Raw genomic sequence first — 57,671 nt, 5'->3', positions numbered from 1 at the left:
GGAACTTACCTGCTCTCGCGTGCTCCCGGTGAACTCGGGACGCACATCGCGCTCACCACGGCGCGACTGAGCGCCGGCGATGCCATCGCAGCAGGTTTCGCTGACCACTTCATCCCGTCGGAGAACATCGAGACGTTCATCGTCGCACTCGCGTCGTCTTCGGTTGCCGACGCCGTGGCGCAGTACGCGGAGCCGGCTCCGGTGTCGGAACTGTTGGCCCAGCAGAGCTGGATCGACGCCGCGTACTCGGCCGACGACGTATCCACGATCGTCGAGCGTCTTCGCGCAAGTGGAATCCCCGAAGCGGAGAAGGCAGCGGAGCAGATTCTCGGCAAGTCCCCGATTGCACTGTCGGTGACCCTGCGATCCCTGCGACATGCCAAGGAAGCAGCAAGCTTGGAAGAAGTCCTCAACGAGGAGTTCCGGGTCTCGACCGCTGCGCTCGCCTCACACGATCTGGTCGAGGGCATTCGCGCCCAGGTCGTGGAGAAGGACCGAAACCCGAAGTGGTTGCCGGCAACTCTCGACGACGTCACGGCAGAATCCGTCGACGCCTACTTCGCCCCGTTGGGCGACAACGAGCTCGGACTCGCCCCTCAACCGCAAGGCAACTGATCACCGCCGAAGGAGCATCACTAATGAGCACCATTGGATTTATCGGACTCGGTCACATGGGTGGCCCGATGGCGGCCAATCTCGTCAAGGCCGGACACAAGGTCGTCGGTTTCGACCTGGCACCTGCGGCGCTGGAGCAGGCAGTCAAAGACGGTGCATCGGTAGCGGATTCGGCGGTCGACGCCGTTCGCGGTGCCGACGTCGTGATCACGATGCTGCCGAGCGGTAAGCACGTTCTGGGTCTGTACGAAGAGCTGCTGCCGGTGGCAACACCGGGCACCCTGTTCATCGACTGTTCCACCATCGACGTCGCCGACGCCCGCGAGGCACACGACAAGGCCGAAGCGGCCGGTCACCGCAGCGTCGACGCTCCGGTCTCCGGTGGAGTCGTCGGGGCTACCGCAGGCACGCTGGCATTCATGGTCGGCGGTTCCGAGGCTGACTTCCAAGCCGCGTCACCGTTGCTGGACGTGATGGGCCGCAAGGTCGTTCACTGCGGCGACGCCGGTGTCGGCCAGGCAGCCAAGATCTGCAACAACATGATCCTCGGCATTTCGATGATCGCGATCAGCGAGGCGTTCGTGTTGGGCGAAAAGCTCGGCCTGAGCAACCAAGCGCTCTTCGACGTGGCGTCCAACGCCTCGGGACAGTGCTGGGCACTGACCACCAACTGCCCGGTTCCGGGACCTGTGCCCACCAGCCCGGCCAACAACGACTACCAGCCTGGCTTTGCTGTTGCACTGATGGACAAGGACCTGGGTCTGGCAGCAAATGCGCTGCGCAACAACGGCGTCGATGCAGAGATCGGACTCAAGGCAGCCGAACTCTACAGTCGCTTCCATGCCGCGGGCGGTGGCGGTCAGGACTTCTCTGCCATCATCAACGACATCCGTGACCGTTCGACCGAAGGACAGTAGTGACCGACTTCAACACCATCATCCTCGAGCGTAAGGGTCGCGTCGGCGTCATCACGCTCAACCGCCCGAAGGCTCTCAACGCGCTGAACTCCGAGCTGATGAACGAGGTCGTCGCCGCGGTTGCCGACCTCGAAGCGGACAACGGCATCGGAGCCATCGTGATCACCGGTTCCGAGCGCGCCTTCGCCGCCGGTGCCGACATCAAGGAAATGCAGTCCAAGACGTACATGGACGCATACGTCGAGGATTTCTTCACCCCGTGGGATCGCGTCGCAGCAGCTCGTAAGCCGCTGATCGCCGCCGTCTCCGGATACGCGCTCGGTGGTGGCTGCGAGCTTGCGATGCTCTGCGATTTCATCATCGCTTCGGATACCGCGAAGTTCGGCCAGCCCGAGATCAAGCTCGGTGTCATTCCGGGTATCGGTGGCTCGCAGCGCCTTACGCGCGCCGTGGGCAAGGCCAAGGCCATGGAGCTGTGCCTCACCGGCCGCAACATGGACGCAGAAGAAGCCGAACGTGCAGGCCTGGTTGCCCGGATCGTTCCGGCCGCCGATCTGCTCGACGATGCCCTGAAGACCGCAACCACCATCGCCGAGATGTCGCTGCCGATTGCGATGATGGCCAAGGAAGCAGTCAACCGCTCCTTCGAGACCACCCTCGCCGAGGGCGTCCGCTTCGAGCGTCGGGTGTTCCACTCGACCTTCGCGACGGAGGATCAGAAGGAAGGCATGACCGCGTTCGTGGAGAAGCGGTCGGCAGAATTCAAGCATCGCTGAATTTCAACAGCGCTGAAACTGCCCTCACACTCGTCGAGAGTGTGAGGGCAGTTTCTTTGTGTGTACGGGTGGTCGGTTCACCACTTGGTCGGTGCGCCGCCGGTGTCGAAGTCACCCGCAGTCTTGCGAAGTTCAGTGAGGATCGTCACCAATTGCTCGAGCTTGTCCTGCTGGAGTCCGGGGTGAGCGAACACCTTGCTGTTGAGCATTTCGGTGGCTTCGAGGGCCAGCGCGCGACCCGCGTCGGAGATCTCGATGAGCGTCGCACGGCGATCGCTGGGATGCGGGACCCGCCTGACCAACTCCGCTTTCTCCAAACGGTCGACGGCATTGGTGACGCTGGTGGGGTGAACCTGGAGTCGGGCGCTCGCCTTGGCCATCGGGAGTGCGCCCGACCTGGTGAAGGTGAGAAGCGTCAGCAGTTCGTAGCGAGCGAAGGTCAACCCGAGCGGCTTGAGTACCTCTTCGACCCGCGCCATCATGATCTGCTGCGCACGCATCACCGACGTGACCGCAGCCATACCGTCGGCGACGTCGCTCCACCCGTGCTCCGTCCACTGACGATGCGCCTCTTCGATGGGGTCGAGGGGGAGCGGCGCGGGGGGAGACATAGGTTCGATCATCCCATGCTGCGAAGCGGTCGGGTGCCTTGTCTGATTGTGTGTCGCAGCCGCTTACGTCTGTAGAGTCCCACGGGTGATTTCAATCCTCGTAGCGGGTGGCGTCTCGTTGTTCGTCGCGCTCTTCCTGACTCCGTTTCTCATTCGTGTGCTTTCGCGGCAGGGGCTCGGGCACGAGATTCGGATCGAGGGTCCGCAGAGTCATCAGGGCAAGCGCGGCACCCCGTCGATGGGCGGCATCGCGATCATCGCCGGTATGTGGGCGGGCTACCTGGCGGCACACATCATCGGATTCGGCTCGCGGCTACCGCGGCTGTCTGCATCCGGTTGGCTGGTTCTCGCGCTCGCCACGTCACTGGGAATCGTCGGCTTTCTCGACGACTTCATCAAGATCCGTAAGAAGCGCAATCTCGGGCTCAACAAGACAGCGAAGACCGTCGGTCAGCTGGCGAGTGCCATCATCTTCGGCATTTTGTTCCTGCAGTTCTCCAACAACAACGGAGTCACTCCCGGAAGCCAGTACCTGTCCCATGTTCGTGACATCTCGGTGTTCTCCATGGGTGCCATCGGCTTTGTGGTCTTCTTCTGCATTCTGGTGTTCGCCTGGTCCAACGCCGTCAATTTCACCGACGGCCTCGACGGTCTCGCGGCCGGTTCGATGGGCATGATCCTGGGGACCTACGTCGTCATCGCCGGTTGGCAGTACCGGAACTCGTGTGTCCTCGAGCCTGCCGCCGGTTGCTACGACGTTCGTGACCCTCTCGATCTAGCGATCGTCGCTGCCGCCGCAGGCGGGGCGTGCCTCGGCTTCCTCTGGTGGAATGCCGCCCCGGCTCAGATCTTCATGGGCGACACCGGCTCCTTGGCACTCGGCGGCCTGGTTGTCGGCCTGTCCGTCACGACGCACACCGAGCTGCTGATGGTCATCATCGGCGCCCTGTTCGTCGCTGAGATCCTGTCGGTGATCATCCAGGTTCTGGTCTTCCGATCGTCCGGTCGACGCGTATTCAAGATGGCCCCGATCCATCATCACTTCGAGTTACTCGGTTGGCCGGAAACCGTCGTGATCGCAAGATTCTGGATCTTCGTCGCGATCTCGTGCGTCCTGGGACTTGCCACCTTCTACAGCGAGTGGTTCTCCGCTGCCGGTTAGACCGATTCACTCTTTCGGGTCGTAGCCAGAAGAGCGATCAGACCGAGCGACACACACGCCGTCATCGTGACGGCCAGGGCTGTGCTCGTGTTTCCCAGTAGACCGACTGCCGGCGCGATGGCCGCACCGACGCCGAACTGGAATGCACCGAGCATTGCCGCGGCAGTACCGGCCGCTTCGCCGTGACGAGCGAGGGCCAGTGCCGGGGCGTTGGGCAGAACGAACCCGATGGCGCCGGCCATGACCCACAGTGCGATCACGAATCCGGCGAGTCCGCCGAGTTCCAGGACCGCGACAGCAATGACGACGGCCCCGGAGACAACCGCAGCCGCGAGGGCCCACTTGGTGATCTGCTGAGGAGTCCACCGGTCGAGCAGTCGGACGTTTACCTGCGAAGCGCCGATCAACGCAATCGCGCCCGCACTGAAGAGCAGTGCGAACTCCTGCTGGTTGAGGCCGTACTGATCCTGATAGACGAACGACGCGCCCGAGACATACGCGAACAACGACGCCATGCCGACGCTGGAGACGAGCGTCAGGACCATGAACGTGCGGTCGCCGAGCAGCGAACCGTAGGTGCGGAGAACCGACGTCAATCCGCTCGGGCGACGCTTTTCCTTCGGCAATGTTTCGGACAGTCCGAACGCACCGATCATCGCCGTGCCGACGCCGATCAGTGCCAGGACGACGAAGATCCCGCGCCAGTCGAGGGCGACGAGGAGGGCGCCACCGATGCTGGGCGCCAGGATCGGCGCAACGCCGAGCACGAGCATCAGCCGGCTCATCACAACGGCAACGGTGTTACCGCTGTAGAGGTCGCGGACGATCGCCATGGTGACCACTGCCGCGGCCGCCGCGCCCATGCCCTGGAAAACCCGCAGGATGCCGAGGACAGCGATGCTCGGTGCGAAGACCGCCAGCAGCGAAGCCAGGATATGGACGCCGATTCCGGCAAGCAGCGGCTTTTTGCGGCCGAGAGTGTCCGAGAGCGGCCCGACCAACAGCTGGCCGAGTGCGAGGCCGATGAGAGTTCCGGTGATGGTCAGCTGAACCGTTGACGACGAGACCCCGAGATCGGCACCGATATCCGGCAGCGCGGGCAGGTACATGTCGATGGTGAAGGGCCCGAGTGCAGTCATGGAACCGAGGGCAAGAATCTTCCCGACGCTCGGCTTACGGTCGATACTGCTCGTTTCCAGCGGGGCTGCCTTCACGGGCGGGGCTGCCTTCACAAGCGGGGCGATGGCGGTGTTCTCGGCACTCATGAAACCTTCTGGGTTGTCTGGGTCTGGCGAACTGCTCGGTCGTTCGGTCGAATTTCGGGCCGCAATCGAATGACCTGCGCCCACCGAGGGAGTCAGCATCGAGACTGACCGATTTGTTCCCGAAAGGCCCGCACTTTTCCCAGAGACTGGAACGCTTGGCGAGAATGCACTCGAATCATGCTGAGCGGAACTGTGGTTCGAGATCGTCACTCAGGGCAGAGTTACTCACTGACGCGGGTGTGGCTGAGTGGCTAGGCACCGGCCTGCAAAGCCGTTCACACGGGTTCGAGTCCCGTCATCCGCTCGTGTCGGAGACCGGCAGGCATATCGCCTGCCGGTCTCTCTTGTGTGGTCCCGGTTCGCGGGGTCGGCTGCGATAGTCTGGGCTGCCGGAGCGAGCGGACCACATGAGTGAGGCACTGAATTGATTTCGGGACAGGACCTGCGATCGCGGCGCTTGCACGTGGGGATCAGTCAGTTCCAGTTCGCCCGCCAGGCGGGAGTCTCGTCAGCAGTCGTCTCCGCGTGGGAACTCGACAAGGCATATCCGAAGCCACCGGTTGAGCGAGCAGTCCTCACGGCCCTCTCCGCGTTGGAAGCAGCCAAGCGTGAGGGCACGTACGCGGCCCCCCGGAAGCGATCGAGCGGTAGTACCCGTGCGCGTCGAGCGACACCGGTCAACGACCCCGCCTCGGTGGCCAGGCGTGCGGTCGCGGGGGCAGGAAACGGTGGCCCCACCGTATTGACGGCGTTCTCCGGTTGTGGCGGTATGGCCGAAGGCTTTCGGATGGCGGGGTTTTCGGTGGAGGGATACATCGAAGTCGTGCCGGAGGCGCGCGCGACCTTCGATCGGAACTTCCCCGGCGCGCGGTGCCTCGGTGAGGACATCCGGGCCATCGACGAAGCCCGGGTGAAAGATCTTCTGGCACAGGTGGACATCGATGTGTTGGCCGGGGGGCCGCCGTGTCAGGGTTTCAGTCTCGCCGGCCGGCGAGACCGCGACGATCCGCGTAACCATCTCTTCCGGAACCTACTCGAGCTCGCCGATCTGGTGAGGCCGAAGGTCGTGGTGATGGAAAATGTTCGGCTGCTGCTGAGCATGAAAGACCCGGACGGTGGGATGGTCGTCGACCGGATTCTCGGCGAGATGGCTGCATGCGGTTACGACGCGTCGGTCAACACGGTCAATGCGCAGGATTACGGCGTCCCGCAGTTCCGGGAACGAGTGTTCATCGTGGCGACCCGCCGCGACAGTGGTATCGGGCCGCTGCGTTTTCCGCCGAAGACTCACGGCGTGAATGGTGTTGCGCCGCTTAGGACTTTTCGCGATGCCACCGTCGACCTGGCCCCGCTGGAATCCGGGCAGGCTTGCGAGACGGACCCGCTGCACTGGGCCGTCGAGCATCCCGAGCACGTCTTGCGGTGGCTGCGTGATGTACCGGAAGGAATGTCGGCGCACGACAACGAAGATCCGGCCATGCGACCGTCGTCCGGGTACAACACGACGTACAAGCGCCTGCGGTGGGACGAGCCGGCGTCCACGGTCGGAACCACTTTCGGGATGATCTCGGCTTCACGCAACGTGCATCCGAAACACACGCGATCGTTGACCGTTCGAGAAGCTGCTCGCCTCCAGACCTTTCCCGACGACTACGTCTTCGAGGGCAAGTGGGGAGCGGTGCGCACGATGATCGGCAATGCGGTGCCGCCGCAGCTGGCGTCGGTACTGGCAGGAGAGATCAAGAAGGCACTCGGCTGAGATAGAGCACCTACGGAAAATGGGGCCGACGATGTCGGCCCCATTTCGAGTTACGCCCTGGCGGGGGTGTGGTGCAAGCGAATCAGCTGAGGTTGAGCTTGGCGATCAACGGCTGGACGACCTTGATGATGTCGATGACGGCGCTGAGGGTGTTGATGGAACCCATGTTTCGGTCCTCCGTGTCGTATGTACAGGTTTGTATGTACAAGGTTGTGTCTGCGTGGTGTTTCTGTACGACCTTGTGTCGCAGACACAAGTTAGCAAACTGGACGCTTGTTTGGGTCGAAATGACCGCTTTGCGCTGAAGTTGCTGAAAAGTTCACGGATTGTTCAGGAACGTAAACAAAAACAGGCCGGACTCCCCGAAGTCCGGCCTGTCGATGACGCTTTGCGATCAGCTGAATGCCGAAAGTGCGCTGATGAGGCCGATGCCCGCAACTGCGACCTTGAGGACACTCAAGACGTCTTCGAGCTTGACACCCTCGGGCAATACGTTTTCGACAGACTCCATGTTGGATCCTTCATGTGTTGGGGTCGTGGTCCAGTGCCACTGCAAGCAAGATACCCAATCGTGACCACCTGTGAAACCCCGGCACGAAGATCACAGTTGTGTTGCGCCGGACTCACTGGCCGTCGCGACAACGGTGGCTGCCACTATTTGCTCCACGCTGATGCCCGCTGCCGGTAGGCAGTGGTAGAAGATTCGTTCGCAGAGGTCGACCATTTCGCCTCGCTCGAGCGTCGGCTCGTCGATCCAGTTGACGACGATTTCCTCCATGAATGCCTGCCACCCGGCGATTGTCGCCTCCACGGTCGCGTTCGATTCGATGCCTAGATTCGTCAGCGCAGCGACGATCCACGTGGTGAAAGTGCGGCGCATGCCTCGGTAGATCGTGCGCATTCGAACGTCGCCACTGCCGGCCATACGCATCACGGCGAGATAAATGGTGGGGTGCTCGATAACGGCGTCGACGAATGTCTCGATACCTGAGCGCAGCTGGGACGTGATGGGTAGCTCGGGATCCGGTCGCATTCGATCTTCGAGATCGGCCGAGGCGGCCTCGAGGATGGCGTTCTGGAAACCCTTCTTGTTCTTGAAGTAGTGGAACAGCAGTGGCGGCGAGACACCGGCCTCGGCTGCGACGCGATCCATCGACAGTTGGTCGAAAGGCTCGGTCCGCAGCATCTGTACTGCCACCTCGAGGATTTGCCTCTGACGGTCTTCGGGGGAGCGGGGGACTGCAGCCATTCCGTCATCTTATGTATTGGTTCGGAAGGTTCATTGACTTTTACTCAACGCTGTCTATAACGTGAGGTAACACATACGTGAGGCGAGGAGTCCGACAGTGTCTGCTTTCGACATCGTGGTCAACGACGGGTTGTGGTTCGACGGGACGGGGGCTCCAGGTCTGCGTCGTAATCTCGGAATTCGAGACGGCGTGGTCGCGGAGGTGTCCACGACGCGCCTCGAGATCGGGCCGGACACAGAAGTGATCGACGCGGCCGGCAAATGGGTTCTCCCCGGCTTTGTCGACGTCCACACGCACTACGACGCCGAAGCCTTGGTCAGTCCAGGGCTTCCGGAATCGGTTCGCCACGGCGTCACGACGGTCGTGCTCGGCAATTGCTCGCTGTCGACGGTGTATTCGACGCCGCGCGAGATCGCGGATCTGTTCAGCCGGGTCGAAGCAGTTCCCCACGACGCGGTGCTGCGCATCCTCGAAGCGAACAAGACCTGGACCGGTCCCGCGGCGTACACCGCCGCCCTCGAAGCCCTTCCCCTCGGACCCAATGTCGCGGCCTTCATCGGTCATTCCGATATCCGCACGCACGTACTCGGACTGGGGCGCGGTACCGACAAGAAGGTCAAGCCGACTCGCTCGGAACTCGGCCGGATGGGCTCGATGCTCGAGGACGCCATCGACGCTGGGATGCTGGGCCTGTCGTCGATGACCAATGCCCTCGACAAGATCGACGGCGACGAATATCGTTCTCGCTCTTTGCCGTCGACGTATGCACGGTGGAAAGAGTTCCGATTCCTCAATCGCATCCTTCGTGATCGCGGAAAGATCTTGCAGAGCGCTCCGACCATCAACCTGCATCCGAACGTCGCGGCGTTCTTCGCCGAAAGCTCGGCGATCGGGCGCAAGAAGCCGCTCAAGACGTCGCTGCTCTCCGGTGCGGATTCGAAGGCCTACCCGGTGATCGTGTACTTCATGCTCGCTGCGGCCCCACTGCTCAATCGCTTCGCGAAGACCGATTTCAAGTGGCAGCACCTTCCGGTTCCCTTCACCGTCTACGCGGATGGAATCGACCTGGTCGTGTTCGAGGAGTTCGGTGCCGGCGCCGCCGCTTTGCACCTCAAGGACCAGGTGGAGCGCAACGAACTGCTCCAGGACGAGTCGTATCGTCGCGCATTCCGTAAGGACTACGACAACAAGTTCTCACCCCGCATCTGGCATCGCAATTTCTACGATGCGGTCATCGTGGGATGCCCGGACGAGACGTTGATCGGCAAGAACTTCGGTCAGGTCGGTGACATCCGCGGAGTGCACCCGGTGGACGCGTACCTCGACCTGGTGGTGAAGTACGGGCGAGATCTTCGCTGGCGCACCACCATTGCCAATCACCGGCCCAAGTTCGCGAAGAAACTCGCCGCGAGTTCCGGTGTGCAGATGGGCTTCGGCGATGCCGGCGCGCATCTGCGCAACATGGCGTTCTACAACTACCCGGTTCGACTCCTCAAGCGCGTCAAGGACGCTCAGAGTGACCGCAAGCCGTTCCTCACCATCGAACGCGCAATCCACCGCCTGACCGGCGAACTGGCGGACTGGTACGGCATCGACGCCGGGCATCTACGCCAGGGTGACCGCGCGGACTTCGTTGTCATCGACCCGGCCGGGCTCGACGAGTCGGTGGACGGGTTGTTCGAGGCAAAGGTTCCCGAGTACGGCGGGATCAGCCGGATGGTCAACCGCAGCGACGACGCAGCGGTCGCTACGGTGATCAACGGCCGACTCGTCTACCGCGACGGTGAATTCGCCCCCGGATTCGGAATCGAAAAGACAGGTCAGTTCCTGCGTGCCGGTGAAAAGGCTCCGGTTACCAGGGCCGCGAAGACTAGCGTGGCGCTATGATTACACCGGCGGATCGCCTCACCTCGTACTCCCGGTCCGGGCTGACCTTCGACGTACGCGACGAAGGTCCGGCAGACGGTCCGGTGGTGGTCCTCCTGCACGGTTTTCCGCAGGATTCGAGCTCGTGGGATCAGCTCGCACCGCTGCTGCACACCCGCGGCTTCCGCACGGTGGCGCCGGATCAGCGAGGGTACTCACCCGGCGCCAGGCCGAAAGCGCGCTGGGCATACCGCGGGTCCGAACTCGCCGCTGACACTGTCGCACTGATCGACGCGCTCGCGGTGGGCAAAGTGCACCTGGTCGGCCACGACTGGGGTGCCGCAGTCGCATGGCAGGTCGCTGCCGAGCGGCCCGATTTGCTCAACACCGTTACCGCGGTGTCGGTTCCGCATCCACTGGCGTTCGTCAAGGCGATGGTGACCAGCACGCAGGGACTGAAATCGTGGTACATGGGGGCGTTCCAATTGCCGTTCGTTCCCGAGAAGGTTCTGTCCTCCACCTCGGCGGGTGAGAAGTTCCTGATCTCGAGCGGGCAGACGCCGGAGAACGCACGGCGCGATCTGAATGCCATGCTGGCTCCCGGCCGCCTGCGCGGTGGTCTGAACTGGTATCGCGCGATGTGGATGACCAAGCCGAACCCCGCAACTGCCAGGGTCACCGTGCCGACCCTGCACGTCTGGAGCGATGGCGATGCTGCCATCGGGCCCAAGGGTTCTGCGCTCACCCCCGCGTTTGTCGACGGCCCGTACCGGTTCGAGGTTCTCAGCGGCGTGAGCCACTGGATTCCGGACGAAGCGCCGGTCGATTTGGACCGACTGCTGGGTGAGCATCTCAGCAGCTGACCGCGTTTTGATCACTGAAGCCCCGCCGATCGGCGGGGCTTCAGTTGTCAGCAAGGTCGTCGGCCAGCGGTGGTCAGCGAGTTCCGAATCGCTCTTCCACCTGCTCCTTCGTCAGACCGAACTCCTCGAGCGTGTACTTGTGCGAAGGTTTGCGAGCACCCGAGCGGCTTTCCTCGTGCATGGCCTCCATCGACTGCTGCGCAGTAGATGTCAACGGGATGTCGAAGTGCGTGTAGATGTTCTCGACGGTTCCCAGCGGATCGGTGACGAAGTCCTGATAGTCGACGTCGATGAACTGTGCGGGATTGTGGTGTGCGCGTGCACTGTCGAACTGCTCGAGCCCCCTGGCCCACAATTCGAGCTGACTTTCGCCGATCACCTTGTCGGTGAACGTGTTCGACCAACCCTCTGTCGCCTGGGCGGCCAGGCTGCACACCGACGGAATGATCGTCGTAGGGGAGCGGTGAGTCTGAATGACGAGAGCGTCGGGGTACGCCTCCATCAATTCGTCGAGCGCGAACAGGTGGCTCGGGTTCTTGAGGACCCACCGTCGATCCTGATCGGGCAGACCGATCAGCTGCAGGTTCTTCTTGTGTCGTGCATAGGCGTTCGACCACTCCTGGTCCTTCAGCCATGCGGAGTACGTGGGTAGATTCGCCAGGCACTCGTACGACACGGACTTGAACGTCTGACGCAAGAGTTGCCAACATTCTTCGACTTCGCTGGCCGACATGTAGTGCACGCCCATGAATTCGGGATGCTCGACGTGGTGTTGACCGAATGTCTCCTCGATCTTGGCGAAGACCGGGTTCGATTCCCACGTATCGCGAGGCGGGCGAGGCTGAGGGAACTCGGTCAGCCACATCTCGAGGCCCTGGTGAGCCGGGTCGACCGTGAGGAGGCGGTGTAAGGCAGTGGTGCCCGTCCGTGGCAATCCGGTGACGAAGATCGGCCGCTCGATCTTGACGTCGGCGTGTTCCGGATGCTCCTTCCACGCCGATTCGCTGAGCAGACGGGCCACCAGGGCGCCGCGAAGGAATACCCGAGAGATCTTGCTGCCGAAGGGCGTCAGATCCTCGTCGCGGTCGTAAGACTCGAGGAGGACCGACAGAGCTTCGGTGTAATCGTCGACGCCGAAGTCCGTCAGTCCGGTCATCCGTGTCGCCGAGGCGTGGAGATCCTCGACGGTGCCGACGTGAGTGCGTTCAGTCATGGTGCTCCTAGTGATGGAATTCGCCGCAGTTGACGTCGATGCATTGGCCGGTGATCGCGCTGGCCATCGGGGACGCCAGGAAGATCGCCGCATCGGATACTTCATCCGTCGTCGGCAGGCGCTTGAGGTCGGTGTTCGACGCAGTGTGCTCGTAGATCTGCTCGACAGTCATGCCGAACTTCTCCGCCTGGTGCGCGAAGTATCCCTTGAGGGTGTCGCCCCAGATATAGCCGGGTGCAATCGAATTGACACGAATTCCCTGCGGGCCGAGTTCGGTGGCCAGGGACTGCGACATGGCGAGCAGGGCCGACTTCGCCATCTTGTAGCTGCCGTAACGCTCTTGCGAATGCCGCAACACCATCGAATTGATATTCACCACGGAGCCGTCCGACTCGCCAAGTGCCGGCGTGAACAGCTGAGTCAGGCGCAACGCACCCAGTACGGTCAGTTCGATGCTGTCGCGGATGTGCTGGTAATCGGTGCGAGCCAACGGTTTCATCGACGGAATCGAGAATGCATTGTTGATCAGAGTGTCCACTTTGCCGTAGGCGGCAATGGACTCGGCCACCAGATTCTCGGCGGAAGCCTGGTCGGTGATGTCGGTGGCAACGGTGACGGCGCGCCCACCGGCATCGACTATTTCCTTCGCAACGTCGTCGAGTCGCGATTGCGTACGTGCTGCGAGAACAAGACTCGCGCCGGCCGACGCACATCGAAGGGCCAGAGCGCGGCCGAGTGCCGGGCCGACTCCGGAGATGACTACTACACGGTCTTCGAGCAAGGCGGTCATGATTACCCCAGCATTCGGTTGTCGATGGCGGCCTGGCGCTGGGCAATGCGTGCTGCCCAGTCCTCGGCGGTGATGGCGTTGGTGTCGAAATGCGGCAGGTGCTTCGCAATATCTGCGACGGCGACGATTTCGACGGTGGGACCGTCCTGCGGCGTCAGCTCGCGGGACACGCGCTGCCAACGGAACTGCAGAATGCCGCGCGGATGTCCGACGGTTTCGATCCAGTTGGTGACACCGGGGTTCTTCTCGCTGACCACCATTCGAACCATCCCGTCCGGATCGACCTGTGCCTGGCCGTTGTTGAGGGAGGTCTGATGATTGACGTAGTCCAGTGAGATGTACCAGAGGCTCCCCAGTTGGAAGCCGAGATACGGTGCGTCGGAGGCGGGAACGGTGATGATCATCGCCTGCTCGTCGGTGAGTTCGTAATGTCCCACCGACGAGTACTGCGTTGCCAGCCCGCCCGGTGTCAGGCGTGGTTCGGTCATGGTGTTGACCGTGAGCTTGAGGTAGAACCACTCCGGGAACTGGAGCCACGTCTTGACCCGCGTGACCAGTGCCTTCCCAGCCCGGGCGTAACGCTTCTCGGTCTCTTCGGCGGTGAGAGGTGGCGGCGCGATCCCGATCGAATCGGTGCGCTCGATGCGGATCACACCGCGCTGCTGACTCCAGTCGCTGTAGACCTCGCGAACGACCAGCTGCGAGGATCCGGGCGCCAGGGTGTAGTAGTTGGCTCGGCCGTCGGCAGGGCCGGGGCCGAACCAAGCGACGAAGTTACCGTCGTCGTCTATCTCCAGCTCGCGGTCGTCGAAGGCGATTTCGCTGCCGGGAACGTTCGAGTTGGTGTAGTTCCCACTCAACACCTGGAAGCTGAGATCGGCTGTGGTGCCGCGCTTTCCGGTGACCTTGTATTCCTTGTCGTCGTTGATACGGGCGCCGAAGTACAGAGTGTCGGGGTTGTCGAGGCCCATCTTGGTGAATGGTCCGGTGCCCTGGATGAAACTCGGATGGGTCTTTTCGCCGGCCCAGGCGGCATGCGTCGTCGCAATGATTCCGCCGGCCAGATATTGGTATCCCTCCAGTAGATCCTGTTCGGATCTGATGTGCGGCGCAGTCTCGATCAATTTCTCGGCTTCGGCGATCGCCTCGGCAAACGGGTCCGTCAGCACGCTGGCTCCTCACAGTTCCGACTATGTCGCCGGTCCAGAGCGTCGTGGTACAAATATGTACCTATTTGGTAGATGTTGGGTATTTCGACAATAGAACGCGTTCTAGGGAGTGGTCAATGGGTGGACCGGAGAAGGCGCCTGAAGCAGCACGCTCGAGGGGGAGGCAATCGCCTCCCACCGAACGGGTGGTTCAGGTGCTCGACTACCTCGTCGGCCGCCCTGATCAGCGGTTCGGGCTATCGGAACTGGCCCGCGCGCTCGAGATCAGCAAGCCCACCTGCTTGGGAATCCTCACGGCGCTGGCTGATCGTGGATACCTGACTCGGGACGAGGTGTCGAAGACCTATGGGCTCGGTCCGGCCTTGATCGCGGCCGGACGTGCAGCTCAGCGGGGATTTGCCGTCGGACCCATTGCCCGCACCCATCTGGAGAAAGTGAGCACGGAGTTCGGGACGACGTGCACGGCGTCCGGTGTGATCGGTGATCAGATCAGCGTTCTCGAAGTGACCGGACCGATCGGCGCGCGTCGCGCCGCCAAGGTCGGTCAGGTGTACCCGTTCGCTCCACCGGTCGGACTGATGTACGTCCTCTGGGGTTCGGATCACGACATGGACAGTTGGCTGAGCAAAGAGCCGAGCCTGCCGGTGCGCTTGGATCGCGAGCGTCTGTGGAACGTGGTCCGCGAGTGTCGGGCTGCGGGGTATCTGGTCGAGAGTCTGGATCCCGTCGGGCAGCGACTGCACACGCTGATGGCGGGCGTTGCGACGCACGATCTTCCGCCGGAGGTGCGTGAACTGCTCGGTGAGATGGTGTCGAGCCTGGGCGAGAGGGTGTATCTCGGGCGCGACATCAGCTCTGACGACGAGCATCCCGTCAGTCTCATCGCGGCCCCGACCTACGACGCCGAGGGGCATCAGGCCCTTGTGCTGACACTTTATGTGGGTGGGGCGATCATGGGCGCCGAGATCGAGCGCCGCGCCGCGGTGCTGGTTGCGGCGGCGGATGCGGTGACGGCGGAAGTTGGTGGCAGGAGTCCGGTTCGCGGTCTGTGACGTCTTATTGCCGGTCATTGACCTTTGGGTAGAACGAGTTCTATTCTGTGATTGCGTTCAATTTAGAACCAGTCCGGTACATAAATGTACCGATGCGGAAATGGTGTTCCGCACGGAGTACGTGATGCTCAGGAGCGAAAGACATGGCAACACTCCAGACCCCGCTCGCCTACGAGTTGTCGCATCTGCGAGCACTCGAAGCGGAGGCGGTCCATATTTTCCGCGAAGTCGCAGCGACTTTCGAAAAGCCGGTCCTCCTGTTCTCCGGAGGTAAGGATTCCGTCGTGATGCTGCACGTAGCGGCCAAGGCATTCTGGCCTGCCCCACTGCCGTTCGCTGTGATGCACGTCGACACCGGTCACAATTTCGACGAGGTGATCGAATTCCGCGACCAGACGGTCGATCGCTTCAACCTGCGTCTTGTCGTCTCCAGCGTGCAGGACGACATCGACGCCGGACGCGTCATCGAGGACACCGGAGTCGGTTCCAGTCGCAATCGCCTGCAGACGCACGCGTTGCTGCGCGGAATTCGCGACAACAAGTTCGACGCCGTATTCGGTGGTGCTCGCCGAGACGAGGAGAAGGCGCGCGCCAAAGAGAGGGTGTTCAGCTTCCGGGACGAATTCGGGCAGTGGGATCCGAAGGTGCAGCGACCTGAACTGTGGAACCTGTACAACGGCAAACACTGTAAGGGCGAACATATTCGGATCTTCCCGCTCTCCAACTGGACAGAGCTCGACATCTGGCAGTACATCGAGAGCGAGCAGATCGACCTCCCCGGCATCTACTACGCCCATCGTCGCGAGGTGGTTCCACGCGACGGAATGTTGTTGGCACGCACCCGTTTCCTCGAGCTTCGCGCCGGCGAAGAGTCCTACGAGGCGTTGGTGCGCTTCCGTACGGTCGGCGACGCAACGTGTACCGGATGTGTCGAATCGTCGGCCGAAACACCGGGCGCTGTCGTGGAAGAAGTTGCGGCGAGCCGTATCACGGAGCGTGGCGCAACCAGAGCTGATGACCGGATTTCCGAAGCTGGCATGGAAGATCGTAAGAAAGAGGGGTACTTCTGATGCCGCAACTGCTGAGAGTCGCTACAGCGGGCAGTGTCGACGACGGAAAATCGACACTCATCGGCCGGTTGCTCTACGACTCCAAGTCGATCTTCGAGGACCAACTCGAGGCCGTGGAACGGAGCAGCCGAGAACGCGGCGACGAGTACGCCAACCTCGCGCTACTGACCGACGGATTGCGCGCCGAGCGTGAACAGGGCATCACGATCGACGTGGCCCACCGGTATTTCGCGACCCCTCATCGGAAGTTCATCATCGCGGACACTCCCGGGCACGAGCAGTACACCCGCAACATGGTGACCGGCGCGTCGACGGCCGATCTTGCCCTGATCCTGGTGGATGCTCGCAAAGGGGTGCTCGAACAGACGCGGCGGCACGCCTTCTTGTCCACTCTCCTGGGGATACCCCACCTCGTGCTGTGTGTGAACAAAATGGACCTCGTGGGCTGGTCTCAGGAACGGTTCGAGGAGATCAAGGAAGAATTCCGACAGTTCGCGATCAAACTGGACGTCCACGACCTGACGTTCATTCCGGTCTCGGCGCTGTTGGGGGACAACATCGTTGCCCGGACCGAGAACATGTCCTGGTACGACGGGCCTTCTCTGCTGCACAATCTCGAGCAGGTGCACATCGCGTCGGATCGCAATTTGATCGACGCGCGTTTCCCGGTGCAGTACGTGATCCGTCCGCAGAAGCAGACCGACGCCGACCTCCACGATTTCCGTGGATACGCCGGAACGGTGGCCAGTGGCGTCTTCAAGCCCGGCGACGAAATCGTGGCTTTGCCTTCAGGATTCACCTCGACGGTGAAGGCAGTCCACGGGCCGGGCGGTGACGTGATCGACGAAGCGTTTGCGCCCTCGGCCGTATGCATCGAGCTGACCGACGATCTCGACGTCAGCCGCGGGGACCAATTGTGTCGGCTCAACAACCGGCCGCAGGTCGGGCAGGAAATCGATGCGATGGTCTGTTGGTTGACCGAACAGACAACTCTGTCGGAGAACAATCGCTACTCGTTGCTGCACACCACGCGCTCCACGAAAGCGCAGATCGTCAAGCTCGACTACCGGCTGGACGTCAATTCTCTGCACCGCGACGAGAAGGCAGAATCTTTGTCCCTCAACGAGATCGGCCGCATCTCGATCAAGACGCAGCAGCCGTTGATGTTCGATCCCTACCGCCGCAACCGCGTGACGGGCAGCTTCATTCTCGTGGACGAGACCACGGGCAATACCGTCGCCGCCGGAATGATCAACGGTCCGACACTCAAGGAATCGCGCGTCGTCTGGCACAGTTCGGAGGTTTCTCGCGAGGAACGTGCGACTGCCGGCGCCACCGTCTGGCTCACCGGTCTCTCGGCCTCGGGTAAGTCGACGATCGCGGTGGAACTCGAGCGGCGGTTGGTGGCCGCGGGTATCCCGGCGTACCGCCTCGACGGCGACAACCTCCGGCACGGATTGAACGCGGATCTGGGATTCAGTGCCGATGACCGCGCCGAGAACGTCCGCCGAGTCGGCTCGGTGGCGCAGTTGTTCGCTGATTCAGGTGCAGTGGCAGTGGCCTGCCTGATAAGCCCGTACCGCGAAGATCGTGATCGAGTGCGGGCGGCGCACGAGGCCGCCGGGCTGAAGTTCGTCGAGGTCTACGTCGACACCCCGATCGAGCAATGTGAAGCCCGAGACCCCAAGGGCATGTACGCCAAGGCCAGGGCCGGGGAAATCACGGGATTCACCGGAGTCGACGATCCCTACGAAGCTCCGACAAGTCCCGAGCTGGTGATCAGACCCGAAGACGGAACGCCTACCGAACTTGCGCTGCGAATTATGGAAGTGTTGGACCGGTGAGCGAATCCACACACAGCAGAATCGCCGACGAGGCACTCGCGGCGGAATTGGCGCAGGCCGCCGGTGCGATCCTCCTGGGGATCCGAGCCGAGGGTCTGGGTGTCGACGACGGTCGGGAACTGGGTCGCCGGGGCGACAAGGCCGCCGATTCCTACATCCTCGACCGGTTGGCTGCCGAGCGGCCGGGCGATGCCGTGCTCTCTGAGGAATCTGCCGACGATCGCAGTCGTCTGGATGCAGCTCGGGTCTGGATCATCGATCCGCTGGACGGCTCCAAGGAATACGGCTTGCCGAATCATGCGGATTGGGCAGTGCACGTGGCGCTTTGGGAGCGCGGTAGCGGAATTACCGCAGCCGCGGTTGCTCAGCCGGCGCTCGGAGCGGTGTACTCCAGTGGCGACGAGGCAGCTTCGGTTGTCGCCAACTCGCCGCTCCGCGTAGTAGTCAGCGGATCGCGACCACCCGCATTCACCGAAGCGGTGGCAGCCGAACTCGGCGCCGACGTGGTGCACATGGGATCGGCCGGCGCCAAGGCGATGGCGGTGGTGCGCGGCGAGGTCGACGCGTACCTGCACGCCGGTGGGCAGTGGGAATGGGATTCGGCTGCACCCGTCGGCGTCGCACAGGCGGCGGGACTGCATTGCAGCCGCATCGACGGTTCGCCGCTGCTCTACAACGAATCGCATCCGTACCTGCCGGATCTCGTGATCTGCCGACCGGAGTTGTCGGAGTCGATCCTGGGCGCAATTGCCAAGCACTCCACGGAGTCTGCGGTAAGCGGACGCGTCGCCATGGCGCGTGAATACGTGAACGCATTGCTCACTCATGACGCAACGAAGGTCCGCTTCGCCGCCGACGCCTGGCGGGTCGAGAACGGTCAGCGAACCGGTGACAGCGGAGCCTTCATCAGCAACGAGCTCGAACAAGGCCAGCAATATCGCGGAATCGTGGCGATACGTGAACTCGCGCTGCGTGAGTGGGGCGAGAGCGTCGTAGCCCGGTATCTGCTCGACCTCGGAACACCTGGCCAGGCACCGGCCGTCACAGTTTTCGTCACCGAGTACTTCGGGATACCGGCAGGCGAGATCGAAAGCATCCTGGCAATCATCGAACCCCACGAAGACGATTCGAAAGAGGCTGGAACACAATGACATCGGACAAACTGATCACCGATTTCTGTGCGCTGTGGGCAGACGCCGATGTTGCAAAGATCGTCGACTACTTCACCGATGACGTCGTTTATCACAACATCCCGATGGAGCCCGTGGTCGGTCGCGAGGCCGTCCGGGCGTTCATCGAGCAGTTTGTCGGTGCCTTCGGCAACATCGACTTTCAGATCAAGCGTCAGGTCGCGGACGGCAACACCGTCATGAACGAGCGCGTCGACGTTTTCACCATCAACGGCGCCGAGGTAGCGCTCCCGGTCATGGGGGTGTTCGAAGTCGAGGACGGAAAGATCAAAGCCTGGCGCGACTATTTCGACATGGCGCCGATCAATGCGGCAGCCGGCCAGGCCTGATCGGGGCGCCTACTCCGCGATGACAGCGTGCGGGTAGTCCGACGAGCGGTGCTGGAAACGTGTGATGGCGGGATTCACGATGACGCCGTCCCGGATTTCGATGGCCCGATCGACGGTCTCGTCTGCCTTCCAGGCCGTCTCTCCTGCCATCACAGTGGGCAGGTAGGGAAGAAGTGATTCGCTGATCTCCCACGACGCGGAGTTCCACAGGTACGACGGGCTGTGATCGACGCCGTAGTAAGTGATGTTGTCGCCGACGATGAAGGTCGGATCCGCGAACGAGGTGGGACGAGCCCAGCTGAACCCCATGCCTTCGTCGCACGAGACGTCGACGATGAGGCTTCCCGGTTGGAAGTCCATGAGATCTTCCTCGGTCAGGAACGTCAGTGGGGCGTCCGTGTTCTGCAGTACGCAGTTGACGACGATGTCGTGCTCGGCCAAGAAACCGGGCACCGGCACGCTGTGGTTGTCGAGCATGACGTGGCTGCCACGGACGTCACCGTTGTTGTTGTCGAACGAGACCATGCGCGCCGAGTGGATGGGGGAGCTGACCGCGGTGACTCCACGCTGGGTGAGGACGTCCACTTCGTGGATACCGTGCGCCTTGAGTGCTGTGACCGCGCCGCGTGCAGTGGCTCCGAAACCGATCACGGCAGCGGTGAGACGCCGGCCGTAGTCACCGGTGGAACCGATCAACTGCAGGGCGTGCAGTACCGAGCAATAACCGGCGAGCTCGTTGTTCTTGTGGAACACATGCAGATTGAACGATCCGTCGCTGTGCCAGAAGTTCATGGCCTCGAAGGCGATGAGAGTCAGTTTCTTGTCGATCGCGATCTGTGTCAGTTCGGTGTCCTGGACACAGTGCGGCCAGCCCCAGAGAACCTGACCTGACCGTAGTTCGGCGAGGTCACGCACCAACGGCTTCGGTAGCAGAACCACATCGGTTTCCGCCAAAATCTGCTTGCGCGTGCGGATTCCGGCAACGAGGCGCGAGAGGTAGTCGTCGGAGTAGCCGAAGGGGTGGCCGTAGCCTTCTTCGAGGTAGATCCGAGAACGTAGTTCGGCATCGATGCGATCGAAATGCGCAGGATGGATCGGCAACCGGCGTTCTGCCGGTTTGCTCGACTGTCCGATGACTCCAAGGGTGCGTGCGTTGTTCAATTGTGTATCTCTCGATAGGAGCAGGTAGAGATGTCAGGCAGGAGCCTGAGGGACTAGCAGAAGCCGCAGGAACGCTGGCAGATTGCCTCGGCCAGGACCGCGTGAAAGCGTGCTGGCTGCGCTGCTGTCGATCGCCGACGGCAACAGAAAGGCGCGTCGGTATGTGCTCAGTCTAGTCCGGAACGGCCCTCGCCCGGTGGCCGGGCGCTGTGTCGTGCTCCGCTGACGTGTGGCTACTGCTCGCGCAGGCGTGAATCCAGTACGGCCAGTTGGATTTTGCTGGCGTCCGCGTGTACCTGACGTCCTTTGTCGGTGACGTCGACGAAGACTCCGCGCCGGTCGGCCTCGCACAGTGCTCGCTGAACCAGTCCGGCCTTCTCGAGACGGGCCACGCTACGGGAGAGCGCGCTGGGACTCAGGTACATCTCCGAGGCAAGCTCCTGCATGCGTGGACGTTCGCACGTGGCGTCCATGAGTCGGTCGAGAGCCTCGAAGTCGCTCATGCTCAGCCCATGCGCCGACTGCATCTGGCGATCGAGTTCGCACGCGATGTCGTTGTAGCTGGTCGACAGCGAGCGCCAGGTGTTGCGCAATTCGGATTCCGACGTCACGACCGCATTCTAGTTGAAGACTCGATTACGTGCAATTGCATTAAATGCTTGTGCATTATGTGCATGTGCATCTATTCTCGCTGACGTGACTTGCACAGACTCGACACTCAAACCATTCGATTCGCCGGAAGCCCCGGTTTCTACGGAATCCTCGGATCCGGCCACAGGGGAGGGCTGGTCCCTCAAGCTGTGGGGCATCCTCGCGGTGCTCTGCCTCGTGTTGTTCCTCGACGGTCTCGATGTGTCGATGGTGGGCGTCGCGCTTCCGTCCATCGGCAATGAACTGGGCCTGTCCACTACTTCGCTGCAGTGGATCATCAACGGCTACGTCCTCGGATTCGGCGGCCTGTTGCTACTCGGTGGACGTACCGCCGATCTTCTCGGGCGCAGGAAGGTCTTCCTGATCGCACTGACCGTGTTCGCAATCGCCTCGCTGGTCGGTGGCCTTGTCGACAACGGAACACTGCTGATCGCATCACGATTCGTGAAGGGATTGGCCGCGGCCTTCACCGCTCCGACCGCAATGTCCATTCTCACCACGACGTTCAAGGAAGGTCCGGCCCGTAACCGTGCGCTGTCGGTGTTCTCCGTGTTCGGCGCCAGTGGTTACTCGTCCGGTCTGATCCTCGGTGGGCTGTTGACCAGTGCCGGTTGGCGATTCACGTTCCTGATGCCGGTTCCGTTTGCCGTCATCGCGCTGATCGGTGGGTACTTCCTCATTCCGCGGGACCGTCCCGCAGATACCGGGGGACACGATCTCGTCGGCGCCGTCACCCTGGTGACGGGAATGCTTCTCACGGTGTACACGATGGTTTCGGCTCCGACCCGTGGATGGGCACACCCGATGACGCTGGGTTCGTTCGCCGTCGCAGCCGTGCTTCTGGCGACGTTCTTCTTCGTGGAGAAGAAGGTGGCGCATCCGCTTGTGCGGCTTGGGCTTCTGCGCGTCGGCACTATCGTTCGTGCGAATCTGGCCATCATCGCGCTCTTCGGTTCCTACCTGAGCTTCCAGTTCATGATGACGATCTTCCTGCAGTCGGCCCTCGGCTGGTCGCCCCTGAAGATGGCGATGGCACTGCTCCCCGCGGGCATCATCGTCGCCTTCGGATCACCGTTCGTCGGACGGCTGGTCGACCTGTACGGCAGTGCCAAGCTCATCATCGCGGCACTGACGTCGCTCAGCGTCGGGTACCTCTGGTTCCTCTTCGCGGGCAGCGATTCACCGTCGTACGTCGTGGCGATTCTGCCGAGCGTCATCCTGCTCGGACTCGGATTCGCGCTGGGGTACACCTCGATCATGGCCCAGGCCACCTCGGGTGTCGACGACTCGGAGCAGGGTTTGGCGTCCGGGCTGGTGAACACCTCCGCTCAGGTCGGTGCGGCGCTCGTGCTCGCTCTCACCACTGCCCTCGTAACCGCTGGATCGCACACCGCGTCCGGCGCCGGTACCGCCGGATTCGAGCAGTTCCATCCCGGACTGATCCTGGTTACCGGAGTCGCGCTGGTGGGCTTGGCGATCACCGTCTCGCCGCTGGTACGTGGAAGGTCGCAGCGGGGAAGATCCGTGCGTGAAATGCGCGCTGAGGAAGAAAAGGAATTGGCCGAGGTCAACTGAATACTCGCTTTATCCGCGAATGCGCTCGGCCGCGTAGGGGACAATCCTGCGCGGCCGAGTTGCTGTGTCTGAACTATCGCGTGGCAGATTTCAGGGCAGCGTCTTTCAGTGCTACGTCGAAGGTCGTCGACGTAGCTTGCGAACCGAGAATCAAGGCAAGGCGCACCAACATGGCTTCGCGGTCGGACGGATCAGCCTGATCGAGTGCGTTCGACAGTGCCAACCAGACGTGCTCGCGATGGCCCTCGTCGTCGACCACCGCAGTTGTCGCCGACTGTGCCGTATCGAAGTGCGTCGGCGCAGTGCCGGCGGTGAGGTGTTTGGCCACGTCGTTCAATTGCGTGGGATCGCTGATGCGGCACAGCACCAATCCGTCGGGCCGAATCACGAAGATCTCGCCGACACGTGCGCCGAGGGCAGATGCGAGATTGCCTTCGGCATCGGGAACCGTGGAGTCGGTAGTTCCCACGGTGATCACGCGTACGGTTTCCGGTGCAAGGGCCTGAGCAAGGATTTCGGCTTGCGTGTCGAGTTCGGATACCAGCTCAGCTGACAGTCCGAAAGCCAGCAGGCCGAATCCAGTACCGCGCAGACTGTTCAAGGAGGTAGATGAACCGTCCGCCGAGACCTGGACGACTATGTCTTCCAACGGATCGCCGGGTAGTACGCCCTCGGCGCCCGCAGCTGTGGGCCACGTCAGCGGGGAGAGCCGGGCGTGCGTCGCACTCGACTGGCGCGGGTTGATGAGGTGCGCGAATTCGCTTCGCTTGGTGGCGAGTTCGAGTACGGCATCGCGGGTGGTCCGGTAGCCGTGACTTCCCGGCGACATGATGAGCGTCGACTTGCCTGCGTTGTCGACGTTCTGCTGCCACGCGCTGCGACGTTCCTTCGAATACGCGTCGAGGATGGTGAAATCGGCAGCTCCGTTGATGACGGCGGCTAGTTGCCACACCAAGGTCTCGGCGTCTTCCATGCCCGAGTTCAGGCCGCGAACACCGAAGATCGGAACGAGATGCGCGGCGTCGCCGGCAAAAAGCACACGGCCGTGAGTGAAATCTTCCAGAGCGAGTGCGTGGGCGCGGTAGAAGCCGAACCATTCCAGGGTCCAGGGGATGTCGCTCTGGAGCCATTCGAGGTGACGCGTGATGCGGTCACGGATGCGATCTTCTTGCGTCTCCGCTTCCGGATCGTCCGAGGCGTCGAGCTGGTAGTCGATTCGCCAGATGTCCCGTGGTTGGCGATGCATGATGATCGTGGACCCCGGGTTGCTGGGTGCGTCGAACCACACCAGACGCTCGGCCGGGAGTTCCGATTCCCAATGAATGTCGGCAATGACGTAGTTGCCCTCGTAGCTGTTGCCCTGCAAGCGGATTCCGCTAAGTTCGCGCATCTTGCTGCGTCCACCATCGGCGGCAACGACCCACGCCGCGCGCAGTTCGCGGGTTCCGAACGCGGTGTCGACGGTCAGAGTCACCTCGTCGTCACCGACGGAGATGCCGGCGATCGACGACGACCAGTGGAAGTTCACCAGTGGGTGAGCGAGCAGCTTGTCGGTCATGATCTGCTCGAACTCGGATTGCGAGACGTTGACCATGGGTCCACGCGCGTCGTGCTCGGCGGATGCCATGCGGAACTGCAGTACTTCCTGATCGCGGTAGTAACTCCGACCACCCACCCACGGCAGAACGATGTCTTCGAGCTCGGCACCGAAGCCGAGGCGTTCGGCAACTTCGAGGCTGTGGCGTGACACGCAGATCGCGCGACTGCCGAACGAGACCTGATCGGCCGCTTCGAGAATCGTGACGGCAATGCCGCGCTGCGCCAAGCCCATGGCTACGCCCATGCCGACGGGGCCGGCTCCGACGATCACGACGGGAAGTGCGTCGGCCGAAGGCGCCAGGGAGGCGAAGTCCTCGGGTGCGTACTTCTTCGGATGAAAGTAGGTCGACATGGTCACGAGGCTTTCTGTGCGGCAGTGTTTTTCGGGATCAATTGAGGTTCCGGGAGCAGCAGGATGGAAACCAGGCTGATCACGGCAATGATCACGAAGTAGGCGGTGATGGCGAACGAGGTGTCGAAGGCGGCGTAGAGCGCGGTGGCGATCATCGGGGCCAGACCGCCGCCGAGGATTGCGCCGATCTGGTAGCCGAGTGACGCTCCGCTGTAGCGGATGTGTGCGGGAAACAATTCGGCGAACAGTGCCGCTTGTGGGCCGGCGCAGCAGCCGAGCGTGAAGCCGAGGGCGATCATCGATACGAGCATCACCGGAACGATCGCTGTGTCGATCAGCGGAAAGAACACCGCTGCCGCCACTACCAGGGTGATCGAACTGCGGATGTAGACGGTCCGGCGTCCGAGAGTGTCCGACTTGTGAGCGCTGAAAGCCATTCCCGCCATCCAGAACGGGCAGGATGCGATGAGAAGAAAGAGCATCGTGGTCTTGCTGAAGCCGAGTTCGGTCTCGCCGTACTTGAGGACGTAAACCATGTACGCGTAGGCAATTCCGTTGGTGGCGATGAAGGTTCCACCGGCGAGGAGCACTGTCTTCCAGTGTCTGGTGAGAACCTCGAGAATCGGCATGGACTCCGCCGGTGCTTCGGACTTCGACGCGGTGAACTCGTCACTTTCCTCGAGGCCGAGTCGGATCCACATCGCAACGCCCACCAGAACTGCGCTGAGCAGGAACGGGATTCGCCATCCCCAGGAGTTGAATGCATCGTCGTCCATGAAGGCGGCGAGGGGGAGATAGACGAGATTGGCCACCAGTACGCCTGCGGGAACACCGATTTGTGGTGCGCTGCCGTACAGCCCCTTCCTGCCCTCCGGTGCGTTTTCGGTGGCGACCAGAACTGCGCCGCCCCACTCGCCGCCGACACCGAGTCCCTGAACGAATCGCAAGGTCACCAGGAGTATGGGGGCAAAGACGCCGATAGCGGCGTAGTTGGGTAGCAGCCCGATGGCAACGGTGGCGCAGCCCATCAGCATCAACGAGGTGACCAACATGGATTTGCGTCCGATGCGGTCGCCGAAGTGGCCCATCACGATTCCGCCGATGGGACGCGCGACGAATCCGACGGCGAGGGTGGCGAAGGCGGCGAGGGTGCCGGCCAGATCGGACGTGCCGGGGAAGAACTGCTTGCCGAGCACGAGTGCGGCGGCGGTGCCGTAGATGAAGAAGTCGTACCACTCGATGGCGGTGCCGACAAAGCTGCCGAGGGCGGCCTTACGCGCCTTGACCGTCGCGGCGGCGCGCGTTGCGGTCGGTGAGGCGATGGAGGTCATGAAGTGCCTTTCGAGATGAATGTGGCTTGAAGAAACAATGACGTGCGCCACAACAATTGAAAAGCGAAAGAATTGGAGGTTCTTGCACGGAAAATGCGTGGAACCAGCTCCGCTGCCTGGTAGCGGGACTATTGGGCAGGTTCTGAGGGTGAAACGAATTCTATGAAAGCGCGTGCGACGCGGCTGAGGCGAGTGTTCTGGTGCCAAGCGAGAACTACGTGCACCGACGGCACGGCGGGGGAAGCGATGGTCTTGACGACCACCTCGAGTCCCTCGTACGTGACGTCGATCTTGGGCCGCTGGAGTAGCAGCGTCCAGCCGAGGCCACGGCCGACAAATGCCCGCGCCGTCTCGAAGTTCGCAGTTCTGTAGGCAACCTTCGGGGCGAATCCGCCTGCGCGACAGACGTCGAGCGCGTGTTTGGTGCTCGGCGGCGCGTCGAGGAGAACCATCGGGTGTTCCGCGAGGTCCGGAAGATGGATCGGTCGCTCGGACCGCGCGAGTGGGTGTTCTGCACCCAGGACGATCAAGGGTTCGCGGATGGCCAACGGAACTGTGCGCAATTGTGGAGACAGGTCCAGGTCGTAAGCGATTGCGAGGTCCAACTCGCCGTTCTCGAGATGTGTCTGGAGCCGATTCTGAGTGTCCTCGCGGAACTCCACCTGCGCGTCAGGATTCTCACGGGTGAACCCGGCGATCATCGACGGCAACACCGTCGGCCCCAGAGCGGGATAACAGCCGATCGCGATGGGCCCCGACACGCTTCCGCCGGTTCCGAGCGCATCGGATTCGAGTTCCCCGGCTTGCTGAAGTAGCGCCCGGGCGCGCACCAGAACGGATTCACCGGTGCGGGTCAGTTGAATGCCGAATGAGCGACGGCGAACGCACAGTTGAACTTTGAGCGCGCGTTCGAGTTCGGTGAGCGCCGCGGACAGGGCGGAAGGAGAGAGGTGCAGGCGCTCGGCCGCGGCACTGATCGTTCCGGTCTCGGCTACCGCGACAAACGCAGCAAGCTGACGCATCGTGTACGTGGGAGCAGGATCGATGCGAGGCATGAGATCGACAGTAGTCGGGTAGATTGCCCTGAATATTTTGGTGTGGCACCGTGAAGAGGTCGACGATCAATCGCTGACCTGCGTCTTCGTGGTGCCCCCGGCAGGATTCGAACCTGCGACCTTTCGCTCCGGAGGCGAACGCTCTATCCCCTGAGCTACGGGGGCGCACCGAACTTTCGGTGTGCCGATTGGGCTGCGTTAGCGTAGCGCATCACGGGGGGACAAGACCAAACCGGCACCCGTCTCGGCATGGCGTCCTCGCGTGAGGTAGTCGAGGATGCGGCCGGGGACCATGGTCGTCGAATCATCTGTACCGACTGACTCGGATGCTTTTTACGCCTAGGCTCGGCTCTGAGCACAGGCTCGGGCGGACTGCTCGGGCACCCTCGTGAGGTACGGGAGTCGTTGATGACCGATCACCACTATTCCGAAGACCAGCTCGCGCTCGACCTGAAGTGGTGGGCAGCGGCCAACTACCTGACCGTCGCGCAGATCTATCTGAAGGACAACACGCTTCTGCGGGAACCGTTGCGTGCCGAGCACATCAAGCCCCGACTGCTCGGGCACTGGGGGACCAGCCCCGGCTTGTCGATGATCTACACGCTCCTCAATCGGCACATCGTCGCCACCGGCGCAGACTGGCTTTACGTGACCGGTCCCGGGCACGGCGGTCCGGCGCTGGTCGCGTCGACGTATCTCGAGGGAACGTACTCGGAGATCTATCCGGAAGTCTCGGACGACGCCGAGGGCATCCACCGGATGTGTCGGCGATTCTCCGCTCCCGGCGGAGTGCCCAGCCATGTGAGTGTGCAGACACCCGGAAGCATCCACGAAGGCGGCGAGCTCGGCTACGCCCTTGCCCATGCGGCCGGCGCTGCCTTCGATCATCCGAACCTCGTGGTGGCCTGTGTGATCGGCGACGGCGAAGCGGAGACCGGGCCGTTGTCCGGCTCGTGGAAGCTCCCGGCGTTCCTGAATCCACGACGCGACGGCGCGGTGCTGCCGATCCTGCACGTGAACGGTGCCAAGATCGCCGGGCCGACGGTCTACGGACGCAGCAGCGACGAAGACATCCAGGCCTATCTTGGTGGACAGGGGTGGGCGCCGATCGTCGTCTCCGGTGACGACCCCGACGCGGTGTTTCCTCAGCTGTATCAAGCGATCTCGCAGGCGCACGAGAAGATCCGCGAGATGCAGGGTGCCGCACGCCGCGGAGAGGAGTGGACGGGTTCGTGGCCGGCAATCGTGTTGCGGACGCCGAAAGGATGGACCGGTCCACACACCGTCGACGGAATCTTGGTCGAGGGCACACATCGTGCGCACCAGGTGCCGTTGTCCGGCGTGCGAAGCAACGAATCACATCTGCGGCAACTCGAAGAGTGGATGCGGTCGTACCGTCCGGACGAGTTGTTCGACGCCAACGGATCACTCGTCGCGGAACTGGCGGCGCTGTCGCCGACGGGGGACAAGCGCATGGGGAGCACTCCCTACGCGAACGGTGGACGACTTCGCGTCGATCTCCCGATGCCGCCGCTCGAAAAGTACGCGCTTCCCATCCAATCGCCGGGTTCGACCTTCCACGAGACGACGCGAGTGCTCGGCGAGCTTCTGCGCGACATCTACGCCGCCACGGAAACCGAGGACAGCGGCGGGATCTTCCGACTCTTCTGTCCGGACGAGACGTCGAGCAATCGCCTCGGCGCCGTATTCGAGACAACCGATCGCTGCTGGCAACTGCCGATCACCGACTACGACGACGGGCTGTCCGCGGACGGTCGTGTCATGGAGGTCCTCAGCGAGCACCTCTGCGAGGGATGGCTCGAGGGCTATCTGCTGTCGGGCCGACACGGGATGTTCGCGAGCTACGAAGCATTTGCGATGGTGAGCGTGTCGATGCTCATCCAGCACGCCAAGTGGCTCCAACATGCCGTCGACCTGCCGTGGCGGGCGTCGGTTGCTTCGCTCAACGTGCTGTTGACCAGTACGTGCTGGCGCAACGACCACAACGGATTCAGTCATCAGGGCCCCGGCATGATCGACGCCGTTATTCCCTTGGCACCCAGTGTGATCCGCGTGTGGCTGCCACCGGATTCCAACACCTTGCTCTCGATCTCGGACCACTGCCTGCGTAGTACCGACCACGTCAACCTGATAGTCGTGGACAAGCAACCGCACCTGCAGTACCTCACGCTCGAGCAAGCGCACGAGCACTGCGCGGCGGGCGCTTCGGTCTGGGAATGGGCCGGAACCGAGGCTCGCGGACAGGAACCGGACGTGGTCCTGGCCGCCGCGGGAGATGTGCCGACGCAGGAGATCCTGGCTGCTGCACAGTTGCTGCGCGATCACACACCCGAACTGATCACCCGCGTCGTCAACGTCGTCGATCTGATGGCCTTGCTGACGCCAACCGAGCATCCCCACGGATTCGGGGAGCGGGTCTTCCTCGATCTGTTCACCGCGCAGACCGACGTCGTGTTCGCATTCCACGGATACTCGCGTGCCGTGCACGAACTGATTCACGGGCGTCCGAGTCCCGAGCGCTTCCACGTTCGCGGATTCAGTGAACAGGGAACAACCACAACACCGTTCGACATGGTCGTCCTCAACAAGATGAGCCGCTACCACCTGGTGATCGAGGCGCTACGACGCTCCAAGCGTCGGCCGGCCGGGGCGTCCGAGTTGGCGGAGTTCTGCCGCACACAACTCGAAAAGCACTCGCGTTACATCGTCGAGCACCTCGAAGACATGCCGGAAGTAGAAAACTGGACCTGGTCCTGAAATTCAGGACCAGGCCCAGTTGGGTCTGAACATTCTCGGCTCAGTTCAGTTCTGCTCAGTTCATGGGCAGTGGCACTGCGCCGCGAGCTGCCAACATGTCGGTCATCAGCTTGGACTCGCTCTGCTGCGTGTTGACCATCGTCTGCGCCAGGCTGCGCACCGGCCCCTCGGTGGCGTCGGCTGCTGCGTACTCCATCATCGGAAGCCCACCTTCGTGGTGACGAAGCATCAGCTGCAGGAACAAAGTGTCGAGTTGCAGACCTTCCGCTGCGCGGAGAGCCGCAAGGTCCTCGGGGGACGCCATGCCGGGCATGGTGTCGACCGGCCCGGAATGACTCATGTCCATCGTGGCCGAAGTCCCGTGCGATCCATGGCCGGAGCCCGAATCCGACGACATCCACTCCATGTACGGGCCCACCTTGGACAGCGGCTGATCCCACATGGTCAGCCACGCCTGCATCTGACCGAGCTGGTTCTGCTGCGTGGTCAAGATGTCGAACGCCAGCGTGCGTACGTCGTTGTCCGTGGACTTCGTCAGGGCGATGGACGCCATGTCGACGGCCTGGCTGTGATGCACGCTCATGTCCTGCGCGAAGCCCACGTCCACCGAATCCGAAGCCGGAACGGTCAGTGACGACTTCGCATCGGGTCCGAGGAGGTTGGTCAGTGCGCCGAGCGCAAAACCGACGGCGATCGCGCCGATCAGACCGATGATCAGCAGTGCGGTGCGCTGACTCGGCTTCGAAGACTGATCGGTGTTCGTCGAACTATCCACCGGCGGGAATCTGTTCGTCGGTGGCCGGGGTAGCGCCCGTGCCGTCCATCTGGATGGCGTCGGCGCCCGGAGGTGTCGGATCGAACGGCGACGTCGACGGAGTGAACAGCGGGTTGGTGCAGCTCGCGCCGACCTCGGGGTAGACGTTCGGGTTCTGGTTCAGCGCAGTGATGAACTGATCGATGCGATCGTCGTCGGCCTTGTCGATCTCGAGGCGATGGCCCCACGACTGCAGAGAAATGGGGCTGCTCTGACCGGGGTACGGCGACATCAGCATGTAGGACTTGCCGTTCACGCGTCCGGCGAGACTGTCGATCTGGTCCTGGTCGACGAGATCGGGGTTGTACGTGATCCAGATGGCGCCGTGCTCGAGCGAGTGGACGGCGTTCTCGGTGCGAATCGGGTCGGCGTACACGGTTCCGGTGCAGTTAGCCCAGGTGGCGTCGTGCGGGCCACCGAACGGCGGGGTCTGGTCGTACGCCACGCGCTGAGTGGAATCGACGTGCTGGCCGGCCGGGTACTCGATCTTGAGGACGCCGTCGATCTTGTCGGACGGATCCTTGTTCTCGGAGCTGTACTTGTACGGCTCGAGGGCCTGCCGCTCCTCGACCTTGGGCCACAGATTGATACCGAGCACGGCGATGAGTGCGAGCACAGCCACACCGGCGCCGATCGACAGCCAGGGGATCTGGCGGGGAGCGGGGACGCCGCCCTTGCCCTTCTTGGCCGGCCGACTGTTCTTGTTGGCGGCCTTGATGGCCTTGGCTGATTTGGCCCCGGAGTTCTTGTTGGGACCGCGACTATCGGAACCGCTTGGCATCGATTGGGCTCTTTCGGTGTGTGGGCTTGAGGTGTGGCGCGCCCGCGCATGAAGGTACGCGGTGGTAGCTCGGGCATTACCACTGTACTTTCCGAGTCTGAGGGCAAACTTTGAGAGTGGCGTGCGACACGCCACAGCGGCCCCGCGCACGTTCACGGAGACCGAGGCGTGAGGCGAGTCTCCACTTCCGGTGTGCAGGCAATAGGATGAATACCTGTGACTCCAGCTGACCTTGCCGAACTGCTCCGCGGAACCGCAGCGAGCGTCCTTGCCGATCGTGGCCTCGACGTATCCGTGCTACCCGAAACCCTCACCGTCGAGCGACCACGCAACCCCGAGCACGGCGATTACGCCACCAACATTGCCATGCAGGTAGCCAAGAAGGTCGGCACGAATCCCCGCGAGCTGGCGGGCTGGATCGCCGAAGCCCTCACCGCTACCGACGGAATCGAATCCGCCGAGATCGCCGGGCCCGGCTTCCTCAACATTCGGTTGGACAAGGACGCCCAGGGCGCGATCGTCGTGTCGGTTCTCGAAGCCGGTGCGTCGTACGGCTCGGGTGACTCCCTCGCCGGCAAGAAGATCAACCTCGAATTCGTCTCCGCCAACCCCACCGGACCGATTCACCTCGGTGGAACCCGTTGGGCCGCAGTCGGAGACGCGCTCGGACGCATTCTGTCCGCGCAGGGTGGTTTGGTAACACGTGAGTACTACTTCAACGATCACGGTGCCCAGATCGACCGCTTCTCGCGTTCGCTGATCGCTGCAGCGAAGGGTGAACCTGCTCCCGAAGACGGTTACGCCGGTGCATACATAGCCGACATCGCCGCCTCGGTTCTGAAGCAGCGTCCCGACGTCATGGATCTGCCTGCCGACGAGCAGCAGGAAACCTTCCGCGCCATCGGCGTCGAATTGATGTTCACGCACATCAAGCAGACCCTGCACGACTTCGGCGTCGACTTCGACGTCTACTTCCACGAGAACTCGCTCTTCGAATCCGGTGCGGTCGAGAAGGCCGTCGAATCCCTCAAGGGTTCGGACAACCTCTTCCACGAAGACGGTGCGTGGTGGCTCAAGAGCACCGACTACGGCGACGACAAGGACCGCGTCGTCATCAAGAGCGATGGCAACGCCGCCTACATCGCCGGTGACATCGCCTACTTCCAGAACAAGCGCGCCCGTGGGTTCGACCTCTGTATCTACATGCTCGGCGCCGACCATCACGGATACATCGGCCGCCTCAAGGCTGCCGCTGCCGCCTTCGGCGACGATCCGGACACCGTCGAGGTGCTGATCGGCCAGATGGTCAACCTCGTCAAGGACGGCACTGCCGTCAAGATGAGCAAGCGCGCAGGCACCGTCATCACCCTCGACGACCTGGTCGAGGCAATCGGCGTCGACGCCTCGCGTTACGTCATGATCCGCTCGTCGGTCGACTCGAGCATCGATATCGACCTCGACCTGTGGACCAAGACCAGCAGCGAAAACCCCGTCTACTACGTCCAGTACGCGCATGCACGCCTCTCGGCGATCGCTCGCAACGCCGCAGACCTCGGTCTGTCCGCCGACGCGAGCAACCTCGCCCTGCTCACCGTCGAGCAGGAGGGTGACCTCATCCGCACGATCGGCGAGTACCCACGCGTCGTGTCGAGCGCTGCGAATCTGCGTGAGCCGCACCGTATTGCCCGCTACCTCGAAGAACTCGCGGGTGCGTACCACCGCTTCTACGGCGCGTGCCGCATCCTTCCGCAAGGCGACGAAGACGCCACCGACGTGCACCGCGCGCGTCTGGCTCTCTGCGCCGCCACCCGACAGGTCCTGGCCAACGGTCTCGAACTGCTCGGCGTCACCGCACCGGAGCAAATGTGAACGCGCACCCCGCCGGCCCCAAGCATGCCGAGCAGTTGCAGGCCCCCGGCTTGCCCGACCGTCCGACCAGCCCCGAAGCCTTCGGCGAACTCTCACCGCAGGTGTGGCCGCGCAACGCTTCTCGCGGCGACGACGGTGAAGTGACCCTCGCGGGTGTCAAGGTCGGTGAACTTGCCGAGAAGTACGGCACTCCGCTGTTCGTCATCGACGAGGACGACTTCCGCTCGCGCTGCCGTGACATGGCCCGCGCCTTCGGCCCGGATGCCAAGGTGCACTACGCATCCAAGGCATTCCTCTGTGGCGAGATCGCACGCTGGGTCGCCGACGAAGGCCTCTCGCTCGACGTCTGCTCCGGCGGCGAACTGGCGATCGCGTTGCACGCGGACTTCCCGGCCGAGCGAATTGCCATGCACGGCAACAACAAGTCAGTCGCCGAACTGGCCGCTGGTGTCGCCGCGGGCGTCGGACACGTCGTGCTCGACTCGTCGATCGAGATCGACCGACTCGATCGTGTCGCCGGTGAGGCCGGTGTCGTTCAGGACGTGTTGATCCGACTGACCGTCGGCGTCGAAGCGCATACCCACGAATTCATCTCCACCGCACACGAGGACCAGAAGTTCGGTTTCTCGCTGGCCGGGGGAGCGGCGATCGACGCAGTCCGTCGCGTCTTCGCCGCCGAAAACCTGCGACTGGTCGGCCTGCACAGCCACATCGGTTCGCAGATCTTCGACGTCGACGGTTTCGAGGTGGCAGCGCACCGCGTGATCGGTTTGCTCCGCGACGTCGTCACCGAGTTCGGAGTCGAGAAGACCAAGCAGATTTCGATCATCGACCTCGGCGGCGGCATGGGGATCTCGTACATCCCCTCCGACGACCCGCCGCCCGTCGACGAACTGGCAGCAAAGCTCGGCCACATCGTGCGCAACGAGTCAGCACTGGCCGGATTGCCGGAGCCGACGCTTGCCGTCGAACCCGGCCGCGCCATCGCCGGACCTGGCACGGTGACGCTCTACGAGGTCGGCACCATCAAGGACGTCACGGTGGGTAGCTCGCTGACACGCCGCTACATCAGCGTCGACGGCGGGATGAGCGACAACATCCGCACGTCCCTCTACGGTGCGGAGTACGAAGCCAAGTTGGTTTCGCGAACTTCCGAGGCTGATCCCGTCGTTGCACGTATCGTCGGTAAGCACTGCGAGTCCGGTGACGTGGTCATTCGGGACACCTGGATGCCCGAGGACGTCGGGCCCGGTGATTTACTAGCGGTAGCAGCGACCGGTGCATACTGCTATTCGATGTCGAGCAGGTACAACCTGCTCACCCGCCCAGCCGTGGTGGCGGTGCGTGACGGAGTCTCACGCGTGATTCTGCGGAGGGAAACAGTGGAAGATCTGCTCAGCTTGGAGGTATCGCAGTGACGAGCGAATCGGCGCATCGCGCTATCGGTGTGGCCGTTCTCGGCCTCGGCAACGTCGGGAGCGAGGTCGTCCGGATCATTCGTGAGCAGGCCGAGGAACTCGAAGCTCGCGTCGGCGCCCCGTTGGAACTGCGGGGGGTTGCCGTCCGCCGTATCGGCTCGGACCGCGGAATTCCCGAGGAACTGCAGACGACGGACGCCGAGTCCCTGGTCGGTCGTGACGACGTCGACATCGTGGTCGAGGTGATCGGTGGAATCGAGCTCCCTCGCAAGCTGATTCTCTCTTCCCTCAACTCCGGCAAGTCGGTCGTGACCGCCAACAAGGCGCTGCTCGCGGACCACACCGGTGAATTGGCGGAGGCTGCAGAGGCCAACTCTGTCGACCTGTACTTCGAGGCCGCTGTTGCCGGCGCGATCCCCGTGATCCGCCCGCTCACACAGTCGTTGGCCGGAGACCGTGTCAACAAGGTCGCCGGAATCGTGAACGGCACCACCAACTTCATCCTCTCCGCGATGGACGAGACCGGCGCCGACTACGAGGAGACCCTCGCCGAAGCCGGACGCCTCGGATACGCGGAAGCCGACCCGACCGCGGACGTCGAAGGCTACGACGCCGCAGCGAAGGCAGCGATCCTCGCGTCGATCGCATTCCACACCCGCGTCACTGCCGCGGACGTGTACCGCGAAGGAATCTCCACGATCACCTCCGCCGACTTGGCGTCGGCGAAGGCACTCGACTGCACGATCAAGTTGCTCTCGATCTGCGAGCGCATCGTCACGCCCAAGGGCAAGGAGCGGATTTCCGCTCGCGTGTACCCGGCGCTGGTTCCGCTCAGCCATCCGCTGGCCTCGGTCAACGGCGCGTTCAACGCCGTTGTCGTGGAAGCAGAGAACGCCGGCCGGCTCATGTTCTACGGCCAGGGCGCAGGCGGCGCCCCCACCGCTTCCGCGGTGATGGGTGACCTGGTGATGGCTGCGCGCAACAAGGTTCACGGCGGCCGCGGTCCCCGCGAGTCCAAGTACGCCAAGCTCAAGGTCGCCCCGATGGGCGACATCCTCACGCGCTACTACGTGAACATGGAGGTCGCGGACAAGGAAGGTGTGCTGTCCGCAGTCGCCGCCGAGTTCGCCAAGCACGGCGTGAGCATCTCCGTCGTCCGCCAGGAGGGCGCCGGCGCCGGCGCGCGTCTGGTGGTCGTCACTCATGTAGCAACCGACGCGGCTCTCTCCGAGACCGTGGCGGCCCTCAACGAACTCGAATTCGTCACCGCTGTGACCAGCGTGCTGCGACTGGAAGGCACTGAACAATGACCGGCATCGTCAACCCCGTCCACAAGGCATGGCCGGGTCTCATCGAGGCATACCGGGACCGTCTCGCGATCGGTGACAACTGGAAGACCGTCACCCTGCGCGAAGGCGGCACCCCGCTCCTGCCGGCCGGCCACCTCTCCGAGATCACCGGCTGCGACGTCTACCTCAAGGTCGAGGGCCTCAACCCCACCGGTTCCTTCAAGGACCGCGGCATGACGATGGCCGTCACCGACGCCTTGGCCCGTGGCCAGCGCGCAGTTCTGTGCGCCTCCACCGGCAACACCTCCGCCTCGGCCGCTGCGTATGCAGCCAAGGCCGGCATGACCTGCGCCGTGCTCATCCCGCAGGGCAAGATCGCCATGGGCAAGCTTGCGCAGGCAGTCATGCACGGCGCCAAGATCATTCAGGTCCAGGGCAACTTCGACGACTGCCTCGAGCTGGCACGCAAGACCACGGCCGAATTCCCCACCATCGGTCTCGTCAACTCGGTCAACCCGGTGCGGATCGAAGGCCAGAAGACCGCGGCATTCGAGATCATGGACGTCCTCGGCAAGGCTCCCGACGTGCACGCACTCCCGGTCGGAAACGCCGGTAACATCACCGCGTACTGGCGCGGATACTCCGAGTACTACGCGGACGGTCTGACCACGGTCAAGCCCCGCATGCTCGGCGTCCAGGCAGCCGGAGCGGCTCCGCTGGTCAACGGTGCACCCGTCAAGGATCCCGAAACCATCGCCACCGCAATCCGAATCGGTTCTCCCGCTTCCTGGAACGGCGCTGTCGCCGCGAAGGAAGAGTCGAACGGTGCATTCCGTGCCGCCACCGACGAGAAGATCCTCGAGGCTTACCGTCTGATCGCCGCCACCGAGGGCGTCTTCGTCGAACCGGCGTCGGCAGCCAGCGTCGCCGGCCTGCTCGCCGCACGTGCAGAGGGCTGGCTCGAGCCGGGCCTGACCGTCGTGTGCACGGTGACCGGTAACGGTCTCAAGGATCCTGACACGGCTTTGAAGGGTATGCCGAACGTCGAGCCGATCGGTGTCGATCCCGTTGCCGTCGCGGCTGCCCTCGAGCTTGCATAGTGTCCGTGGATTCATCGACCACTCCGCGGAATCCGGTGTCTGACATGACTATAACCCTGCCTATCGGCCTTTCGGTGACTGCTCGCGTCCCGGCCTCGAGTGCAAACTTGGGGCCGGGGTTCGACACCCTCGGTCTGGCGTTGGGGTTGTACGACGAAATCGTGGTCACCACAACGGATTCAGGCCTTCAGATCCGCGTCGAAGGTGAAGGCGCTGCCGACGTGCCCTGGGGTCCTTCGCATCTCGTGGTCCGCGCCATCGAGCGTGGTCTCGAGGCGGCCGGAGTGTGGGCCAGTGGCCTGGACGTGTTGTGCCGCAACGCGATTCCACATTCGCGCGGGTTGGGATCCTCGGCTTCCGCGGCTGTCGGTGGATTGGCAGCAGCCAACGGTCTGGCGCGCGCTCTCGATGCCGAGATCGGCTTGACGGAAGAGCAGTTGGTTCAACTCTCGTCCGAGTTCGAAGGTCACCCGGACAACGCGTCTGCCAGCGTTCTCGGTGGCGCAGTCGTCTCGTGGAGTTGCCCACCGGCCGTCGAAGGCGACGAGCCGATCTACTCCGCGGCGAAACTCGACGTCCATCCCGACATCCGTGCTGTGGCACTGGTTCCCGAGGAGCGGTCGTCCACCGCACACACTCGCGGGCTCCTGCCCGAATTGGTTCCGCACCAGGATGCCTCGTTCAACGCGAGCCGCAGCGCGCTCGCCGTCGTTGCGCTCACTGCTCGGCCCGATCTGTTGATGGCGGCCACCGAGGATCGCCTGCATCAGGCACAGCGCGCACCCGCGCTTCCGCTCACGACGCGATGGATCGGGATCCTGCGCGAGGCGGGTATTGCTGCGACCGTTTCGGGAGCCGGCCCCACCGTGTTGGCGCTCAGCACAGAACCTTTCCCCGTCGAACTCGCGGAAGCGGCGCGGGCAGACGGACTACGTGTGCTCGAGTTGGACATCGCCGACGGCGTCGAAGTATCCACGACGACGGTCTGATCCCTGCCTTGGTCCTGGTGATCGCCCACTACCGATCGGTAGTGAACTGACACACCCAGTCATCCAAATTCTTGCCGGACTCAGGTTTGGGCGCTATCCTGGGCTATGTCCGTACATCGTGCGCGTCAGTCGCCGGTGCATCACCAGGGGGCAAAACTCCTTCCCAATCGGGGTCCACAGTCCTTGGCATGATTCTCGCAGGCATGATCCTCACGCTTGTACCTTCTCCGAAGGTTTGAATCCTCCGCGGATCGAACACTCAGAGGTTCCATCACTCTGGGGTTCAACACACGGGGGAGTGAATCGTCGACGAAGGCGCGTTGGGCAGGTTTGCGAGCGCATGAAAAGTTTGAGGCGAGAGTTTCCGACAATCATGTGACGGCGGACAAGCCGGCAGTTCTGGACAGCAACCACGTACGGCACCACCGAGTTCGGTATTCAATCGAACTGCGGGACGAACCCTCGACTTTGCGCAGTGCGAGTGAGGGAAGGAAAGGACCTCCGTGACCGATACGGACCTCATCGCCACTTCTGCACCCGCCGGGTCGGAATCAGGCGACAATTCTCAGGCGTCATCTTCAGCATCGAACGGTGCGGTGGCGACCTCCACGAAGCGTGCCGAAACGCGCCGTGGTGCCGGACTCTCCGGCATGGTGCTCACCGAACTCCGCACTCTTGCGGGTGAACTGGGCATCAAAGGCACTTCCGGCATGCGCAAGGGTGACCTGATCGCAGCCATCAAGGAGCGCCAGGGCGGCAGCGCGAAGGCTGCACCCGCACAGAGTGAACTCACTCTCGACGACGCACCCGTTGCGCGCACTCGTGCCAAGAGCACTCGCGCCGCACGCACCGAAACCCCCGCAGCCGAAACAGCTCCGGCAGCCGAGTCGGCTCCTGCCGAGGCCGCGCCTGCGCGTACGGAATCCGCCGAGGATTCCGATCAGAGCGCACCCCGTCGCGGACGTCAGCGTCGTGGCGCCGCTCGTCGTGCAGGTTCACCCGACCAGGGCGAACTGAGCATCGAGCAGGAAGCGCCTTCGGCGAAGTCCGACGCGGACACCGCGAAGGCCGCCGATTCTTCGAAGGTCGCCGAGACCGCCAAGGCCGAGGCTCCGGCCGAGCGTCCTGCGCGCACCGAGGGCAAGTCCGACGCTGATCAGGCTCCCGCCGAGCAGGGCAACGAGCGTCCCCGCCGCGAGCGAAACCGGGACAACCAGGGCCAGCGGGACAACCAGGGCCAGCGCGAGAACCAGGGCAACCGGGGCAACCAGGATCGCCAGGACCGTCAGGATCGCGGCAATCAGAACAACGCCGGCCAGAACAACGCCGGTCCGCGTACGGACAACCGCAACAACGGACCGGACGACGACGAAGAGGGCGGACGCGGACGCCGCGGACGCCGTTTCCGCGAGCGCCGTGGCCGTGGTCGCGATCGCGGTGAGGGTGGCGCACCCAACGATTCACGCGAGACCGAGATTCGTGAGGACGACGTCCTTCAGCCGGTCGCCGGCATCCTCGACGTCCTCGACAATTACGCCTTCGTGCGTACGTCTGGGTACCTCGCCGGTCCCAACGACGTCTACGTCTCCATGAACCTGATCCGCAAGAACGGCCTTCGCCGTGGCGACGCCATCACCGGTGCCGTCCGCGTCTCGCGTGACGGTGAGCAGGGCAGCCAGCGCCAGAAGTTCAACCCGCTGGTTCGCATCGACACGGTCAACGGCGGCGACGTCGAGGCCGCGAAGAAGCGCCCCGAGTTCAACAAGCTCACGCCGCTGTACCCGAACCAGCGTCTGCGCCTCGAGACCGAGCAGCACATTCTCACGACGCGTGTCATCGACCTGGTGATGCCCATCGGTAAGGGCCAGCGTGCCCTCATCGTCAGCCCGCCCAAGGCCGGTAAGACCAGCGTGTTGCAGGCGATCGCGAATGCCGTCGCCACCAACAATCCTGAGTGCTACCTGATGGTCATCCTCGTGGACGAGCGTCCCGAGGAAGTGACCGACATGCAGCGCAGCGTGAAGGGTGAGGTCATTTCCTCCACCTTCGACCGCCCGCCGGGAGATCACACCGCAGTTGCCGAGCTGGCAATCGAGCGTGCGAAGCGCCTGGTCGAGATGGGTAAGGACGTCGTCGTACTGCTCGACTCCATCACGCGTCTGGGTCGTGCGTACAACAACTCCTCGCCGGCGTCGGGACGCATCCTCTCCGGTGGTGTCGACTCGACGGCGCTCTACCCGCCGAAGCGTTTCCTCGGTGCTGCCCGCAACATCGAGAACGGTGGATCGCTCACCATCATCGCTACCGCAATGGTCGAGACCGGATCCACCGGCGACACCGTGATCTTCGAAGAGTTCAAGGGCACCGGCAACGCCGAGCTCAAGCTCGATCGCAAGATCGCCGAACGCCGCGTGTTCCCGGCCGTGGACGTCAACCCGTCCAGCACGCGTAAGGACGAGTTGCTCCTGAGCCCGGACGAAGCTGCGGTGCTGCACAAGCTCCGCCGCGTCCTGTCCGGTCTGGACTCGCATCAGGCCATCGATCTGCTGATCGATCGACTGAAGAAGAGCAAGAACAACCTCGAGTTCCTGATGCAGGTCTCCAAGACCGCACCGGGTGCGATCGACGACTGATCGACTCGACGTCAAAGGCCCACAACCAGCTGGTTGTGGGCCTTTGACGTGGGCGGAACAAAACCGAGGGGCAGTGCGTTGACAACTTCGTACAGCCACCCCGAGGCGTGCGAGACGCGGATTATCTGGTGAGGTACCGCATCTGGCATACTGAACGGCCGAGTCCGGTTCCGGTTCACGATGTCGATTGGCGACGTCGACCCGGCGACCATTGAAAGGGACACCATGAAGGCAGGAATCCACCCAACCTACGTAGCGACCACCGTCGTCTGCGGTTGCGGTAACACGTTCGAGACCCACAGCACCAAGGAGTCCGGACGCATCAACGTCGAGGTTTGCTCGCAGTGCCACCCGTTCTACACGGGCAAGCAGAAGATTCTCGACACCGGTGGACGCGTCGCTCGCTTCGAGGCTCGCTACGGTAAGCGCGCAGACAGCAAGGTCCCGGCCACCGAGTCCTAGCTGTTCCGCCGACGCCCGATCTGCCATGCGCAGATCGGGCGTCGGCTTTTTTGTGCCTGCACTCGGTTTGCGCGTTTCCCGGGTCCCGGCGTCGAAATACCTTCAAGCGCGCACCGTAGGAATCGAAACTCAGAGCGGAGCGAACCATGGCAGGCGCAACCCAGCCCTCGGCCATCGACGACATCTTGGCGGAGCACGCCGGTCTCGAAGCACAGATGTCCGATCCGGCGCTGCACAACGACCCTGCCGCTGCCAGGCGCGTCGGTAAGAGGTTCTCCGAGCTCTCGCCGATCATGTCGACGTACAACAAGCTCACCGCTGCGCAGGACGATCTGGAAGCCGCGCGCGAACTAGCCGCCGACGATTCCAGCTTCGCCGCCGAGATCCCCGATCTCGAAGCCGAGGTCGCGCAGCTCGAGCAGACGCTTACCGATCAGTTGGCGCCGCGTGACCCGCATGACGGCGACGACATCGTCCTCGAAGTGAAGTCCGGTGAGGGCGGCGAAGAATCCGCGCTCTTCGCCTCGGACCTGGCCCGCATGTACGTCCGCTACGCGGAACGGCATGGCTGGCGCGTCGAGATTCTCGACGCGACGGTCTCCGATCTCGGCGGATACAAGGAAGCCACGCTGTCGATCAAGAGCAAGTCGGACACCCCGGACGGAGTGTGGGCGCGGCTGAAGTTCGAGGGCGGCGTTCACCGCGTCCAGCGAGTGCCCGTCACCGAATCCCAGGGACGCGTTCACACTTCGGCTGCCGGCGTTCTGGTCTACCCGGAGCCCGAAGAGGTCGAGCAGGTCCAGATCGACGAAAGTGACCTGCGTATCGACGTCTACCGTTCGTCCGGCAAGGGCGGTCAGGGCGTCAACACGACCGACTCTGCTGTCCGAATCACGCACCTTCCGACCGGCATCGTCGTCACCTGCCAGAACGAGCGTTCGCAGCTCCAGAACAAGGCGCGCGCCATGCAGGTCCTTGCAGCCCGTTTGCAGGTAGTCGCCGAGGAAGCCGCGGACGCTGAAGCGTCGGCAGGTCGCCAGAGTCAGGTTCGGACGGTGGACCGTTCGGAGCGCATCCGCACCTACAACTTCCCCGAGAACCGCATCACCGATCACCGCATCGGATTCAAGTCGCACAACCTCGACGCGGTGCTCGACGGTGAGCTCGACGCACTTCTCGATGCATTGGGCAAGGCGGACCGAGAGGCGCGTCTCGCGGCCGAGTAGATGCAGACCATGACTGACCTCCATCCCGCCGGGAACTCGGTGAACCGCGTGTCGGTCGAGCGTGGCAGGCTGTACCCGTGAGTCGACTTCCACTTCGTTTGGCGCTGATCGAAGCTGCAAAACAGCTCGACGCCGCAGGTGTGCCCAGCCCACGCACCGACGCCGAGTTGTTGGCATCCCACCTGCTCGGGGTCGAACGCACGCGTCTCGGACTGATTCCGTTGGTCGATCCCGAGGTCATCGCGGCGTTCGACGAGTTGGTTGCCCAACGGGTGAAGCGGATTCCGTTGCAGCACATCATCGGAGTCGCGTCGATGGGCAACATCGACGTCGCTGTCGGGCCGGGTGTCTTCATTCCGCGGCCGGAAACCGAACTGCTCATGGGTTGGGCACTCTCGTTCCTCGAAGGTTGCGGAAGCAAGCCGCCGGTAGTTCTGGACCTGTGTACGGGATCGGGTGTACTCGCGCTGTCCATCGCCGAGGCCCGTCCGGACGCCGTCGTTCACGCCGTGGAGAAGGAGCCCGCCGCCCTGGCGTGGGCGCGTCGTAATGCTGCCGACCGCGAGGCCGCCGGTGATACACCGATCCATCTGCATCAGGGTGATGTCACCGATCGGAACCTGTTGCCAGGGCTCGAGGGCGGCGTCGATCTGGTCGTGTCCAATCCGCCGTACATCCCCGAAGGCGCGCAATTGCAGCCTGAGGTCATGGATTACGACCCACACACCGCACTGTTCGGCGGTACCGACGGTCTGTCCGTCATCAAACCCATGATCAGCAACATCGCACGGTGGCTTCGAATCGGCGGCGCGGCAGGCATCGAGCACGACGACACCAACGGGGACGGCGTCGCTGCGCTGTTCTCGGCGCGCCGGGTATTCGGCGAGGTCGCGCAGCATCCAGATCTTGCCGGTCGTCCGCGATTCGTCGTCGCCAGACGTGTCGCCACCGACGTCGAAGCACAGCGGAATCGAACGCCCGAAGCGCAGAGTGAAAGGATGGCTGAGTGAGCACCGTGTACGACTGCAGTCAGACAGATTCCCGAACCGCAGGCTTGGCCGCCGCGAAGAACGCGCTCAAGGCCGGCCGACTCGTAGTTCTCCCTACCGACACCCTTTACGGACTCGCCGCCGACGCGTTCGACAGCGAAGCTGTCACGAGTCTTTTGCGCGCCAAGGGACGCGGGCGAGACATGCCCGTCCCGGTTCTGGTCGGATCGTGGAACACCATCGACGGGCTCGTCTACAGCGTGCGCCCGCAGGCACGGGATCTGATCCGCGCATTCTGGCCCGGCGGACTGAGCCTGGTCGTCGAGCAGGCGCCTTCACTTGCCTGGGACCTCGGTGATACCCGCGGAACCGTCATGCTCCGCATGCCCTTGCATCCGGTTGCCCTCGAACTGTTGCGCGATGTCGGACCGCTTGCCGTCTCGAGCGCCAACATTTCGGGGCGTCCGCCGGCAACTACCGTCGAGGAAGCCCGAGATCAGCTCGGCGGATCTGCCAGCGTGTATCTCGACGGGGGCAAGGCCGAACACGCCGTTGCTTCCACGATCGTCGACCTGACCGGCAATTCACCGCGTATCTTGCGAGTGGGTGCCGTCTCGGCAGAATCCATCGCCGAGGTATTGGGCACCAGTCCGGAAAGTCTCGTAGAGGGAGTTTCGTAACGATGGTCGGCGCCGGCGGCGAGCGCGCGGGGGAATCCACGTATTGGGGACCGGATTTCGGTGAGCTTGCCACGGCAGACCCCGAGATCGCGGCTGTTGCGCTGGCCGAACTCGAGCGTCAGCGCGACGGACTTCAACTCATCGCGAGCGAGAACTTCACCAGCCCTGCCGTACTGGCTGCCTTGGGTTCGACCCTGAGCAACAAGTACGCCGAGGGCTATCCGGGTCGGCGTTACTACGGCGGGTGCGAGTACGTCGACGTAGCCGAGAATCTGGCGATCGATCGGGCAAAGGCGCTGTTCGGCGCCGAGCACGTCAACGTCCAACCGCATTCGGGGGCCACTGCGAATCTCGCGGTGTACGCCGCATTCGCCAAGCCCGGCGACACCGTATTGGCGATGAGTCTGCCGCACGGTGGGCATCTGACTCACGGGTCTCGCGTCAGCTTTTCTGGGCAGTGGTTCACCACCGTTCCCTATCACGTCGATTCGGCCACCGAATTGATCGACTACGACGAGGTTCGCACCCTGGCTCTGGCGCACAAGCCGAAAATCATCGTCGCCGGCGCGACCGCGTACTCCCGCACCATCGACTTCGCAGCCTTCCGCTCGATCGCAGACGAGGTCGGTGCGATCCTGTGGGTCGACGCCGCCCACTTCATCGGACTCGTGGCAGGCCGGGCGATACCTTCGTGCGTTCCGTACGCCGACGTCGTCTCCGCGACGACGCACAAAGTCCTCAGAGGCCCGCGCGGCGGAATGATCCTGTGCCGCAGCGAGCATGCCTCGGCTGTAGATCGCGCGGTGTTCCCCTTCATTCAAGGCGGCCCGATGATGCATGCGATCGCCGGGAAAGCGGTTGCGTTCAAAGAGGCGTCGACGCCGGAATATCGTTGGTATGCACAGGAAGTGGTTGCCAACGCATCGGCGCTCGCGCTGTCGTTGGAAGCTCGCGGTCTGCGCACCGTGTCCGGTGGAACCGACACACATCTGGCGCTTCTCGACCTGCGCGCAAGCGGTGTCACCGGCGTCGACGCCGAGCGTAGGTGCGGACTGGCTTCGATCACGCTCAACAAGAACGCGATTCCGTTCGATCCGCAGTCGCCCGCCGTCACGTCCGGAATCCGCGTCGGGTCCGCGGCCGTGACGACCCAGGGTTTCAACCGCTCCGACATGAGCGTGGTGGGGGAGTTGATCGCGCGCGCAGTTGTCGCGGACCCCGCCACCACGTCAGGAGAGGCCGAGTTGGCAGCAGTTGCCGACGGCGTTCGCGAACTGGTCCGGGCAAAGCCTGCCTATGCCCGCCAGACGGGTGATCTCGAGCAGTGATCACTTCCTACGAGGCGACCACGTATCTGGCACAGGGTGGCGGGGGAGCGGGTGTTCCCATCCGTGAACTTTTGCTCGTGCTGTGTACGGCGGCGGTGGTGACCTACCTGGCGACTGGCGCAGTCCGGTTGTTGGCGCTGAGGTTCGGCGCTGTCGCGATTCCTCGTGATCGGGACGTTCACGTCGAGCCGATTCCGCGCCTCGGTGGCGTCGGAATGTATGTCGGCATGGCTGTCGGTCTGCTGTTCGCGCAGCAATTACCCGCGCTCACAAGAGGTTTCGGCTTCGGCAGTCCTGACGTACACGCTGCGCTCGTAGCTGGCGCCGTCATCGTCCTCGTGGGTGTGATCGACGACAGGTGGGGCCTCGACGCCCTCACCAAATTTGTCGGTCAGGTGACTGCTGCCGGCGTTCTCGTGGTGATGGGCGTCAGCTGGTTCATCATCTACAACCCGTTCGGCGGTGACGGTGGGTCCACCATCATCCTCGATCAGATTCAATCCGGACTGTTCACCGTTGCTGTTGCCGTCGCGACCATCAACGCCATGAATTTTGTCGACGGTCTCGACGGATTGGCCGCCGGGTTGGGGCTGATCGCGGCGCTCGCCATCCTCATCTTCTCGATCGGTCTTCTCCACGATCAGGGCGGCGACGCGAGTGTCTACCCGCCGGCGATGATCGCGGCGGCCTTGGCAGGCGCTTGTCTCGGTTTTCTTCCACACAACTTCAATCCAGCGCGCATTTTCATGGGCGATTCCGGGTCGATGTTGATCGGTCTCATGCTGGCCGCGATCTCCACCAGTGCATCCGGTCGTATTCCGCTCGCTGCTTACGGAACCCGCGACCTCGTCGGCCTCCTCGCGCCGTTGTTGCTGGTCGGGGCTGTGATGTTCATCCCGATGCTGGACATGCTCCTGGCCGTGATCCGCCGGACGAAAGCGGGCGTCAGTCCGTTCAGTCCGGACAAGATGCACCTGCATCATCGCCTCTTGCAGATCGGACACACGCACCGACGAGTTGTGCTGGTCATCTACCTGTGGGTCAGCGTCCTGGCGTTCGGTGCCGTCGGATCCTCGCTGCTCAATCGTCAGCTGGTTGTTGTACTCGTCGCGGCCGGTTTGGTTCTTGCGTTGTTCTTCACTGCGGTGCCTTCGCTGATCGATCGCAAGCAGCAGCGTCGCTAGCCAAGTTTTCCGATCCATTACCCTTGGGCATCGTGACGAACACGCCGCAGCCTGTACCTGCCTCGCAACCCATCCCTGATTCGACCGCCGCCATGAAGTCGGCCGTGAAGTGGGGTGTGATGGGGCTGATCGCGCTGGCCGTGGTCGGCGCGCTCCTGGGCGGGCTCTTCGCCGGTAAGGAAGGCGTCTACGGCGCTCTGATCGGCGCAGCCGTCGGCGGCGGGTTCATCCTGTTCACGGCGTTGGGCGTGCTGCTCACAGCGAAGCTGCCTGCGCTCACGGCCGGTGCCGTTCTGCTCGGTACCTGGCTGCTGAAGATGATTCTCGCCATGGTGGTTCTCTTTGTCCTCTCGGACATGGATTTCTACAACAAGACCGCCCTCGTCCTGGTCATCATCATGTCGCTGGTCGTGGTGCTCGGTGCGGAGACTTACGGCGTCCTGGGAACCAAAACTCCGTACGTCGATCCCACTCCCAGCAGCAACGTCGACGACGACGAGTAGTACTACAAGAGGTAACTAATCGGACTTCCAGGTACCCCATCTACACAATGTCGTAGATGACTTGATAAGGTTCGGTTCAAGCGAGAGCAATGGTGGGCCGAGTAACACTCAGCCGACGATGCCATGTGCTCGCAGGTGGTCGAAATTCTGACCACTGAGTCGACGAGAGTCGCCGACACCGACAGACGCCAGGCCCCTCTAGGGTTCTCCAGCTGCTGACGAATGCGCGAGTCGAACTTGTCGACTTGTAGATCGTCAATGTCCGATCGAACCGCAGTCAATGATGGCTGCGGACCGACTACGGGAGAGAACGCTGAGCGTCACCACCCTGGCCGCGGATGAATTCCATGCGCCGTCACTAGACGATTTTTTCCCGCCCTCCGTGTTGATCCACGCGGGCCCCTTCGAGCTCGACCGTCTGATGCTGATTCGTCTGCTGATGTCGGTGCTGGTCGCAGCGTTCTTCGTGATCGCGATGCGCAGCCCTCGATTGGTTCCCCGCGGACTTCAGAACGCCGCTGAGCTTGCGCTCGACTTCGTTCGGATCAACATCGCCGAGGAGATCCTGGGCAAGGAACAGGGCAAGCGCTTCCTGCCGGTCATCACGACGATCTTCTTCCTCGTGGTCGCCAGCAACCTGGCCAGCGTCATTCCTTTCCTGAACATCTCGCCGAACGCGCGAATCGGTATGCCGCTGGTACTCGCAGCGCTCGCCTACATCGTGTTCAACTACGTGGGAATCAAGAAGTACGGCTTCTTCAAGTACGTCAAGAGCAGCATCGTCGTTCCCGGCGTCCCGCTGCCCCTGCACTTCCTGTTGGTGCCCATCGAGTTCATCTCGACCTTCATCCTGCGTCCGTTCACGCTGATGGTTCGTCTCATGGCCAACATGTTGGCCGGCCACATCCTGCTGGTGCTGTTCTTCAGCGCGACGAACTACTTCTTCTTCGTGTCCGGCGGATTCCAGGCGATCTTCGGTGTTCCGTCGATCATTGCCGGTATCGCATTCACGTTCTTCGAGCTGCTGGTCATCTTCCTGCAGGCGTACGTGTTCGCGTTGCTGACCGCGGTGTACATCGAATTGGCGCTTCACGCCGACGAGCACTGACCTTTTACCTCATCACCAGCTACACCAAGAACTGAGCCTCTTGCCGAATCCGGCGGAGGTCAACAGAAAGGGAACGGAACACCATGAGCCTCGCATACCTGGCACAGGAAACTGCCGAGACTGTCTCTCGCTCCAAGGGCTTCGGAGCCATCGGCTACGGCCTCGCAGCGATCGGCCCCGGCATCGGCGTGGGTATCGTTGTTGGCAAGGCAATCGAAGGCATGGTCCGCCAGCCCGAGATGGCCGGACAGGTTCGCACCACGATGTTCCTCGGTATTGCATTCACCGAGGCCCTCGCGCTGATCGGCCTCGTCGCCGGCTTCATCTTCTAAGACCGACATGGCAGCCACCATCGCAATTCTCGCGGCGGAGGGGACGACTGAACACAACCCCCTCATCCCCGAGACATACGACATCGTGTGGTCCGCGGTCGCGCTCGTAGTAGTCGGTTTCGTCTTCTGGAAGCTCGTTCTTCCGAAGTTCCAGAAGGTCTTGGCCGAACGCACCGAGCAGATCGAGGGCGGTATACAAAAGGCCGAAGCAGCACAGGCAGAGGCAGCAGCAGCGCTCGAGCAGTACCGCGCGCAGCTCGCCGAAGCTCGTACCGAGGCAGCGCAGATCCGTGAGGAAGCGCGTACCCAGGGTCAGCAGATCATCGCTGACATGAAGGTTCAGGCGCAGGACGAGAGCGACCGCATCGTGGCCGCAGGCCACAGCCAGCTCGTCGCCCAGCGTCAGCAGATCGTCGCTGAGCTCCGCTCGGATCTCGGCAAGACCGCTGTAGACCTGGCCGAGAAGGTCATCGGGGAGTCCCTCGCCGACGACGTGAAGCGCGCCGGAACGGTTGATCGTTTCCTCAACGAGCTCGACACCGTCAGCGCTGATTCAGCCAGGAAGTGAGCAACATGTACGCAGCGAGCCGTGAAGCCTTGGCGCAGACTCGTTCTGCGCTGAGCAGTGCCCTGGGCGCCGTCTCTGCAGGAGCCGCAACTGCTGCTTCTGCTCAGGCTGGGTCCGAGCTCTTCTCGGTGGTCGAGGTACTCGACGGCCAGCGCGCTCTTCGCAGCGCGCTGGCTGACGCTTCGGCACCGGCCGCTGGTCGCCAGGCTTTGGCAGAGCAGTTGTTCTCCGGAAAGGTCGGCGCCGAGGCGCTCGCCACCGTGAAGGCAGCTGCAGGCCAGGACTGGTCTGCGGCCCGCGACTTGGTCAACTCGCTCGAACTGCTCGGACGCGAAGCTCTGCTCCGCGCCGCAGCCGATCAGAGCCAGTTGGACACCGTTGAGGACGAGCTCTTCCGTCTCGGTCGCATCGTGGCAGGGGATCCCAGCCTGGAGCAGACGCTCTCGGATCTGTCGGTTCCCGCAGCCCGCAAGCGTGAGTTCCTCTCCCGCTTGCTCTACGGCAAGGTCACCGCGGTCACCGAGGCACTCGCCGGACAGGCTGTCGGCCGGTTGAAGTCTGCACCCGCAGACACTTTCGATCAGCTGTCGAATCTTGCCGCAGCGCAGCGCGATACCACCGTTGCTCACGTTCGCAGCGCCTCGGCGTTGAGCTCGGAGCAGTCGGATCGCTTGGCGAGCACTCTTACCCGCACCTACGGGAAGCCGGTAGCAGTGCACGTCGAGGTCGATCCAGAACTCCTCAGCGGCTTGGTCGTCCGGGTGGGCGACGAGGTTATCGACGGCAGCGCAGCGGGTCGACTCGCAGCACTGCGGAAGAACCTCAAGTAGTCCTTCAGCCGAACACATACTCCAGATCTTTTCGAAGACCAGACACCGAGAGCAGGAAAAACATGGCGGAGCTGACGATCTCCTCCGACGAGATCCGTAGCGCGATCGACAACTACACCGCGAGCTACTCCCCGGAGGCCTCCCGTGAGGAGGTCGGCACAGTGACCGACACCAGTGACGGCATTGCGCACGTCTCTGGCCTGCCTTCGGCTATGTCCAACGAGCTGTTGGAGTTCCCCGGTGGAATCGTCGGCGTCGCGCTCAACCTGGATGCCACCGAAATCGGTGCCGTCATCCTTGGCGATTACCAGAACATTCAAGAAGGCCAGGAAGTAAAGCGCACGGGCGACGTTCTGTCGGTTCCCGTCGGCGATGCTTTCCTCGGCCGCGTCATCGACCCGCTGGGTGCGCCCATCGACGGCCTCGGCGAGATCGAGAGCACCGAGAACCGTGCACTCGAGCTCCAGGCCGCTTCGGTGCTCGAGCGCCAGCCGGTCGAAGAGCCGCTCCAGACCGGTATCAAGGCTATCGACGCCATGACCCCGATCGGCCGCGGCCAGCGCCAGCTCATCATCGGCGACCGCAAGACCGGCAAGACCGCGGTCTGCATCGACGCCATCCTGAACCAGAAGGCCAACTGGGATTCCGGCGATGTCAACAAGCAGGTGCGCTGCATCTACGTTGCCATCGGTCAGAAGGGTTCCACCATCGCGGGCGTCAAGGCTGCCCTCGAGGAGAAGGGCGCGATGGAGTACACCACCATCGTTGCTGCCCCGGCATCTGATTCCGCAGGCTTCAAGTGGCTCGCACCGTACACCGGCTCGGCCATCGGCCAGCACTGGATGTACCAGGGCAAGCACGTTCTGGTCGTGTTCGACGACCTGACCAAGCAGGCAGAGGCGTACCGCGCCATCTCGCTCCTGCTGCGTCGCCCGCCGGGACGCGAGGCTTACCCCGGCGACGTCTTCTACTTGCACTCCCGTCTGCTGGAGCGTTCGGCGAAGCTGTCCGACGCACTCGGCGGTGGCTCGCTGACGGCTCTGCCGATCATCGAGACGAAGGCGAACGACGTCTCGGCTTACATCCCGACCAACGTCATCTCCATCACCGACGGTCAGGTGTTCCTCGAGTCCGACCTGTTCAACAAGGGCGTTCGCCCCGCGATCAACGTCGGTATCTCGGTCTCCCGCGTCGGTGGCGCTGCACAGACCAAGGGCATGAAGAAGGTTTCCGGTTCGCTGCGTCTGGAACTGGCTCAGTTCCGTGAGCTCGAAGCGTTCTCCGCCTTCGCATCCGACCTCGACGCTGCCTCCAAGGCTCAGCTCGAGCGCGGTGCCCGCCTGGTCGAGCTGCTCAAGCAGGATCAGTACAGCCCGATCCCCGTCGAGGACCAGATCGTCTCGATCTACCTCGCCGGCGAAGGCATCTTCGACAGCGTTCCGATCGGCGACGTCCGTCGCTTCGAGAAGGAACTGCTCGAAGACCTCAAGCACTCGGCTGCAGGCGTCTACTCCAGCATCAACGGCGGTAAGGCACTCGATGCCGACAACGCTGCTGAGCTGATCGCTGCAACGAACAAGTTCAAGGAAGGCTTCATCGCATCCGACGGAAGCCGGGTCGTGAACGAAGCCGAGGCTGACGCTTTGGGCGCCGACGAGGTCGCGAACGAGCAGATCAACGTCAAGCGCAAGACCGTCAGCAAGTGACGTACGCGCCCATGACACTGCGAATTCCGAAGGGAGAGTGATTGATCGATGGCGAGCATTCTCGAATTGCGGTCTCGTATCAAGTCGGTCAACTCGACCAAGAAGATCACCAAGGCACAGGAACTGATCGCGACTTCGCGTATCACCAAGGCTCAGATTCGCGTCGCCGCGTCCAAGCCGTATGCCGAGGAGATCACGAAGGTACTCACCGAATTGGCGAGTGCGTCTGCTTCGCTCGATCACCCGTTGCTCAACGAGCGTCCGGAGCCCAAGCGGGCAGCGGTCCTCGTTGTCACCAGTGACCGCGGCATGTGTGGGGGCTACAACTCCAACGTCCTCAAGCAGGCAGAAGAGCTCATGGCTCTCCTCCGCAGCGAGGGCAAGGAGCCGGTCGTGTACGTGCTCGGTTCCAAGGGGCTCGGCTACTACACGTTCCGCGGCCGCGACATCGGTGCTGCGTGGACGGGCTTCTCGCAGGATCCGGGTTACTCGGATGCCGCGAAGGCCAGCCGCCACCTGGTGGAGCTGTTCATGGCTGGTTCGGGTAACCAGGTTGCCGCTCCGAACGGTGAAGGCACGATCGAGGGCGTCGACGAACTCCATATCGTCTACACCCGCTTCGTGTCGATGCTGACGCAGACTCCCGAGGTTCGCCGTATGGCTCCTCTCGAGGTCTTCGTGTCGGAAGAGCGCATCGAACTCGGTGACGACATGCTGACCAACGGCCACGACGACGACCATGACAATGGCCCCGTCGCGGACTTCAGCTTCGAGCCCGAGCCCGAGAAGCTTCTCGGCGCTCTTCTCCCGAAGTACGTCAGCACTCGTATCTTCTCGTCGCTTCTCGATGCTGCGGCATCGGAGTCGGCAGCCCGTCGTACTGCCATGAAGGCCGCGACGGACAACGCAAACGAACTGGTGAACACGTTGAGCCGTCAGGCCAACCAGGCTCGCCAGGCCCAGATCACCCAGGAAATCAGCGAGATCGTCGGCGGCGCCAACGCGCTCGCCTCGAGCGCAGGAAGTGACTAGCACATGACCGCAGCAGTAACCGAAAACAACGGGGCAGGTTCGGCTTCGGCCGTAGCCGGCCGCGTCGTGCGGGTCATCGGTCCCGTCGTGGACGTTGAATTCCCGCGTGGCGCTGTTCCTGAACTGTTCAACGCCCTGAACGCCGAGATCACGCTTCCCTCGGTCGCCAAGACGCTGACGCTCGAGGTTGCACAGCACCTCGGTGACAACCTGGTCCGCACCGTCTCCATGCAGCCCACCGACGGCCTCGTCCGCGGCACTGCAGTGACCGACTCGGGCAAGCCGATCTCGGTTCCCGTCGGTGACGTCGTCAAGGGCCACGTGTTCAACGCCCTGGGCGATTGCCTCGACACCCCCGGCCTCGGCCGCGACGGCGAGCAGTGGGGCATCCACCGCAAGCCACCAGCCTTCGATCAGCTCGAAGGTAAGACCGAGATCCTCGAGACCGGCATCAAGGTCATCGACCTTCTCACCCCGTACGTCAAGGGTGGAAAGATCGGCCTGTTCGGTGGCGCCGGCGTCGGCAAGACCGTTCTGATCCAGGAAATGATCACGCGTATCGCTCGCGAGTTCTCGGGCACCTCGGTGTTCGCAGGCGTCGGTGAGCGTACCCGTGAGGGCACCGACCTCCACCTGGAAATGGAAGAGATGGGCGTCCTCCAGGACACCGCCCTTGTCTTCGGCCAGATGGACGAGCCGCCCGGAACGCGTATGCGCGTCGCCCTGTCCGCACTGACGATGGCGGAGTACTTCCGCGACGTCCAGGGCCAGGACGTTCTGCTGTTCATCGACAACATCTTCCGCTTCACGCAGGCAGGCTCCGAGGTTTCCACCCTCCTCGGCCGTATGCCTTCGGCAGTGGGCTACCAGCCCACGCTGGCGGACGAGATGGGTGAGCTCCAGGAGCGCATCACCTCGACTCGCGGTCGCTCGATCACCTCGCTGCAGGCTATTTACGTGCCCGCCGACGACTACACCGACCCCGCGCCGGCTACGACCTTCGCGCACCTCGATGCCACCACCGAGCTTTCGCGCCCGATTTCGCAGATGGGTATCTACCCCGCTGTGGATCCGCTGAGCTCGACCTCCCGCATCCTGGAGCCCGGCATCGTCGGTGCCGAGCACTTCCGCGTCGCCAACGAGGTCAAGCGCATTCTGCAGAAGTACAAGGAACTGCAGGACATCATCGCCATCCTCGGTATGGACGAGCTTCAGGAAGAGGACAAGGTCCTCGTCGGCCGCGCCCGTCGTATCCAGAAGTTCCTCGGCCAGAACTTCATCGTTGCCGAGAAGTTCACCGGTGAGCCCGGCTCCGTCGTGCCGCTCCGCGACACGATCGAAGCCTTCGACCGCGTCTGCAAGGGCGAGTTCGATCACCTGCCCGAGCAGGCATTCAACAGCTGCGGTGGACTCGACGACGTCGAGGCTGCAGCCAAGAAGATGGCCGGGAAGTAGTCCACGATGGCTGAGATGACCGTAGAACTCGTTGCCGTCGAGCAGCGCTTGTGGTCTGGTTCGGCGACGCTGGTCAGCGCTCAGACCACCGAGGGTGAAATCGGAATCATGCCTGGGCATGAGCCGGTCCTCGGCCAGCTGATCGAGGGCGGAACCGTGTCGATCACCTCGGTCGACGGCGAGCGTATCGTTGCTGCGGTACACGGAGGATTTCTCTCCGTCACTGCGACGACGGTGACGATCCTTGCCGAGTCCGCGGACATGGCACAGGACATCGACGTCGAGGCAGCCAAGGCTGTCTTGGCCGAGAACTCGGGCGACCTCGAAGCGATTGCGGTCGCCAAGGGTCAGCTCCGGGCCGTCGAGCGCGCGTAAGTTACTCGAGTAAAGCCGCGACGGGAGCCGACGAACAGTGACATTCGGAATGACTGTGTTGATCATTCTGGTTGTGCTGCTCGCGGTTCTCGTCGCGGCTTTTCTGTATCGTCTGCTGGTTCTGCGTCGCGGCGGTACCGCTGCACTGCTTCGTGTTCTGCCATCTCCGGGGGACAGCGGGTGGCGTCACGGAATCATTCGCTACGGCGAAAGCACCTTTGTCTTTTTCAAACTGTCGAGTCTGCGGCCGGGCCCGGACTCCAGGATCGATCGTCAAGGTATCGAGGTCGAGAGCCGTCGTTCTCCCTCGGGTACCGAATTCGACATCATGAGCGACGACATCGTCGTGGTCAAGGTCAATGACGGCTCGTCGGCCTACGAAATCGCTTTGGACAGTGGAGCATTGACAGCGTTCCTGTCCTGGGTGGAATCTCGGCCGGACGGGCGCGCCCGTAGGCGACGCACCGCCTGACCGGTCCCGCTCAAGCCCCGGCGCCGGGCTTCCAGAGCACATCGCCTTCAGGATTTGCCACTCTTCCCATGATGAAGAGCAGATCCGACAATCTGTTGAGGTATTTCGCGGGGAGCACGCTCGTGTCCTCCGGGTTCGCATTGATGGCGGACCAAGCCGCACGCTCAGCACGCCGCGAGACGGTTCTTGCTACGTGAAGCAGGGCTCCCAAGGCGGTTCCGCCCGGCAGAATGAACGAATTCAACGGTGCCAGTTGCTCATTGAGTTCATCGCACCATCCTTCGAGTCGATCGATGTAGGACTGAGTCACTCGTAGCGGCGGGTACTTCGGGTTCTCGACCACGGGGGTGGACAAGTCGGCCCCTGCGTCGAAAAGGTCGTTCTGGATCTGGCGCAGCATTGCGAGGAGATTCTCCGGGGGAGTGCCGAGGGCAACGGCCACACCGATCGCTGCATTGGTCTCGTCGCAATCCGCGTAGGCGATCAGACGCGGATCGTTCTTGGACACGCGGGAAAAATCGCTGAGGCCCGTGGTCCCGTCGTCGCCGGTCCGGGTGTAGATCTTCGTCAGGTGAACAGACATAGGGCTACGGTACCGGCGCGGTGCCGACGAGGTTGTGGCTCTAGGCTGTGAACCGTGAGTGAGCACTTTCTTGTGACCGGGGGTAACCGCCTCGAAGGTGAAGTACTGGTGGGAGGGGCCAAGAACAGTGTGCTGAAGCTGATGGCCGCGGCGCTGTTGGCCGAAGGCACCACTGTCGTGACCAACTGCCCGGACATTCTCGACGTACCGCTGATGGCGGACGTTCTGCGAGGTCTGGGCTGCGAAGTCGAACTCGAAGATTCCGAAGTGCGGATCACGACGCCGGCCGAGCCGAAGTATCACGCTGACTTCGATGCGGTGAAACAGTTCCGAGCGTCAGTGTGTGTTCTCGGTCCGCTGGTCGCGCGTTGTAGACGCGCTGTTGTTGCCTTGCCTGGCGGTGACGCCATCGGTTCTCGGCCCCTCGACATGCACCAATCCGGGCTCCGCCTGTTGGGTGCGCGCAGCGAGATCGAACACGGATGTGTAGTTGCCGAGGCAGACGACCTGCATGGAGCGAACATCCGCCTGGTCTTCCCGTCTGTGGGTGCAACCGAGAACATCTTGATGGCAGCGGTCCTCGCCCGTGGTGAGACAGTGATCGACAACGCTGCACGTGAGCCCGAGATCGTGGATCTGTGCAACATGCTCAACGAGATGGGCGCCAAGGTATCTGGCGGCGGAAGTTCGACGCTCACCATTCAAGGCGTCCGCAAGTTGGAACCGACTACGCACCGTGTCATCGGCGATCGGATCGTCGCTGCAACGTGGGGTGTCGCGGCATCCATGACCAGGGGTGACGTCCGCGTTCGTGGGGTGAACCACAAGCATCTCGGACTGGTCCTCGACAAGCTTCGGACGGCCGGCGCGGAGGTGACTCCCGAGGTTGACGGTTTCCGCGTCATTCAGCGTGAACGGCCTAAAGCGGTCAATTTCGCAACATTGCCGTACCCCGGATTCCCGACCGACCTGCAGCCGATGGCAATCGGTTTGGCTGCGGTTGCCGAAGGCACGTCGATGATCACCGAGAACGTATTCGAATCGCGTTTCCGATTTGTCGAGGAAATGATCCGACTCGGCGCCGACGCTCGTACTGACGGTCACCATGCGGTGATCCGCGGAGTTCCGGTGTTGTCGAGTGCACCGGTGTGGTCTTCGGACATTCGGGCCGGCGCCGGGCTCGTGCTTGCGGGGTTGGTTGCGGACGGAACCACCGAAGTTCACGACATCTTCCACATCGACCGTGGGTACCCGCGATTCGTCGAGAATCTCCGTGGACTCGGGGGAGTGATCGAGCGGGTGGGCTCCGAATAGCTTCGGTGCTCGGCGTCACACTCGGGCCTATTCGCAGTTGGCGGAAAGGCTCAACGGTCTGACCTGGCCTTAATCGGCCAATTCGGTGTGGTGACCAGGCGATTTGTGAATTGATTGAAGGTTCGCGTAACTTATTCCAAGTCAGAGCGACACGGACACCGACTCCCACCTGCGAGGGTGAGGGACACGAGGTTGTACGAAGTGCCTGGCGAACACAATCCAGTTTTTCTTCTCGGGGTTCCGGTTTGCGCCGGTGGCCAGGTTGGGATAGGCTGGAAAAGTTGCCCCGGAGCGGCGGCCATAGGGTCGTGGTGATGGTGTGTGCGTGTTCTTTGAGAACTCAACAGTGTGTCGATGAATGTCAGTGCCAAAATTTTTTTGGTACTTC

At 62.9% G+C, this 57,671-nt stretch carries 52 protein-coding genes and 2 tRNA genes (1 of these 54 running past the window's edge); 38 read left to right on the top strand and 16 right to left on the bottom strand.

Annotated elements, in window-relative coordinates; translation table 11 throughout:
* The 3 genes in view from AC1Q61_RS27440 to AC1Q61_RS27430 are tightly spaced (at most 23 nt apart) and all read left to right on the top strand, a layout consistent with a single transcriptional unit that may run on beyond the window.
* Positions 1–615, top strand: the 3' portion of a protein-coding gene (locus AC1Q61_RS27440; protein ID WP_118604384.1) for an enoyl-CoA hydratase/isomerase family protein. 444 nt of this gene lie to the left of the window's left edge; only the last 615 of its 1,059 coding nucleotides appear in the window; its start codon lies off the left edge, out of view; its stop codon occupies positions 613–615.
* Between the two features lie 23 nt (positions 616–638).
* Entirely contained in the window at positions 639–1,532 is an 894-nt protein-coding gene (gene mmsB / locus AC1Q61_RS27435) for a 3-hydroxyisobutyrate dehydrogenase (protein WP_003941308.1), read from the top strand.
* Positions 1,532–2,308 (top strand): enoyl-CoA hydratase, encoded by a 777-nt coding sequence (locus AC1Q61_RS27430; RefSeq protein WP_118604381.1) that lies wholly within the window; start codon positions 1,532–1,534, stop codon positions 2,306–2,308. Before mmsB ends, AC1Q61_RS27430 begins: the two co-directional genes overlap by 1 nt.
* A 77-nt stretch (positions 2,309–2,385) precedes the next feature.
* On the opposite strand, the gene AC1Q61_RS27425 is transcribed toward AC1Q61_RS27430, so the two are convergent.
* The gene (locus tag AC1Q61_RS27425; RefSeq protein WP_054825961.1) at positions 2,386–2,919 is read right to left on the bottom strand and encodes a MarR family winged helix-turn-helix transcriptional regulator; all 534 of its coding nucleotides are present in this window, start codon (positions 2,917–2,919) and stop codon (positions 2,386–2,388) included.
* A gap of 85 nt (positions 2,920–3,004) precedes the next feature.
* Here AC1Q61_RS27425 and mraY point away from each other — a divergent pair, with 85 nt between their 5' ends.
* On the top strand, positions 3,005–4,081 hold the full coding sequence (gene mraY, locus AC1Q61_RS27420; RefSeq protein WP_003941316.1) for a phospho-N-acetylmuramoyl-pentapeptide-transferase: 1,077 nt from the start codon (positions 3,005–3,007) through the stop codon (positions 4,079–4,081).
* On the opposite strand, the gene AC1Q61_RS27415 is transcribed toward mraY, so the two are convergent.
* Positions 4,078–5,346 carry a multidrug effflux MFS transporter gene (locus AC1Q61_RS27415; RefSeq protein WP_065456348.1) on the bottom strand — a complete coding sequence of 423 codons (1,269 nt, stop codon included), beginning with the start codon at positions 5,344–5,346 and terminating at the stop codon, positions 4,078–4,080. The genes mraY and AC1Q61_RS27415 overlap by 4 nt on opposite strands.
* A 233-nt stretch (positions 5,347–5,579) precedes the next feature.
* Here AC1Q61_RS27415 and AC1Q61_RS27410 point away from each other — a divergent pair.
* Both AC1Q61_RS27410 and dcm read left to right on the top strand, forming a co-directional pair.
* Positions 5,580–5,650 (top strand) — tRNA-Cys (locus tag AC1Q61_RS27410).
* A 159-nt stretch (positions 5,651–5,809) separates the two neighbouring features.
* A complete protein-coding gene (gene dcm, locus AC1Q61_RS27405; protein ID WP_047270173.1) occupies positions 5,810–7,105 on the top strand; it encodes a DNA (cytosine-5-)-methyltransferase in 1,296 nt (431 codons plus the stop codon).
* Between the two features lie 82 nt (positions 7,106–7,187).
* Here the strand turns inward: dcm and AC1Q61_RS27400 are convergent, their stop codons facing one another.
* A complete protein-coding gene (locus tag AC1Q61_RS27400; RefSeq protein ID WP_255246884.1) occupies positions 7,188–7,313 on the bottom strand; it encodes a hypothetical protein in 126 nt (41 codons plus the stop codon).
* A 393-nt stretch (positions 7,314–7,706) separates the two neighbouring features.
* Positions 7,707–8,354, bottom strand: coding sequence for a TetR/AcrR family transcriptional regulator (locus tag AC1Q61_RS27395; RefSeq protein WP_003941289.1), 648 nt, complete (start codon positions 8,352–8,354; stop codon positions 7,707–7,709).
* A 97-nt stretch (positions 8,355–8,451) separates the two neighbouring features.
* Between AC1Q61_RS27395 and AC1Q61_RS27390 the strand changes: the two genes are divergently transcribed.
* Positions 8,452–10,242, top strand: coding sequence for an N-acyl-D-amino-acid deacylase family protein (locus AC1Q61_RS27390; protein ID WP_116056454.1), 1,791 nt, complete (start codon positions 8,452–8,454; stop codon positions 10,240–10,242).
* Positions 10,239–11,084 (top strand): alpha/beta fold hydrolase, encoded by an 846-nt coding sequence (locus AC1Q61_RS27385; RefSeq protein WP_003941305.1) that lies wholly within the window; start codon positions 10,239–10,241, stop codon positions 11,082–11,084. The genes AC1Q61_RS27390 and AC1Q61_RS27385 overlap by 4 nt, the downstream gene beginning before the upstream one ends.
* 73 nt (positions 11,085–11,157) lie before the next feature.
* Here the strand turns inward: AC1Q61_RS27385 and AC1Q61_RS27380 are convergent, their stop codons facing one another.
* From AC1Q61_RS27380 to AC1Q61_RS27370, 3 genes are read right to left on the bottom strand one after another with little or no spacing between them, the layout of a single operon-like run.
* On the bottom strand, positions 11,158–12,297 hold the full coding sequence (locus AC1Q61_RS27380) for a sulfotransferase family protein (RefSeq protein ID WP_020908307.1): 1,140 nt from the start codon (positions 12,295–12,297) through the stop codon (positions 11,158–11,160).
* 7 nt (positions 12,298–12,304) lie between these two features.
* Entirely contained in the window at positions 12,305–13,087 is a 783-nt protein-coding gene (locus AC1Q61_RS27375; RefSeq protein ID WP_054801046.1) for an SDR family oxidoreductase, read from the bottom strand.
* Positions 13,088–13,089: 2 nt separating this feature from the next.
* Positions 13,090–14,256: a hypothetical protein gene (locus tag AC1Q61_RS27370; protein WP_064075259.1), complete on the bottom strand. Its 1,167-nt coding sequence runs from the start codon at positions 14,254–14,256 to the stop codon at positions 13,090–13,092.
* 116 nt (positions 14,257–14,372) lie between these two features.
* Here AC1Q61_RS27370 and AC1Q61_RS27365 point away from each other — a divergent pair, with 116 nt between their 5' ends.
* From AC1Q61_RS27365 to AC1Q61_RS27345, 5 genes are all read left to right on the top strand, one after another.
* Positions 14,373–15,308, top strand: coding sequence for a helix-turn-helix domain-containing protein (locus tag AC1Q61_RS27365; protein ID WP_492651278.1), 936 nt, complete (start codon positions 14,373–14,375; stop codon positions 15,306–15,308).
* Between the two features lie 143 nt (positions 15,309–15,451).
* Positions 15,452–16,378 (top strand): sulfate adenylyltransferase subunit CysD, encoded by a 927-nt coding sequence (cysD, locus tag AC1Q61_RS27360; protein ID WP_118604372.1) that lies wholly within the window; start codon positions 15,452–15,454, stop codon positions 16,376–16,378.
* On the top strand, positions 16,378–18,222 hold the full coding sequence (cysC, locus tag AC1Q61_RS27355; RefSeq protein WP_118604369.1) for an adenylyl-sulfate kinase: 1,845 nt from the start codon (positions 16,378–16,380) through the stop codon (positions 18,220–18,222). The genes cysD and cysC overlap by 1 nt, the downstream gene beginning before the upstream one ends.
* Positions 18,219–19,373 (top strand): 3'(2'),5'-bisphosphate nucleotidase CysQ, encoded by a 1,155-nt coding sequence (locus AC1Q61_RS27350; RefSeq protein WP_118604366.1) that lies wholly within the window; start codon positions 18,219–18,221, stop codon positions 19,371–19,373. Before cysC ends, AC1Q61_RS27350 begins: the two co-directional genes overlap by 4 nt.
* Entirely contained in the window at positions 19,370–19,741 is a 372-nt protein-coding gene (locus AC1Q61_RS27345; RefSeq protein WP_007726173.1) for a nuclear transport factor 2 family protein, read from the top strand. The genes AC1Q61_RS27350 and AC1Q61_RS27345 overlap by 4 nt, the downstream gene beginning before the upstream one ends.
* A 9-nt stretch (positions 19,742–19,750) precedes the next feature.
* Here AC1Q61_RS27345 and AC1Q61_RS27340 read toward each other — a convergent pair whose 3' ends face one another.
* Positions 19,751–20,902, bottom strand: a complete 1,152-nt coding sequence (locus AC1Q61_RS27340) for a N(5)-(carboxyethyl)ornithine synthase (RefSeq protein ID WP_007726175.1) — start codon at positions 20,900–20,902, stop codon at positions 19,751–19,753.
* 233 nt (positions 20,903–21,135) lie between these two features.
* Positions 21,136–21,513 carry a MarR family winged helix-turn-helix transcriptional regulator gene (locus AC1Q61_RS27335; RefSeq protein WP_003941367.1) on the bottom strand — a complete coding sequence of 126 codons (378 nt, stop codon included), beginning with the start codon at positions 21,511–21,513 and terminating at the stop codon, positions 21,136–21,138.
* An 85-nt stretch (positions 21,514–21,598) separates the two neighbouring features.
* Here AC1Q61_RS27335 and AC1Q61_RS27330 point away from each other — a divergent pair, with 85 nt between their 5' ends.
* On the top strand, positions 21,599–23,128 hold the full coding sequence (locus tag AC1Q61_RS27330; RefSeq protein WP_007726177.1) for an MFS transporter: 1,530 nt from the start codon (positions 21,599–21,601) through the stop codon (positions 23,126–23,128).
* A gap of 73 nt (positions 23,129–23,201) precedes the next feature.
* Here the strand turns inward: AC1Q61_RS27330 and AC1Q61_RS27325 are convergent, their stop codons facing one another.
* From AC1Q61_RS27325 to AC1Q61_RS27310, 4 genes are all read right to left on the bottom strand, one after another.
* A complete protein-coding gene (locus AC1Q61_RS27325; protein WP_042923218.1) occupies positions 23,202–25,079 on the bottom strand; it encodes an FAD-dependent monooxygenase in 1,878 nt (625 codons plus the stop codon).
* Positions 25,080–25,081: 2 nt separating this feature from the next.
* Positions 25,082–26,410: an MFS transporter gene (locus tag AC1Q61_RS27320; RefSeq protein WP_007726181.1), complete on the bottom strand. Its 1,329-nt coding sequence runs from the start codon at positions 26,408–26,410 to the stop codon at positions 25,082–25,084.
* Positions 26,411–26,538: 128 nt separating this feature from the next.
* Complete coding sequence (locus AC1Q61_RS27315; protein WP_030537328.1) at positions 26,539–27,465, bottom strand: LysR substrate-binding domain-containing protein; 927 nt, start codon at positions 27,463–27,465, stop codon at positions 26,539–26,541.
* Between the two features lie 89 nt (positions 27,466–27,554).
* Positions 27,555–27,630 (bottom strand) — tRNA-Arg (locus AC1Q61_RS27310).
* A gap of 243 nt (positions 27,631–27,873) precedes the next feature.
* Here AC1Q61_RS27310 and AC1Q61_RS27305 point away from each other — a divergent pair.
* Positions 27,874–30,243: a phosphoketolase family protein gene (locus AC1Q61_RS27305; RefSeq protein WP_030537329.1), complete on the top strand. Its 2,370-nt coding sequence runs from the start codon at positions 27,874–27,876 to the stop codon at positions 30,241–30,243.
* Between the two features lie 55 nt (positions 30,244–30,298).
* Here the strand turns inward: AC1Q61_RS27305 and AC1Q61_RS27300 are convergent, their stop codons facing one another.
* Complete coding sequence (locus AC1Q61_RS27300; protein WP_030537330.1) at positions 30,299–31,018, bottom strand: DUF305 domain-containing protein; 720 nt, start codon at positions 31,016–31,018, stop codon at positions 30,299–30,301.
* Positions 31,011–31,838 (bottom strand): thioredoxin-like domain-containing protein, encoded by an 828-nt coding sequence (locus tag AC1Q61_RS27295; protein ID WP_003941378.1) that lies wholly within the window; start codon positions 31,836–31,838, stop codon positions 31,011–31,013. The genes AC1Q61_RS27300 and AC1Q61_RS27295 overlap by 8 nt, the downstream gene beginning before the upstream one ends.
* 216 nt (positions 31,839–32,054) lie before the next feature.
* Between AC1Q61_RS27295 and argS the strand changes: the two genes are divergently transcribed.
* The 22 genes from argS (at position 32,055) to AC1Q61_RS27185 (ending at position 55,386) form a co-directional block, all read left to right on the top strand.
* Complete coding sequence (argS, locus tag AC1Q61_RS27290; RefSeq protein WP_193595173.1) at positions 32,055–33,707, top strand: arginine--tRNA ligase; 1,653 nt, start codon at positions 32,055–32,057, stop codon at positions 33,705–33,707.
* Complete coding sequence (lysA, locus tag AC1Q61_RS27285) at positions 33,704–35,125, top strand: diaminopimelate decarboxylase (protein WP_030537331.1); 1,422 nt, start codon at positions 33,704–33,706, stop codon at positions 35,123–35,125. The genes argS and lysA overlap by 4 nt, the downstream gene beginning before the upstream one ends.
* Complete coding sequence (locus AC1Q61_RS27280) at positions 35,122–36,435, top strand: homoserine dehydrogenase (RefSeq protein WP_007726192.1); 1,314 nt, start codon at positions 35,122–35,124, stop codon at positions 36,433–36,435. The genes lysA and AC1Q61_RS27280 overlap by 4 nt, the downstream gene beginning before the upstream one ends.
* Positions 36,432–37,514, top strand: a complete 1,083-nt coding sequence (gene thrC / locus AC1Q61_RS27275) for a threonine synthase (protein ID WP_003941280.1) — start codon at positions 36,432–36,434, stop codon at positions 37,512–37,514. The genes AC1Q61_RS27280 and thrC overlap by 4 nt, the downstream gene beginning before the upstream one ends.
* Before the next feature lie 44 nt (positions 37,515–37,558).
* Entirely contained in the window at positions 37,559–38,503 is a 945-nt protein-coding gene (gene thrB / locus AC1Q61_RS27270) for a homoserine kinase (RefSeq protein WP_007726194.1), read from the top strand.
* Positions 38,504–39,006: 503 nt separating this feature from the next.
* Positions 39,007–41,136, top strand: coding sequence for a transcription termination factor Rho (gene rho / locus AC1Q61_RS27265; protein WP_058227676.1), 2,130 nt, complete (start codon positions 39,007–39,009; stop codon positions 41,134–41,136).
* Between the two features lie 225 nt (positions 41,137–41,361).
* Entirely contained in the window at positions 41,362–41,598 is a 237-nt protein-coding gene (rpmE, locus tag AC1Q61_RS27260) for a 50S ribosomal protein L31 (RefSeq protein WP_003941310.1), read from the top strand.
* A gap of 146 nt (positions 41,599–41,744) precedes the next feature.
* Positions 41,745–42,824 (top strand): peptide chain release factor 1, encoded by a 1,080-nt coding sequence (gene prfA, locus AC1Q61_RS27255; RefSeq protein ID WP_003941341.1) that lies wholly within the window; start codon positions 41,745–41,747, stop codon positions 42,822–42,824.
* Between the two features lie 77 nt (positions 42,825–42,901).
* Positions 42,902–43,834, top strand: coding sequence for a peptide chain release factor N(5)-glutamine methyltransferase (gene prmC / locus AC1Q61_RS27250; protein ID WP_030537333.1), 933 nt, complete (start codon positions 42,902–42,904; stop codon positions 43,832–43,834).
* Entirely contained in the window at positions 43,831–44,493 is a 663-nt protein-coding gene (locus tag AC1Q61_RS27245; RefSeq protein ID WP_003941345.1) for an L-threonylcarbamoyladenylate synthase, read from the top strand. Before prmC ends, AC1Q61_RS27245 begins: the two co-directional genes overlap by 4 nt.
* 2 nt (positions 44,494–44,495) lie before the next feature.
* Positions 44,496–45,821: a serine hydroxymethyltransferase gene (glyA, locus tag AC1Q61_RS27240; protein ID WP_042923189.1), complete on the top strand. Its 1,326-nt coding sequence runs from the start codon at positions 44,496–44,498 to the stop codon at positions 45,819–45,821.
* Entirely contained in the window at positions 45,818–47,005 is a 1,188-nt protein-coding gene (locus tag AC1Q61_RS27235; protein WP_030537335.1) for a glycosyltransferase family 4 protein, read from the top strand. Before glyA ends, AC1Q61_RS27235 begins: the two co-directional genes overlap by 4 nt.
* A gap of 32 nt (positions 47,006–47,037) precedes the next feature.
* Positions 47,038–47,508, top strand: coding sequence for a Cg1360 family ATP-synthase-associated protein (locus tag AC1Q61_RS27230; protein ID WP_019749175.1), 471 nt, complete (start codon positions 47,038–47,040; stop codon positions 47,506–47,508).
* A 280-nt stretch (positions 47,509–47,788) separates the two neighbouring features.
* Complete coding sequence (atpB, locus tag AC1Q61_RS27225; protein WP_050655259.1) at positions 47,789–48,616, top strand: F0F1 ATP synthase subunit A; 828 nt, start codon at positions 47,789–47,791, stop codon at positions 48,614–48,616.
* Positions 48,617–48,699: 83 nt separating this feature from the next.
* Positions 48,700–48,948, top strand: coding sequence for an ATP synthase F0 subunit C (locus AC1Q61_RS27220; RefSeq protein ID WP_042923194.1), 249 nt, complete (start codon positions 48,700–48,702; stop codon positions 48,946–48,948).
* 7 nt (positions 48,949–48,955) lie between these two features.
* A complete protein-coding gene (locus AC1Q61_RS27215; protein WP_042923197.1) occupies positions 48,956–49,516 on the top strand; it encodes a F0F1 ATP synthase subunit B in 561 nt (186 codons plus the stop codon).
* 5 nt (positions 49,517–49,521) lie between these two features.
* Entirely contained in the window at positions 49,522–50,346 is an 825-nt protein-coding gene (locus AC1Q61_RS27210) for a F0F1 ATP synthase subunit delta (RefSeq protein ID WP_003941304.1), read from the top strand.
* 62 nt (positions 50,347–50,408) lie between these two features.
* Positions 50,409–52,052: a F0F1 ATP synthase subunit alpha gene (atpA, locus tag AC1Q61_RS27205; protein WP_007726218.1), complete on the top strand. Its 1,644-nt coding sequence runs from the start codon at positions 50,409–50,411 to the stop codon at positions 52,050–52,052.
* Between the two features lie 48 nt (positions 52,053–52,100).
* Positions 52,101–53,084, top strand: coding sequence for a F0F1 ATP synthase subunit gamma (locus AC1Q61_RS27200; RefSeq protein ID WP_003941320.1), 984 nt, complete (start codon positions 52,101–52,103; stop codon positions 53,082–53,084).
* A 3-nt stretch (positions 53,085–53,087) separates the two neighbouring features.
* Positions 53,088–54,539, top strand: coding sequence for a F0F1 ATP synthase subunit beta (gene atpD, locus AC1Q61_RS27195; RefSeq protein WP_003941349.1), 1,452 nt, complete (start codon positions 53,088–53,090; stop codon positions 54,537–54,539).
* Between the two features lie 6 nt (positions 54,540–54,545).
* Positions 54,546–54,914: a F0F1 ATP synthase subunit epsilon gene (locus tag AC1Q61_RS27190; protein WP_003941287.1), complete on the top strand. Its 369-nt coding sequence runs from the start codon at positions 54,546–54,548 to the stop codon at positions 54,912–54,914.
* Between the two features lie 49 nt (positions 54,915–54,963).
* Positions 54,964–55,386 carry a DUF2550 domain-containing protein gene (locus AC1Q61_RS27185; protein WP_029255703.1) on the top strand — a complete coding sequence of 141 codons (423 nt, stop codon included), beginning with the start codon at positions 54,964–54,966 and terminating at the stop codon, positions 55,384–55,386.
* A gap of 10 nt (positions 55,387–55,396) precedes the next feature.
* On the opposite strand, the gene AC1Q61_RS27180 is transcribed toward AC1Q61_RS27185, so the two are convergent.
* Positions 55,397–55,969: a cob(I)yrinic acid a,c-diamide adenosyltransferase gene (locus AC1Q61_RS27180; RefSeq protein WP_030537338.1), complete on the bottom strand. Its 573-nt coding sequence runs from the start codon at positions 55,967–55,969 to the stop codon at positions 55,397–55,399.
* A gap of 54 nt (positions 55,970–56,023) precedes the next feature.
* On the opposite strand from AC1Q61_RS27180, the gene murA reads away from it, so the two are divergent.
* Positions 56,024–57,283 (top strand): UDP-N-acetylglucosamine 1-carboxyvinyltransferase, encoded by a 1,260-nt coding sequence (gene murA / locus AC1Q61_RS27175; protein ID WP_003941314.1) that lies wholly within the window; start codon positions 56,024–56,026, stop codon positions 57,281–57,283.
* Positions 57,284–57,671 lie beyond the last annotated feature (388 nt).

Source organism: Rhodococcus sp. MPR-R1B, from assembly GCF_058793255.1.
This window is presented reverse-complemented; position numbering and strand designations above follow the sequence as displayed.

Bases quoted from the DNA above. Each gene is read 5' to 3' on its own strand.
- glyA (WP_042923189.1), top strand. From the start codon at position 44,496: ATGGTCGGCGCCGGCGGCGAGCGCGCGGGGGAATCCACGTATTGGGGA.
- AC1Q61_RS27200 (WP_003941320.1), top strand. From the start codon at position 52,101: ATGGCGAGCATTCTCGAATTGCGGTCTCGTATCAAGTCGGTCAACTCG.
- AC1Q61_RS27425 (WP_054825961.1), bottom strand. From the start codon at position 2,919: ATGTCTCCCCCCGCGCCGCTCCCCCTCGACCCCATCGAAGAGGCGCAT.
- AC1Q61_RS27180 (WP_030537338.1), bottom strand. From the start codon at position 55,969: ATGTCTGTTCACCTGACGAAGATCTACACCCGGACCGGCGACGACGGG.
- rpmE (WP_003941310.1), top strand. From the start codon at position 41,362: ATGAAGGCAGGAATCCACCCAACCTACGTAGCGACCACCGTCGTCTGC.
- AC1Q61_RS27315 (WP_030537328.1), bottom strand. From the start codon at position 27,465: ATGCCTCGCATCGATCCTGCTCCCACGTACACGATGCGTCAGCTTGCT.
- AC1Q61_RS27415 (WP_065456348.1), bottom strand. From the start codon at position 5,346: ATGAGTGCCGAGAACACCGCCATCGCCCCGCTTGTGAAGGCAGCCCCG.
- AC1Q61_RS27365 (WP_492651278.1), top strand. From the start codon at position 14,373: ATGGGTGGACCGGAGAAGGCGCCTGAAGCAGCACGCTCGAGGGGGAGG.
- atpA (WP_007726218.1), top strand. From the start codon at position 50,409: ATGGCGGAGCTGACGATCTCCTCCGACGAGATCCGTAGCGCGATCGAC.
- AC1Q61_RS27190 (WP_003941287.1), top strand. From the start codon at position 54,546: ATGGCTGAGATGACCGTAGAACTCGTTGCCGTCGAGCAGCGCTTGTGG.
- AC1Q61_RS27345 (WP_007726173.1), top strand. From the start codon at position 19,370: ATGACATCGGACAAACTGATCACCGATTTCTGTGCGCTGTGGGCAGAC.
- AC1Q61_RS27215 (WP_042923197.1), top strand. From the start codon at position 48,956: ATGGCAGCCACCATCGCAATTCTCGCGGCGGAGGGGACGACTGAACAC.
- AC1Q61_RS27385 (WP_003941305.1), top strand. From the start codon at position 10,239: ATGATTACACCGGCGGATCGCCTCACCTCGTACTCCCGGTCCGGGCTG.
- prfA (WP_003941341.1), top strand. From the start codon at position 41,745: ATGGCAGGCGCAACCCAGCCCTCGGCCATCGACGACATCTTGGCGGAG.
- AC1Q61_RS27325 (WP_042923218.1), bottom strand. From the start codon at position 25,079: ATGTCGACCTACTTTCATCCGAAGAAGTACGCACCCGAGGACTTCGCC.
- AC1Q61_RS27395 (WP_003941289.1), bottom strand. From the start codon at position 8,354: ATGGCTGCAGTCCCCCGCTCCCCCGAAGACCGTCAGAGGCAAATCCTC.
- mmsB (WP_003941308.1), top strand. From the start codon at position 639: ATGAGCACCATTGGATTTATCGGACTCGGTCACATGGGTGGCCCGATG.
- AC1Q61_RS27380 (WP_020908307.1), bottom strand. From the start codon at position 12,297: ATGACTGAACGCACTCACGTCGGCACCGTCGAGGATCTCCACGCCTCG.
- AC1Q61_RS27185 (WP_029255703.1), top strand. From the start codon at position 54,964: ATGACTGTGTTGATCATTCTGGTTGTGCTGCTCGCGGTTCTCGTCGCG.
- AC1Q61_RS27295 (WP_003941378.1), bottom strand. From the start codon at position 31,838: ATGCCAAGCGGTTCCGATAGTCGCGGTCCCAACAAGAACTCCGGGGCC.
- atpD (WP_003941349.1), top strand. From the start codon at position 53,088: ATGACCGCAGCAGTAACCGAAAACAACGGGGCAGGTTCGGCTTCGGCC.
- AC1Q61_RS27220 (WP_042923194.1), top strand. From the start codon at position 48,700: ATGAGCCTCGCATACCTGGCACAGGAAACTGCCGAGACTGTCTCTCGC.
- AC1Q61_RS27375 (WP_054801046.1), bottom strand. From the start codon at position 13,087: ATGACCGCCTTGCTCGAAGACCGTGTAGTAGTCATCTCCGGAGTCGGC.
- AC1Q61_RS27320 (WP_007726181.1), bottom strand. From the start codon at position 26,410: ATGACCTCCATCGCCTCACCGACCGCAACGCGCGCCGCCGCGACGGTC.
- AC1Q61_RS27305 (WP_030537329.1), top strand. From the start codon at position 27,874: ATGACCGATCACCACTATTCCGAAGACCAGCTCGCGCTCGACCTGAAG.
- atpB (WP_050655259.1), top strand. From the start codon at position 47,789: ATGATGGCTGCGGACCGACTACGGGAGAGAACGCTGAGCGTCACCACC.
- cysC (WP_118604369.1), top strand. From the start codon at position 16,378: ATGCCGCAACTGCTGAGAGTCGCTACAGCGGGCAGTGTCGACGACGGA.
- thrB (WP_007726194.1), top strand. From the start codon at position 37,559: ATGACTATAACCCTGCCTATCGGCCTTTCGGTGACTGCTCGCGTCCCG.
- thrC (WP_003941280.1), top strand. From the start codon at position 36,432: ATGACCGGCATCGTCAACCCCGTCCACAAGGCATGGCCGGGTCTCATC.
- AC1Q61_RS27210 (WP_003941304.1), top strand. From the start codon at position 49,522: ATGTACGCAGCGAGCCGTGAAGCCTTGGCGCAGACTCGTTCTGCGCTG.
- cysD (WP_118604372.1), top strand. From the start codon at position 15,452: ATGGCAACACTCCAGACCCCGCTCGCCTACGAGTTGTCGCATCTGCGA.